This window comes from Paenibacillus sp. HB172176, assembly GCF_011947265.1.
In the GTDB taxonomy this organism is placed as follows: domain Bacteria; phylum Bacillota; class Bacilli; order Paenibacillales; family Paenibacillaceae; genus Pristimantibacillus.
Genome location: NZ_JAATHD010000003.1, coordinates 230686 through 288356, shown reverse-complemented (window position 1 = coordinate 288356; position 57671 = coordinate 230686). Strand labels below are relative to the sequence as shown.

At 52.2% G+C, this 57671-nt stretch carries 46 protein-coding genes, 1 tRNA gene and 1 other annotated feature; of the genes, 15 read left to right on the top strand and 32 right to left on the bottom strand.

The features are described 5' to 3' along the window. Positions 1-43: 43 nt before the first annotated feature. The 4 genes from HFP08_RS06180 to HFP08_RS06165 all read right to left on the bottom strand — a co-directional run bounded on the left by HFP08_RS06180 (position 44) and on the right by HFP08_RS06165 (position 5313). Positions 44-811: a sugar phosphate isomerase/epimerase family protein gene (locus HFP08_RS06180; RefSeq protein WP_168119655.1), complete on the bottom strand. Its 768-nt coding sequence runs from the start codon at positions 809-811 to the stop codon at positions 44-46. A gap of 221 nt (positions 812-1032) precedes the next feature. Further along, a complete protein-coding gene (cysI, locus tag HFP08_RS06175; RefSeq protein WP_168119654.1) occupies positions 1033-2769 on the bottom strand; it encodes an assimilatory sulfite reductase (NADPH) hemoprotein subunit in 1737 nt (578 codons plus the stop codon). A gap of 39 nt (positions 2770-2808) precedes the next feature. Beyond that, positions 2809-4668: an assimilatory sulfite reductase (NADPH) flavoprotein subunit gene (locus HFP08_RS06170; protein ID WP_168119934.1), complete on the bottom strand. Its 1860-nt coding sequence runs from the start codon at positions 4666-4668 to the stop codon at positions 2809-2811. A gap of 237 nt (positions 4669-4905) precedes the next feature. Beyond that, positions 4906-5313 carry a c-type cytochrome gene (locus HFP08_RS06165; protein ID WP_277345831.1) on the bottom strand — a complete coding sequence of 136 codons (408 nt, stop codon included), beginning with the start codon at positions 5311-5313 and terminating at the stop codon, positions 4906-4908. Between the two features lie 179 nt (positions 5314-5492). On the opposite strand from HFP08_RS06165, the gene tatC reads away from it, so the two are divergent. Both tatC and tatA read left to right on the top strand, forming a co-directional pair. After that, entirely contained in the window at positions 5493-6224 is a 732-nt protein-coding gene (gene tatC / locus HFP08_RS06160; RefSeq protein ID WP_168119653.1) for a twin-arginine translocase subunit TatC, read from the top strand. A gap of 51 nt (positions 6225-6275) precedes the next feature. Continuing rightward, complete coding sequence (gene tatA, locus HFP08_RS06155) at positions 6276-6500, top strand: twin-arginine translocase TatA/TatE family subunit (RefSeq protein WP_168119652.1); 225 nt, start codon at positions 6276-6278, stop codon at positions 6498-6500. A gap of 150 nt (positions 6501-6650) precedes the next feature. Here tatA and HFP08_RS06150 read toward each other — a convergent pair whose 3' ends face one another. Next, the gene (locus HFP08_RS06150; RefSeq protein ID WP_168119651.1) at positions 6651-8366 is read right to left on the bottom strand and encodes a GMC family oxidoreductase; all 1716 of its coding nucleotides are present in this window, start codon (positions 8364-8366) and stop codon (positions 6651-6653) included. Between the two features lie 17 nt (positions 8367-8383). Then, positions 8384-9271, bottom strand: coding sequence for a gluconate 2-dehydrogenase subunit 3 family protein (locus HFP08_RS06145; RefSeq protein ID WP_240941139.1), 888 nt, complete (start codon positions 9269-9271; stop codon positions 8384-8386). 180 nt (positions 9272-9451) lie between these two features. On the opposite strand from HFP08_RS06145, the gene HFP08_RS06140 reads away from it, so the two are divergent. Both HFP08_RS06140 and HFP08_RS06135 read left to right on the top strand, forming a co-directional pair. Next, entirely contained in the window at positions 9452-10147 is a 696-nt protein-coding gene (locus HFP08_RS06140; RefSeq protein WP_168119650.1) for a hypothetical protein, read from the top strand. A 120-nt stretch (positions 10148-10267) separates the two neighbouring features. Next, positions 10268-10344 (top strand) — tRNA-Asp (locus tag HFP08_RS06135). Positions 10345-10462: 118 nt separating this feature from the next. On the opposite strand, the gene HFP08_RS06130 is transcribed toward HFP08_RS06135, so the two are convergent. Then, positions 10463-10765 carry a hypothetical protein gene (locus tag HFP08_RS06130; RefSeq protein ID WP_481856543.1) on the bottom strand — a complete coding sequence of 101 codons (303 nt, stop codon included), beginning with the start codon at positions 10763-10765 and terminating at the stop codon, positions 10463-10465. A 140-nt stretch (positions 10766-10905) separates the two neighbouring features. Here HFP08_RS06130 and HFP08_RS06125 point away from each other — a divergent pair, with 140 nt between their 5' ends. Then, positions 10906-11763: an AraC family transcriptional regulator gene (locus tag HFP08_RS06125; RefSeq protein ID WP_168119649.1), complete on the top strand. Its 858-nt coding sequence runs from the start codon at positions 10906-10908 to the stop codon at positions 11761-11763. An 81-nt stretch (positions 11764-11844) separates the two neighbouring features. Here HFP08_RS06125 and HFP08_RS06120 read toward each other — a convergent pair whose 3' ends face one another. The 9 genes from HFP08_RS06120 to fabF form a co-directional block, all read right to left on the bottom strand. Further along, a complete protein-coding gene (locus HFP08_RS06120) occupies positions 11845-13968 on the bottom strand; it encodes an ABC transporter ATP-binding protein (RefSeq protein WP_168119648.1) in 2124 nt (707 codons plus the stop codon). A 1-nt stretch (position 13969) separates the two neighbouring features. Then, a complete protein-coding gene (locus HFP08_RS06115) occupies positions 13970-15715 on the bottom strand; it encodes an ABC transporter ATP-binding protein (protein ID WP_168119647.1) in 1746 nt (581 codons plus the stop codon). 769 nt (positions 15716-16484) lie between these two features. Then, positions 16485-17933 (bottom strand): GGDEF domain-containing protein, encoded by a 1449-nt coding sequence (locus HFP08_RS06110; RefSeq protein WP_240941133.1) that lies wholly within the window; start codon positions 17931-17933, stop codon positions 16485-16487. Then, on the bottom strand, positions 17869-19158 hold the full coding sequence (locus HFP08_RS06105; protein WP_240941131.1) for a M20 metallopeptidase family protein: 1290 nt from the start codon (positions 19156-19158) through the stop codon (positions 17869-17871). The genes HFP08_RS06110 and HFP08_RS06105 overlap by 65 nt, the downstream gene beginning before the upstream one ends. Continuing rightward, positions 19145-20089: an L-serine ammonia-lyase, iron-sulfur-dependent, subunit alpha gene (gene sdaAA, locus HFP08_RS06100; RefSeq protein ID WP_168119646.1), complete on the bottom strand. Its 945-nt coding sequence runs from the start codon at positions 20087-20089 to the stop codon at positions 19145-19147. The genes HFP08_RS06105 and sdaAA overlap by 14 nt, the downstream gene beginning before the upstream one ends. Beyond that, the gene (sdaAB, locus tag HFP08_RS06095) at positions 20086-20772 is read right to left on the bottom strand and encodes an L-serine ammonia-lyase, iron-sulfur-dependent subunit beta (RefSeq protein WP_168119645.1); all 687 of its coding nucleotides are present in this window, start codon (positions 20770-20772) and stop codon (positions 20086-20088) included. The genes sdaAA and sdaAB overlap by 4 nt, the downstream gene beginning before the upstream one ends. Before the next feature lie 70 nt (positions 20773-20842). Continuing rightward, complete coding sequence (locus HFP08_RS06090; RefSeq protein ID WP_168119644.1) at positions 20843-21910, bottom strand: dihydrodipicolinate synthase family protein; 1068 nt, start codon at positions 21908-21910, stop codon at positions 20843-20845. Position 21911: 1 nt separating this feature from the next. After that, positions 21912-22928, bottom strand: a complete 1017-nt coding sequence (locus HFP08_RS06085; protein WP_168119643.1) for an NAD-dependent epimerase/dehydratase family protein — start codon at positions 22926-22928, stop codon at positions 21912-21914. Positions 22929-23079: 151 nt separating this feature from the next. Beyond that, a complete protein-coding gene (gene fabF, locus HFP08_RS06080; protein ID WP_168119642.1) occupies positions 23080-24324 on the bottom strand; it encodes a beta-ketoacyl-ACP synthase II in 1245 nt (414 codons plus the stop codon). Between the two features lie 215 nt (positions 24325-24539). Between fabF and HFP08_RS06075 the strand changes: the two genes are divergently transcribed. After that, positions 24540-25388 carry a helix-turn-helix transcriptional regulator gene (locus HFP08_RS06075; RefSeq protein WP_168119641.1) on the top strand — a complete coding sequence of 283 codons (849 nt, stop codon included), beginning with the start codon at positions 24540-24542 and terminating at the stop codon, positions 25386-25388. A gap of 369 nt (positions 25389-25757) precedes the next feature. Here the strand turns inward: HFP08_RS06075 and HFP08_RS06065 are convergent, their stop codons facing one another. From HFP08_RS06065 to HFP08_RS06040, 6 genes are all read right to left on the bottom strand, one after another. Next, positions 25758-26435, bottom strand: coding sequence for a DUF4166 domain-containing protein (locus HFP08_RS06065; RefSeq protein ID WP_168119640.1), 678 nt, complete (start codon positions 26433-26435; stop codon positions 25758-25760). Beyond that, positions 26408-27565, bottom strand: coding sequence for a DoxX-like family protein (locus HFP08_RS06060; RefSeq protein WP_168119639.1), 1158 nt, complete (start codon positions 27563-27565; stop codon positions 26408-26410). Before HFP08_RS06060 ends, HFP08_RS06065 begins: the two co-directional genes overlap by 28 nt. A gap of 136 nt (positions 27566-27701) precedes the next feature. Next, positions 27702-29174: an MFS transporter gene (locus HFP08_RS06055; protein WP_168119638.1), complete on the bottom strand. Its 1473-nt coding sequence runs from the start codon at positions 29172-29174 to the stop codon at positions 27702-27704. A 36-nt stretch (positions 29175-29210) separates the two neighbouring features. After that, positions 29211-29831 (bottom strand): response regulator transcription factor, encoded by a 621-nt coding sequence (locus tag HFP08_RS06050; protein WP_168119637.1) that lies wholly within the window; start codon positions 29829-29831, stop codon positions 29211-29213. Further along, positions 29815-31170: a sensor histidine kinase gene (locus HFP08_RS06045; protein WP_168119636.1), complete on the bottom strand. Its 1356-nt coding sequence runs from the start codon at positions 31168-31170 to the stop codon at positions 29815-29817. Before HFP08_RS06045 ends, HFP08_RS06050 begins: the two co-directional genes overlap by 17 nt. A gap of 1 nt (position 31171) precedes the next feature. After that, positions 31172-31888 carry a MarR family winged helix-turn-helix transcriptional regulator gene (locus HFP08_RS06040; RefSeq protein WP_168119635.1) on the bottom strand — a complete coding sequence of 239 codons (717 nt, stop codon included), beginning with the start codon at positions 31886-31888 and terminating at the stop codon, positions 31172-31174. A 24-nt stretch (positions 31889-31912) separates the two neighbouring features. Between HFP08_RS06040 and HFP08_RS06035 the strand changes: the two genes are divergently transcribed. After that, positions 31913-32557 carry an NAD(P)H-dependent oxidoreductase gene (locus HFP08_RS06035; protein WP_168119927.1) on the top strand — a complete coding sequence of 215 codons (645 nt, stop codon included), beginning with the start codon at positions 31913-31915 and terminating at the stop codon, positions 32555-32557. Between the two features lie 9 nt (positions 32558-32566). Here the strand turns inward: HFP08_RS06035 and HFP08_RS06030 are convergent, their stop codons facing one another. Both HFP08_RS06030 and HFP08_RS06025 read right to left on the bottom strand, forming a co-directional pair. Then, positions 32567-33718, bottom strand: coding sequence for an RluA family pseudouridine synthase (locus HFP08_RS06030; protein ID WP_168119634.1), 1152 nt, complete (start codon positions 33716-33718; stop codon positions 32567-32569). A gap of 131 nt (positions 33719-33849) precedes the next feature. Continuing rightward, complete coding sequence (locus tag HFP08_RS06025; RefSeq protein ID WP_240941121.1) at positions 33850-34356, bottom strand: ferritin-like domain-containing protein; 507 nt, start codon at positions 34354-34356, stop codon at positions 33850-33852. Between the two features lie 144 nt (positions 34357-34500). Here HFP08_RS06025 and HFP08_RS06020 point away from each other — a divergent pair, with 144 nt between their 5' ends. Continuing rightward, the gene (locus tag HFP08_RS06020; RefSeq protein WP_168119633.1) at positions 34501-35085 is read left to right on the top strand and encodes a TetR/AcrR family transcriptional regulator; all 585 of its coding nucleotides are present in this window, start codon (positions 34501-34503) and stop codon (positions 35083-35085) included. Between the two features lie 121 nt (positions 35086-35206). Next, the gene (locus HFP08_RS06015) at positions 35207-36052 is read left to right on the top strand and encodes an SDR family NAD(P)-dependent oxidoreductase (protein ID WP_168119632.1); all 846 of its coding nucleotides are present in this window, start codon (positions 35207-35209) and stop codon (positions 36050-36052) included. A gap of 80 nt (positions 36053-36132) precedes the next feature. On the opposite strand, the gene HFP08_RS06010 is transcribed toward HFP08_RS06015, so the two are convergent. After that, positions 36133-37812: a glutamine--tRNA ligase/YqeY domain fusion protein gene (locus HFP08_RS06010; RefSeq protein WP_168119631.1), complete on the bottom strand. Its 1680-nt coding sequence runs from the start codon at positions 37810-37812 to the stop codon at positions 36133-36135. Positions 37813-37893: 81 nt separating this feature from the next. After that, positions 37894-38156: a binding site (T-box leader), on the bottom strand. A 469-nt stretch (positions 38157-38625) separates the two neighbouring features. On the opposite strand from HFP08_RS06010, the gene HFP08_RS06005 reads away from it, so the two are divergent. Further along, positions 38626-39084: a helix-turn-helix transcriptional regulator gene (locus HFP08_RS06005; RefSeq protein WP_168119630.1), complete on the top strand. Its 459-nt coding sequence runs from the start codon at positions 38626-38628 to the stop codon at positions 39082-39084. A 738-nt stretch (positions 39085-39822) separates the two neighbouring features. On the opposite strand, the gene HFP08_RS06000 is transcribed toward HFP08_RS06005, so the two are convergent. Both HFP08_RS06000 and HFP08_RS05995 read right to left on the bottom strand, forming a co-directional pair. After that, positions 39823-41085: a TraB/GumN family protein gene (locus HFP08_RS06000; RefSeq protein WP_168119629.1), complete on the bottom strand. Its 1263-nt coding sequence runs from the start codon at positions 41083-41085 to the stop codon at positions 39823-39825. A 110-nt stretch (positions 41086-41195) separates the two neighbouring features. Further along, on the bottom strand, positions 41196-41927 hold the full coding sequence (locus HFP08_RS05995) for a helix-turn-helix transcriptional regulator (RefSeq protein ID WP_168119628.1): 732 nt from the start codon (positions 41925-41927) through the stop codon (positions 41196-41198). A gap of 382 nt (positions 41928-42309) precedes the next feature. Between HFP08_RS05995 and HFP08_RS05990 the strand changes: the two genes are divergently transcribed. Genes HFP08_RS05990 through HFP08_RS05980 form a run of 3 tightly spaced genes read left to right on the top strand, consistent with a single transcriptional unit; the run spans position 42310 to position 44999 of the window. Then, entirely contained in the window at positions 42310-42987 is a 678-nt protein-coding gene (locus HFP08_RS05990; protein WP_168119627.1) for a GntR family transcriptional regulator, read from the top strand. 15 nt (positions 42988-43002) lie between these two features. Further along, complete coding sequence (gene uxuA / locus HFP08_RS05985; protein WP_168119626.1) at positions 43003-44085, top strand: mannonate dehydratase; 1083 nt, start codon at positions 43003-43005, stop codon at positions 44083-44085. Continuing rightward, the gene (locus HFP08_RS05980; RefSeq protein WP_168119625.1) at positions 44082-44999 is read left to right on the top strand and encodes an SDR family oxidoreductase; all 918 of its coding nucleotides are present in this window, start codon (positions 44082-44084) and stop codon (positions 44997-44999) included. Before uxuA ends, HFP08_RS05980 begins: the two co-directional genes overlap by 4 nt. A 102-nt stretch (positions 45000-45101) precedes the next feature. On the opposite strand, the gene HFP08_RS05975 is transcribed toward HFP08_RS05980, so the two are convergent. The 5 genes from HFP08_RS05975 to HFP08_RS05955 all read right to left on the bottom strand — a co-directional run bounded on the left by HFP08_RS05975 (position 45102) and on the right by HFP08_RS05955 (position 52776). Then, entirely contained in the window at positions 45102-46826 is a 1725-nt protein-coding gene (locus tag HFP08_RS05975) for a type 2 periplasmic-binding domain-containing protein (protein ID WP_168119624.1), read from the bottom strand. Positions 46827-46917: 91 nt separating this feature from the next. Beyond that, positions 46918-47787 carry a carbohydrate ABC transporter permease gene (locus HFP08_RS05970; RefSeq protein ID WP_168119623.1) on the bottom strand — a complete coding sequence of 290 codons (870 nt, stop codon included), beginning with the start codon at positions 47785-47787 and terminating at the stop codon, positions 46918-46920. A 12-nt stretch (positions 47788-47799) separates the two neighbouring features. Continuing rightward, positions 47800-48744: an ABC transporter permease gene (locus HFP08_RS05965; RefSeq protein WP_240941120.1), complete on the bottom strand. Its 945-nt coding sequence runs from the start codon at positions 48742-48744 to the stop codon at positions 47800-47802. 12 nt (positions 48745-48756) lie between these two features. Beyond that, entirely contained in the window at positions 48757-50703 is a 1947-nt protein-coding gene (locus HFP08_RS05960; protein WP_168119622.1) for an alpha-glucuronidase, read from the bottom strand. 18 nt (positions 50704-50721) lie between these two features. Next, positions 50722-52776 carry a glycoside hydrolase family 3 C-terminal domain-containing protein gene (locus HFP08_RS05955; protein WP_240941118.1) on the bottom strand — a complete coding sequence of 685 codons (2055 nt, stop codon included), beginning with the start codon at positions 52774-52776 and terminating at the stop codon, positions 50722-50724. A 324-nt stretch (positions 52777-53100) separates the two neighbouring features. On the opposite strand from HFP08_RS05955, the gene HFP08_RS05950 reads away from it, so the two are divergent. After that, the gene (locus HFP08_RS05950) at positions 53101-53979 is read left to right on the top strand and encodes an AraC family transcriptional regulator (protein WP_168119620.1); all 879 of its coding nucleotides are present in this window, start codon (positions 53101-53103) and stop codon (positions 53977-53979) included. A 33-nt stretch (positions 53980-54012) separates the two neighbouring features. Continuing rightward, positions 54013-57552: a glycoside hydrolase family 2 TIM barrel-domain containing protein gene (locus HFP08_RS05945; RefSeq protein ID WP_168119619.1), complete on the top strand. Its 3540-nt coding sequence runs from the start codon at positions 54013-54015 to the stop codon at positions 57550-57552. Positions 57553-57671: the final 119 nt, after the last annotated feature.

Below are 57671 nucleotides of genomic sequence, written 5' to 3'. Positions count from 1 at the left end.
ACATCGGGGGATTGATATGGACGGATATTAGCGAACTTCTTTGTTATTCAGCCAGCGTTAGCAAATAGTTGTAGCTCATCGCGAGGCTTTCGAACGGATCGCGCATGCAGGTATCCTGCTCCACCACATACCATTCCACGCCAATCTCGCGGCATGCCTTAATGATAGCCGGGAAGTTCAGGTTACCTTCACCCACCTCGGCGAATACTTGCTTGTCGTCCACAATCGCCATATCCTTCAAATGCACAACCTTCATGCGGCCGTCAACGCCATGCACCGCGTCGACAGGATTCGCTCCCCCTGCCTGCACCCAGTACATATCCAGCTCGAAGCCGAATGCGGAAGGATCCGTTGCTTCTTGCAAGAGCTCCATGCCCGTTTTTCCGTCAAACTTCGTATATTCAAAATGATGATTATGATACACAAACTCCAAATCATGCTCCTTCAAACGCTTGCTGACTTCATTCGCCTTGGAAGCAAAGTCGAGATAACCTTCCTTCGTGCCGCGATATTCGCCGGGAATGGAGCCAAGACCGACATACTTGCAGTTCCAGAGCTTATGCTTCGCAACAACCGCATCGAAGTCGTTCAACATCGCGTCGAAGCCGATATGCGTAGCGCAGATCGTTAAGCCGAGCTCGTCTGTAATGGCTTTCACGGCTTCTGGAGCAATGCTTGCGCTTACACCAGATACTTGAACCGCGTCATAGCCAATTTCCTTCACCTTCGTCAACGCGTCGCGCAGCCCCGCTTCATCCTTGCAATATTCTCTCAGCGTATACAATTGAGCAGCTATCATCGATTTCTTCATATGGTTCAGCCTCTCCTCGTATCATAATATAAATCATGCTTTCAATGCTTGCCATAAGTGTAACACTGTCCGCAGTCTGTTTCTTAACTGTCGTTAATGGGACATAAGCCAAAGCTTAACTCTCGTTGGCTTTCGCTCCGACGCCGCCTGCCATGCAAAAAGCCGCAGGCCGATTCAAGCGAATCGATCTGCGGCCATAATCCATTATTCGTTAACCAGAATTACGCATGGAAATTCGTGCCGTCCGTGACAGCCTCCACATAGCCTGCCCGAATTACAAAATCGCCGAAATGCTCGTCTTTCGCGCGATCTGTTGCATAATGCTTGATAATCGGCTTCAATGTATCAATAATTTCGGCTTCACCGATGTTCTCGCGATATAGCTTGCTTAGACGATCTCCGGAGAAGCCGGCTCCCATATACATGTTGTACTTGCCCACCGCTTTGCCGATAAACGCAATCTCGCCCAGCGCCGGTCGGGCACAGCCGTTCGGGCAGCCGGTCATGCGAATATTGATTTCCTTGTCCTGCAGCCCGGCATCCGCCAGAATGGGCTCAAGCTTCTCAAGCAAGGACGGCATGTAACGTTCCGCCTCCGCCATCGCAAGTCCGCAGGTTGGCAATGCAACGCAGGACAACGCGCTGCGGCGAAGCGCCGACTCCGTCGAACCCTCGGAGATGCCGTATTGCTCCAGCAAGCCTTGAATCTTCTTCTTCTGCCCTGCCGGAATGTTCGCGATCATCAGGTTCTGATTGGCCGTCAGGCGGAAATCGCCTTTATGAATCTTGGCAATCTCGCGCAAGCCCGTCATCAGCTCGCAGCCCTCCGAATCGATGATTCGTCCGCTCTGAATATACAACGTCACATTCCACTTGCCGTTCTTGCCTTTGATCCAGCCGTAACGATCGCCCGTGTTCTCGAAGTTGAACGGACGAGCGGGCTCGAGAGATTCGCCCATGCGCTCCGCCAATTCTTCCTTGAACCAGTCCAGACCGTGACGATCGATCGTGTATTTGAAACGGGCATTCTTCCGCACGGAGCGATTGCCGTAATCCCGCTGAATCGTAATCGTCTTCTCCGCCACATTAAGCACCTGCTCCGGTCTGCAGAAGCCGATAATCTTGCCAAGCTGCGGATACGTGCTCGTATCGCCGTGGGTCATGCCCATGCCGCCGCCGACGGAGACATTGAACCCGACCAGCTTGCCGTTCTCGACAATCGCGATATAGCCAAGATCCTGGGAGAACACATCCACATCATTGGATGGCGGAACCGCGATGCCGATTTTGAATTTGCGCGGCAGATAGACCGGTCCGTACATCGGTTCAACCGGGTCATCGCCCGGCGTGATAACCTGCGGAGCATCGTTCACCTTCTCGCCGTCCAGCCAAATCTCATGATAGGCCGGCGTTCTCGGAGCCAGATGGGTCGTCAGCTCCTCCGACCATTTGAATACCTCGCTATGAATATCGGACTGATCCGGATTCGGGTTGCACATGACGTTCCTGTTCACATCGCCGCATGCCGCGAGTGTCGTCAGCATCACATCGTTCACTTGCTTGATCGTGCGCTTCAGATTCCATTTCAGAATGCCGTGAAGCTGGAAGGCTTGTCTCGTTGTGAACCGAATGCTTCCGCTTCCGTACTTCTGAGCCAGCTTGTCGATCTCCAGCCACTGCTCCGGCGTCGTTACGCCGCCTGGCGTAACGATGCGAAGCATGAATTGATAAGATGGCTCCAGCTTCTGCTTCTGACGCTCGTTGCGTACATCGCGGTCATCCTGCATATAGCTTCCGTGGAATTTCATCAACCGGTTATCAAGCTCGGTCATGCCGCCAGTAATCCGATTGGCAAGCGTCTCTTCCAGGGATCCGCGCAAATAATTGCTTTCCAGCTTTAAATCTTCAACATCGCTCGGCGGTCCGCCGATCGGTACTACCTTCTGTCTATTAGCCACTTCCCGCAGCTCCTTCCCCACGCACAAAGTGCAAGTCTATTAATAAACATCGCGCTGATAGCGCTGCTCCGTTTGCAATTGCTCCACATAAGCCGCAGCCGCTTCAGGCGTAAGACCGCCCTGCTGCTCGATAATTTGCAGCAAAGCCGCGTGTACGTCATGCGCCATATGCTTCTCGTCTCCGCAGACGTAGATATGCGCGCCTTCCTGAATCCACGCGTACAGCTCTTCGGCATGCTCCAACATCCGATTCTGCACGTATACCTTCTCTTCGGTGTCGCGCGAGAAGGCGACATCCAGATTCGTGAGCACGCCGTCCTTCAGCATGCGCTGCCAATCGGTCTGATACAAGAAGTCCGTAACGAAATGACGATCTCCGTAGAACAGCCATGTCTTGCCTTCCGAGCCAAGCTCTTCTCTCTCTTCGAGGAAAGCCCGGAACGGAGCAACGCCCGTACCCGGTCCAATCATGATAACCGGCGTATCCCCATTGGCAGGGAGCTTGAAGTTCGGATTCTGCTGAATGAAGATCGGCAATGTGTCGCCTTCCTCGAGACGTTCCGCCGCCTGCGAGGAGCATACGCCGAAGCGCTCTCTGCCGTTCGATTCGTATTGCACCTTGCGGATCGTGACATGAACCTCTTCCGGATTCGCCTTGAGGCTGCTCGCGATCGAGTACAGGCGCGGAGGCAGCTTGCGCAAGATCGAGACGAGCTCGGCAGGCGACAGCTTCCAAGGTCCGTGCTCCTGAAGCAGATCGAGCAGATCACGTCCTGACACGTAAGCTCTCATCGCTTCTTTGTTCTCGGGAAGAATCAGCTTCGCAAGCTCGCTGCTGTCCGTGAAGGCAGCCGATTTCTCGAGCAGCGGCTTGGTCAAGACCGTAATTTCGTATTGGCGCTGAAGCGCCGTGCGAAGCTGGCCTTCGTCGCCGTCTTTGCCTTGAACGACAACTTCCTCGCCATCCCAGTTCATATACGAGATAATCGCATCGACAAGAGCCGGATCATTCTCCGGATAGATTCCGACGCAATCCCCCGGCTCATAACTCAGACCGGAGCCTTCAAGCGAAATTTCCAAATGCCTCGTCTCGCGATCCGAGCCGCGTCCATTCAGGTTAAGGCTCGTCAACACTTCCGCGCGGAACGGGTTCGAGCGCGTATAGATCGATTCGCCGCTAGTTAATTCCGCGGACACCGCAGGAGCGCCTCCCGCAGAAGCAGCTGCCGCGGCCGAGCCCGTGTCGGCGTTCAAAGCGTTAACGACATTCGCGAACCAGTCGGCTGCCGGACCTTCGAAATCAAGATCACAATCTACACGTTCAACCAGGCGCTCCGCGCCAAGCTCCTCCAGTCTTGCGTCGAAATCCTTGCCCGTCTTGCAGAAAAACTCGTATGAAGTGTCTCCCAATGCCAGAACCGAGAACTTCAATCCCTGGAGCTTCGGCGCGCGTTTCCCGTAGAGAAACTCGTGGAAGGTAATCGCGTTGTCCGGCGGATCGCCTTCGCCGTGCGTGCTCGCGATAATGAAGAGATGAGCGGCGTTCTTCAGTTCCTTCGTCTTATACTGGTTCATAGCCGAGAGCGTTACCTCGAAGCCCTGCTCCTTCAGCTTCGCCGCCAGCTTGCTTGATAATCTCTGCGCGTTGCCCGTCTGCGAGCCGAATAGAATCGTCGCTTCGCGCGGAGCCGCCGGTACTGCCGACACCGCCTGCGGGGCGGACTCCAGCACAGGAGCCTGCAGAGCTACCGCAGCCTCGGACGCCGCCGCGCCGTTCCGATAAAATGTCAAAAATCCCCCGAGCCATTGCGTCTGCGTATCCGTCAGCGTCGGCAGAAGCCGATTAATAAGCTCAGCCTGCTCCTCTGTAAACGGACTGTTCGTCACCTTAAGTTGCAACAATATCCACCTCACACGATAATCAATCTGTTCCTGACAATTCCAAGTTTCAAACTATGAATTCTTTACTGTACTAAACCTACCATACCCGCTATTTCCGGTCAATGAAATGAGTCGAAATCTGTCTATAAGAAAATTTGAATCGAATCGTGAGCTTTTCTTATGCATGCTGGACGTACGAGGAAAGGGGCCGTCCCGATTCAATCGGAACAGCCCCTTTCTGTTTTCATGGCCGCTTTACTTCATCGACGCCAGCCAGTTGGACAGCGTTGCGATTTCATCATCCGTAAGCTGCCCTTTAAAGCCGGGCATGCCACCCCCGCCATTGCTGATTTGCTGATTGATTTGATCGACCGTCATCTCCGCCCCTACCTTCTGCAGGTTCGGTCCCGCGCCCCCGGATAGATCAACTGCATGGCAGCCGATGCAGCTTTTTTTGTAGACCGTTTCGGCCGCTGCGGCGTCTACCGTCGCTTCGCCTTCATTGCTCGCGCCGTTATTCGCTTCATTATTGCCGCCAACCGTTCCGGAGTTGTCGGTATTGTTCTCGTTCGCGGTGTTGTTGTTCTTGTTGTTGCCGCAAGCGGCCATGGCAAGCGCCAGCACAATGATACACAAGATTAGCCATCCTCTGCGCTTCAGCATTCGCTCATACCTCCTCTGTCCTTATCGTATATGCAATGATCCATTGCTTGGGTTCCTGCCTCCCTATAATTCCCTGACTTCCTATTAAATATGCTTAAATGCGCTCCGCGTCATTTCAACGCATAACTTGCATGATATTGGAAACTCTAAGGAAAGCGCATAACTAGCGAGGTGATGATATGAACATGCAAGAGGATGTGGTCATCCACTTGACGGAGCTTAGAAAACGGATTCTTGCTGTGCTCGGCTGTTTTCTGGTCGCCATGTGCGGCGGCATGTACCTCTCTCCGCATATTTTGCATTTTATCAAGTCAAGCTCTTCGACCTATGAAGTGGAATGGAATGTGTTCGCGTTCACGGACGGATTGTTCATTTATCTGCGCTGCGCCTTCCTGTTCGCGGTATTGCTGACGCTGCCGCTTTTTCTCTACCAGGTGTGGGCATTCGTTCGTCCGGGCTTGACGGAGAGGGAAGCGAAGGGAACGCTCGTCTACGTGCCCGCGTCCTTCCTGTTGTTCCTGCTTGGCGTTTCGTTCAGCTATTTCCTCGTCTTCCCGATGATGCTCGCCTTCATGGTGAAGATGAACCACAACGTTGGAGCGGCTGAGACCTATGGCATCGACCGATATTTCAGCTTTCTGTTCAGCATCGTATTCCCGCTTGGCATTGCCTTCGAGATGCCGGTCATCATCTTGTTCCTGACCAAGCTCGGTCTGTTGTCGCAGGAGAAGCTGAAGGTCGCTCGCAAATACGCTTATGTCGGTCTGGCCATTGTCGGCGCCTGCATCTCGCCGCCCGACTTTGTGTCCCACTTGTCCGTCACCGTGCCTCTGCTGGCGCTGTTCGAAATTTCGGTGCTGCTGTCCTGGCGCTATTCGAAGCGCAAGGACGCCATGCCTTCGCCGACTTGATCTTGCCGAGCGAAGGCTCATTCCATAACACTTAATAAAGGAGATGTATCTATGTTCAACAACATCGGCATTCCAGGTTTGATGATTATTCTGCTCATTGCGATTATCGTATTCGGGCCGTCGAAGCTCCCGATGCTCGGGCGCGCGTTCGGAGACACGCTTCGCGAATTCCGCAGCTCGACCCGAGGCATCGTGGACGAGGAGCCCCATAGCAACGCGTCGGGAGCGAGCGGCTCGGTGCTCGAGAGCAAAGAGGATTTGAAGAAGCTTCTCTGAAGATTTGTCCAACGACAGGCAAATGGAAGCAGAGCTCTCAGCAGCCAGGCTGTTCGAGCGGTACGAGAGACGCTGAAAAAGGGGTTCGCCCGCAGGTTTTCCAACCTGAAGGCGAGCCCCTTTTTCTCGCGTTTTTTCAACACCTGTTTTTCAGACAAGCATGCCGCCCGTTTCCCGATACTTCAGAATGCCTTCAGCCGTGCGATACGCCAGAGCGCCAACTGTGTTCGTCGGATTATAGCCCGCATTCTGCGGGAAGGAGCAGGCGCCGGTCACGAACACATTCTCGGCTTCCCACATTTGGCAATACGTGTTCACAGCGGAATCCTCCGGAGCGGCGCCCATGATGGCGCCTCCCGTATTATGCGTCGATTGATAGGTCGTAATCTCGTAAGGTCCAAGCTCCTTCAAGTAATCCACCTTGTCGGCTCCCATTTCCTTCACCAGCTCCGAGCAGCGCTCCGCCAGAAACTTCGCCAGCTCTTTGTCCTGATCCTGAAAGTCGAAGGTAATGCGCATTAGCGGATCGCCGTAAGCATCCTTGTATGTCGGATCAAGATCCAGGAAATGCTGCTTGAATGACATCGAAGAGCCCTGTGAGCCGACAGCCAGCGCGCGAGTGGCGTAATGAAGCGAGTTTTTCTTGAATTCCGCGCCCCAAGACTCCGTCCCGGAAGGCACGGGATTATTCTGAATCGGCCTCGCCCCCGATTGAGTATGGGCAATGACGCCGCCGTGAATGAATTTCAAATCGCTGTGATCGAAATTGTCTCCGTTATAATCATCAAGCGCAACGCCCAATGCACCGGCCCCGGCGAAAGAATTGAATTGCTCATTCTCAAAGAAGCCGATCGCGCTTCCCTTCGCCACCTGATAAGCATAGTTCTTGCCGATCGAGCCTTTGCCTGTCGACGGATCGTACGGCGTGCCAAGCTCCGACATAAGCAGCAGCCGCACATTGCCGAACACATAGCTCGTCATCACCACAATATCCGCCGGCTGGATAATGTCCTCGCCGGTTGTAACATCCGTATACATGACGCCGGTCGCTTTGCCGTCTTTATGTAGTATTCGACGCACATTTGAATGCGTCCGGATTTCGAACTTGCCCGTTTGCTTCGCAACGGGAATGACCGTGACGACAGGATCGGCCTTTGCTCCGTACTCGCAGCCGAAGCGCTCGCAGTAGCCGCAATATTGACATGCGGCGCGGGAGATACCGTCAGGATTGGTGTAATTCTGCGAGAGATTCGCCGACGGAGTCATGTAAGGATTCAGCTTCAAACGGGTTGCCGCTTCCGTGAACTTCGTCATGGAAGGGGATTTCTTCATCGGCGGAGTCGGATAAGGGTCCTTGCGCGCGCCGGCGAGCGCATTCACCTCTCCGGAAATGCCGCATAGCTGCTCGAATTTGAAATAATACGGCTCAAGCTCATCATAGGTGATGCCCCAATCCTGAATCGACATATCGCTCGGGATCTTGTTCTTCCCATATTTCTCAATCGTCTTGCTCCGAATTTGAAAATCATAAGGAAGGAACCGGTAGGTCTGCCCGTTCCAATGCACGCCGGCTCCGCCCAGCCCGTCCCCGAGCAGAAAGGAGCCGTAGGAACGCATCGGCAGCGCGCGAACCTTCTCCGTGCTCCGGAAGGTAATCGTTTCCTTCGACAAATCCTGCATCAGCTCGTAACGAAGCGCGTACCTCAGCTCATCATGATCCATGTAATAATCTTCCGTCTTCCTCTCCTTGCCTCTCTCTAAGCCGACTACGTTCAATCCGCTCTTCGTCAGCTCGGCGGCGATAATGCCGCCGCTCCAGCCGACGCCGACAATAACAACATCTGTTTTGGGCAATGTTTTGGCCATAACGTCCTCCTGTCTCTCTAATGGGCAGCCAAGTGATCCTGCAGGCTGCTCGGCGCGATTTCGGTAAATTCCTTTTCTATGACATCCGTGTAGCTCATCTGATTTCCCGGATAGCTGCGCATGCGCCAGCCGTCCATGTTGGCGTTGCCGCCGTACAGCGGATCGCTGTAGACGCCTTCGAGCGTGGATGATCGCAGCATTTTAAAAAAACTGCTCGCCGAAATCGTGGTCAGCTTCACCGTATCGGATTCGAACGCCTTAAGCGCCTCGTCCTGCTGCTCAGGCTTAATGGCGGCAAATCCCTTCCCGTATTGCGTATTGCTGTAATTATCAAGCTCGCGGATGCCAATCTCGAAGATTTCCCTGCGCTTCAATCTTCCTTGGTAGCCTTGCTCCTTCTCCCCTGTATAGAATGGCGGAGTCATATAATCGCGACCGTTGAAGCCCCAATCGCCTGCAAGCTGATGATCGATGAAGAACGCCGCTCCAAGCGTCTTCGCGCCGGGACCATTGTCATCCTCGGGGAAAATTCGCTCAGTCGCGCTTTCAACGACCAGATACTGCTGCTGTGTGAAGAACATTAACGCCCTGTTGTAATTGGCGGGAACCGCGTTCTTCGTATCGTCCGCTCCCGACTCGTTGTTCGTGTTATTGGCGTTATCCTTCTTCGCGCATCCGATTAAGGAGGCAAGCGCCCCGCTGACCATGATTCCTCCGATCGCGTACCCGGATTTCACAAGAAACTTGCGCCTTGATTGATGAGAGGCAGCGACCTTATTCGAGACGCCCGTGCCAGCGAAGACTTCGTCTGAATCCGCTGTGCCATTGATGTCCGCGCCCGAGGCTGTCCTGTCCAAGATATCGTCAGCCGTAATGTTCATTCCACCATGCTGCTCCTGCTCCATATGCCCACACCTCCAATTTTCCTTATCTTGCATGCATGTTTATTATTTTCAAATCAATGATGAATATTCATAAGTTGGTAATGGTCATTCTATAAGCAACAAGGCAAGGAGTATCAGTTAAGCAAAATCATTTCAACCTTAACGCAGGCCATGAAGCCTGCCAGCGGAGGAGACAGAATCATGAAGAAACCTATCAGGATGGCCATACTCAGCTTTGCCGGAGCAACGTTGCTATACGGCTGCGGCGATTATGACGGCCAAGTGGAACAAATGCGCAATATGCAAATCATGAACGCCGAACACGCGAAGGCGGTGAAGAATCCTTCGCTCATTCCAAGCCAGGACGGCATGAAGACGTATACGACAAACGAGAAGGGGCATACCACGTACGGGCTTGGCTCCTCGGTCTACAGCTTGATCGGAAGCTCCAGCTTGCATGCCGCCGGCTTCTCCGCTCATCTTGAATCGCGGCTTAGCGGCGACGGCGTGCCCAATGTGCGCGTATTCGTCTTCGACGACAGCGTCGTTCTGGCAACGGAGAAGCTGGAGCCTTCGGCAACGCAGTACGACGAAGCGCAGCAGAGGCTGCTCGGCTCCGACAGCGGCCTTGCCGCCAACGGCTCCTCTGCCGATTCCGGCAAGCTGCGCAAGCAGGATGCAGGCAACGCAAATCTCGACAATTTGGCTATGGCAGCCCAGCTTATTGAGGGCTACATGGGCGGCGCGGTCAAGGTAATGAAAGTTGAAGATGCGGAAGCGGTGAAGTTAATTGAAGCGATTCGGATGGAAGCGGCAGCGGATGAGATGAATGCCGCGGAGATTGCCAACGATATCGGGCAATTATTGCAGATTGTGAAAGAAAGAGGCGGGCAGTAGCGGAGCTAACGTGAGACTATTAGCGGAAGCATCGTGAACCGGCCAAAAAATCCGGTTGTCAAAGCTATGGCTTTCATGCTAAGATACTGTTTGTGTCTTTCAATGCTTGTCCGAAAATCCGGAGCTGTGGTGTAGAGGCCTAACATGCCTGCCTGTCACGCAGGAGACCGCGGGTTCGAATCCCGTCAGCTCCGCCATTTCGACTTAGCGGCACGCGGTCATACGATATTCAACCGACAAGTAATGATAATCGAGAACAAGGCCCTTATCTTGATAACAAGATGAGGGCCTTTCCATTGCTCCCGAGCTGCTCTTCTATTGATCAAAGGCTTGGTTCGCCGAGGCCAGCATGGACGGCCAATCCTCGAATTTCGTTTCTCTGGCGACATGGCGGTTCAGAAGCTCCTCCGGGATATGATTCATATCCTCCTCCGACCAGGCTTGGAAATTGCCCTTCTCAAGAAAAGCCTGAAAGCTTGTAAAGCCGGAATGCTCGCTCATGAACCGCTCATTAAACAGCTTCTCGAGCGAACGCTCGGCTGCGCTTCCTTCCGCCGCTTTCTGATCCTGCAGTTCCTTAAGCAAATCCTCAAATGACATTGGTTTTTTCTTACGCAATCGATCACTCCTAAAGTTTGGTTTGCTAATTTCTTATCATCATTTCCTTCATTATACGTTATATTCCCGATCTGTTCTATCCTAATCCGTAATCTGTTATAATCACCCTGTCTGATATTGCATACAAAGGGGCGCGTACCGTGATAAAGCCAAGCGACATGATGCGGCAATTGAATCAAATGAACTTCAAGGTATCGCTTGCCGGCCACAAGAAGCAAGAGCCTTCCCTGCCAAGCGGACCTTATACGCATCGCTTCAACAGCATGTGGATGATCTCCAGGGGCAAGGGAGTATTCACCATCGACGGCCACGAGCATATCGCCGAGCCCGGCAAGCTGTTCGTCATCTCGCCCGGCATGATTATTTCGCGCATGGCCGACGAGGAGCAGCCGCTTGAATATTATTTTATACGATTCCAGTATGCGACCCACTATGAAGAAAACGGAGAATGGCTCTCCGGAGCAGGAGATGACACGCCGTTTCCGCTGATTGGCGCCTATACCATTCAGAATCCGCCGGCCCTGCTGAACAACTGCGAGCAGCTATGCTTGCTCATGAAGCGACGCGGGCAAATCATTATGATGCGCCAGCGCATCCTGTTTCTCGATATTCTCTTGCAGATTATTTCGGATTTGCGCTCCCAGATCGTGTCGAGCGACACCAACGTAGTCATCGAGAACACCATTGATTATATGGTGAATCATTATAATGAGAACATTACCGTCGAAGAGCTGGCGAAGCTTGCCGGCTTAAGCGTAAGTCATTACACCCGATTGTTCAAAAAATATGTCAACAACAGCCCCATTCACTATTTGACCCAGCTTCGCATGGACAGGGCCAAGGAATTGCTGACCTTGTCCGATTACAAGCTGAAGGCGCTGGCCCAAAGCATCGGCTACAGCGACGAGCTCTATTTCAGCCGATTGTTCAAAAAATTCGTCGGCATCTCTCCCTCGCAATACGCGAAGCTGCACAAATCGGCGCCAGGCAAGGCATAGGGGGAATCCCGCCTATCCTTGCCTGGCGCCGCTATGAAACGGGCTGGTGCTGATGAGCTCCAACACTGAGCCGCCCCCGCCCTATTGCGCCGTGCTGATCGGAGCCGGCGCAGCCGCTGCGCCGTTCTGAAGCTCGTAAAGCTTGCGGTACGCCCCCCCGGCAGCCATCAATTCATCATGGCTGCCCATTTGCTGGATGCTGCCCTTGTGCATGACGATTATCTTGTCGGCATGCCGGATTGTCGACAGACGGTGAGCGACGATGAGCGTCGTTCTGCCCTTCGACAACTGCAGCAAGCCCTTCTGAAGTGTCTGCTCGGTCTCCGTATCCACATGCGCGGTCGCCTCGTCGAGCACCAGCACATGGGGATTGCTGACATAGACGCGCAGGAACGCAAGCAGCTGCTGCTGACCCGATGACAGCTTGATGCCTTGCTCGCCAAGCATCGTATCATACCCGTTCGGAAGACGCTCGATGAAATCCTCCATTCGCAAAGCCTTTGCCGCCATCCGAATCTCTTCGTCGGACACATCCCCCTTGTTCATCCGGATATTATCGTACACATTGCCCGAGAAGACGAACGGCTCTTGCTGAATGACGCCGATCGAGGTTCTCACTTGCTTCAAATCCAGCTCGCGCAGCTCCTTGCCGTCGAGCCTCACGCTTCCCTGCTGCACATCATAGAATCGGTTCACAAGCCCGATAATCGAGCTTTTTCCGGCTCCTGTGGCCCCGACGAAAGCAATTGTCTCGCCTGGGTTCACTGAGAAGCTGATATCGCGCAGCACCCAGTGCTCGGCCTCGTAGGCGAACCACACATGCTTGAATTCAAGCGCGCCTTGGAGCGGCTCTGACAGCTTGTGCGCATCGGAGCGACTTGTGATCGTCGGCTTCTCCTCCAGCAGCTCTACGATCCTCTCGGCGGAAGCAAGCGCCGTTTGAATCTGCGTGAATCGATCCGACAACGCCGTCAGCGGCTGGAAGAACTGGCGAATATACGAGGTAAAAGCAAAGACGATACCGAAGGTTACTCCCGACGCCAGAATGGAATGTCCGCCATACCAAACGACGACGGCGAGCGCCAGATTGCCCAGGAAGCCGATCAGCGGGTTGAAGATCGAATTGTTCGTCGTCCCTTTCATGCCCGCTTCATAATAAGCGTTATTTAATTTGTCGAATTGCTCCAGTTGCTTGCTCTCTCTCGTGAACATCTGAATAATACCCATGCCCGACAAGCTCTCCGCCAGAAACGAGTTCAATCTCGACAGCAGTATTCTCGCCTTCTGCTGTGCATCCCTTATAATTCCCTTGAAGTAAATGGTGCAAACGAGCAGCAGCGGAATAACGGTGAAGGAAACCAGAGCCAGCTTCACATTCAGGAACAGCATGATACCGGCGATGCCGACAAGCAACAGGAGCTCCTTCGCCAGATTGACGATGACCTGGGAATATAATTGGTTCATCGCCTCCACATCGTACGCTACTCTCGTTACAAGCCGCCCGACCGGATTTCGATCATAATAGGAGGTTTGCAGCTTGGCCAGTTTCTCGAACATGCGGCTGCGCATATCATAAATAATCTTCTGACCGGTGTTCTGCAGAATGAGAGACTGCCAGTAGGTAAATAAACCCGCCAGCACCACATTAACCAGGAACAGCGCGCCAAGGATAATCAGACCGCTTATATCCTGCTTGCGGAAGGCTTTCAATTCATCAGGAGCTAGCTGCCGCAGCTCCAGCGCTTCGTTGTTCTCGGCAAGCTGTCCGGAGCCGTTCTCCGCGTGAGTAATCGTTACATTCTCGCTGTCTTCGACCCAGCCGTCCACCACATCGTAATGCCCGTCATGCGGAACAATCTGAGCCTTCATGACGCCTTGGGGCCAGCTTGCTTCGTCTTGCTTCGCGCGATAATAGATGCGATCCCCAATCGCTACAGGCTTGCCGTATACTCTATCGTCCTTCTCAAGCTGCTTCTCTGCGCCCGCGTCTTCGGCATAAACCATCGGCTTCGTAATGCCCTTGATGCGGTCATCGATGGCCGACTTGACGATAAGCGGCTGAAGGATGGCCGTAACGGCAATCAGCAAGGCGAATAAGAAGGACACGGAGATGCTCTTCCAATAGGGAACGGCGAACGCGAGCATCTTCTTCCATAGCATGGAATCGCTGATTGACTTGATTCTGCTCTCTTCGTGAATGTTCACGCTACCCCTCCATTATCTTGTTCATCGTCTGCTTCTCGTAGATCGAAGCGTAATGTCCGCCAAGCCTTAGCAAGGAAGCATGATTGCCCTGCTCCACGATTCTTCCCTGATCCATGACGATAATATGATCGGCATGCAGAATCGCCGACAGCCTGTGGCTCGTAATAATCGTCGTTCTGCCCTGCATCTGACGTTTCAAATTTGCGAGTATCTTCTCCTCGGTCGAGGCGTCGACCGCAGACAAGCTGTCATCGAATACAAGGATGGAAGGACTCTTGATGAGCGCTCTGGCGATGCTTACCCGCTGGCGCTGACCGCCGGACAGAGATACGCCGCGCTCGCCAAGCGCTGTCTCGAACTGACGCGGAAATTCGATGATATTATCATGAACCTGCGCCGCCTTCGCCGCGTCGCTAATGTCGTCCATCGAATACGCGGCCGGATCAAAGGCGATATTTTGCCCGATGGTTGTCGAGAACAGCATATGCTCCTGCGGCACGAAGCCGATCGATTGACGAAGCTGCTTGAGCGGATACTTCCTGATCTCCCGTCCGTCGATATAGATGGTGCCAAGCGGCGGATTATAGAGCCGCAGCAGCAGATTGACAAGCGTCGTCTTGCCGCTTCCGACCTTGCCGACGATGGCCAGGCTGCTGCCCTCAGGCACGGTCAGATTAATATCCTCCAGCACGAATTGCTTCTGATCGGGATAGCGGAAGCAGAGATCCCGGAATTCGATTCTTCCCTTGATGTCAGGAAGCGGCGACACATCCTCGTCATCCGCCACTTCAGGCTGCGTGTTCAGAATATGTCTGAGCCGCTTGTCGACCGCCTTGCCCCGTTGCAGCGCATTAATCACCTTGCCCAGATTCTCGACCGGCGCCACCAGCATAATCAAATACGTGTTGAAGGCGACGAAATCGCCCAGCGTAATGCTTCCGTTCATAACGAGCAGACCCCCGAAGACGACGGAGAGCAGGTAGCTGACTCCGACAACCGCCTGACTGAGCGCGTTGAACGAGGAATTGGACTGGATCAGTTTCTCGTTCGCTTCGAGGTTATTCTGATTATCCTTCTCGAACTTGCCAATCTCGGACGGCTCCTGCGCGTACGCCTTCACAACCCTTATGCCCGCGCAAAATTCCTGCACGCGGCTTGCGAGATGCCCGATCGCTTCCTGCACCAGCGTCGTTCTCTCCTGCATCTGCGTCCGGAACCGGTAGGCCAGATAGCTGAGCGCCGGCAGCGGGAGCAGCACCAGCAAGGTCAGTCCGATATGAACCGTTCCGGCCATGGCGAAAAACGCGATTGCAATCATCACAAGAGCCTCTATCGACATAAATACCCCTTGCATGGCCATCTCTCGCAAAATATTAAGATCATTCACCGCATGCGACATCAAATCGCCGATTCGGTTGCGGTTGTAGTATTCGCTGGACATGCTTTCCCATTTCTCGAACAGCCGCTTGCGCGTATTCCGCTCCAGCACTCTCGCGAGCTTGAACAGGTACACGCGGCTGACGGCTCGGAACACCGCTCCGAGAAAGCCGAACAGCACAATCCAAAGCGCGATCTCCAGCACCTCTCCGCCGCTGAATTGAAGCGTTTGGACCACATCCGTGAAATGCCCCAGCAGTTGGGGGATTACCAAATTAAGAAGACAAGATATGGATAATAATGCTGTTCCGATCAAGTACTTCCCCTTGTTCTGCAATAAGTATTTTCTAAATAATGAACCAGAACCCACCCATATTTCCCCCTCTTGTTTCGCTTCGAACCTAAGTGTACTCCTGTTTCATTGGAAAATACATGGATATAAGAGCTAACATTTATGGATTATCCTGCTTTGTATTGCGATCTTCATAATGACAGAACCCATGGAGAAAAATGTCTAATGCCGTCCTTTGCGAGCGACGGGGAGACTCATTGGTGGCGGCGTTCGGTTGGATGCGGCGGGGGAGGGGATTAATTGGGTGGCGGTATTGCTGCGCTTGGCTATATGTGGCGGCACTAAGCATCTGGAACCTATAAACTGGATTTTCTCCAGCTTATTTTTCCTAATTGGAAGAAATACATGAGTATAATGGAATTCCTCCAGCATATTTCGTCAAATCACCTCATTCTCAACAATACGAAGAAATTATACGGGAGATTTTCCTGTATAAACAGCAATGTGAGTTAAACGAGTCGGATTATACTGGACTTATTCCCGCTTATTCAGAAATTCGAGTCGCAAAACGTCAGTTGGGAATTGGGGGAGTCCTTACGGCAGAATTTGCGATAATGGCGAGGTCCTTGAGTTGAGGCTGTTGCGCTGAAAATCGGCGTTGCCCTCACATGTTTCGCCTCGGACGGCGCTCCAGCGCTGAAAATCGGCGTTGCAGCAGCGATAACACTCCCCGCCGACTCCCCCCGCTGGTAACCAACGGCTATTCAATCAGCAAAGGGAAACGGCACCCCTGAATGAACTCGCCAACCTGGCAACTCGCGTGACAACCCCAGCATCAGCTCGCCTATCATTCCCGGCCAATCGTTTCTGCCAAAAAAGTTAACCGATAGATTTGCCGAGGCCTTCCCTTCGGCACCTTCTCGAAGCCCGCTATTTCGATCAGGCCGTAATCCATCCATTGCAGCAGCAAGCGATGCGTGCTGCGAATCGTAATATCGAGGATAGCGGCAAGATCATGCACTTTGTACTCCAGGCTGCCCGTCCTGGCAACGTGAGACAGCAGCCGGCTCAAATAACCGGAGGTCATGCCGGCGTCTTCGGTCCGCTTCAGCAGCTCGCCATTCGTAATTGACAGATCGTATTCAACCGGTTCGGCCATCTCAAGCGGACCGATCAGTGTCCGGTCCTCCCGCACGATAAAGCAGGTGTTGCCGCCCGCTTCCTTGGATCTGCGCAGCGCGGAGCGCGCATGGGTGCCCGCTTCGTTGGCCGATCTTCCGAAGCCGATGCCCATGCTTAGCGTGAGCCCCAGCGAACTGCTGGCATATTTGGCCAGCGGAATCGACTTGTAGCCGCCCGTCTCCCTCTCGAAGATGCCTCTCGTCGTGAAGAACAAATATTCATCCGCGCCCAGATGTGTCAAGTAACCGTCCAGCGATTCCACATAGTCGAGCAATATGCGATGAATCTCCAATTTGAATTTTTGAATATCATGCTCGGAGCTGCGATTCTGAATCAGCCGCGTGAACGCGTCCACATTCAGCATCCCGACGACGATCTGCGCTTCCTTCAATTGCCGGGTTTCCGTCGACAGCAGCGCTCTCTCGAGCGTCACCGTTATATTCTGATCCGTAGGCGCCGCCCACTCGCATGGAATGCCGAGTCGATCAAGCGCCGCCGCGACGAGCGGATCGGCTGTAAGCGCTCCTAGACTGGCGCCGGCTTCATATTGGCCGGCATGAAAGGAGATCAGTTGATCCACCGGAGCAAAGGCTTGTCCATCGTAGTGCAGAACAGAAAGCCGCTCCGCATCCGCGTCCTTCAGCAGAGCCTTTATCGTCTGCTTGCTGATCGAGTCAACAGACAAAGCTACATTGTCCAGGCTCCCCAGCTTCTTCTGAATGCGAAATAAAGCGCGATAAAAATCCGTCTCCGTAAGGGGGACGAAGTGAACGGGCACGCCGAGCTCCGTCTCCTCTCGGATCAAGCGATACGGCGTAGGCCCGGAAACCACGATTACCTCAACCTCTGACGCCAGCTGCGCCGCAAGCCTCGGAGCTTCCTGCTCCAGCGCATATTCTCTTGCTATGCCGTGAAACGAAGGAAAGGCCTGCAGCACCCGCATGATTTTTCTCGCCGTTTCCCGGGGACCGATGACTCCTATTGGTATGCCTTTGACAGGCGCTTTCTGATTGGATGAATGCAGCTTGATCTCCTCCATTTCTTCCTCGTTACAATAATCGCGAAAAGGCAATTCCCGCAAGCGCCGCAGCGCCATGCCCAAGACATTCTTCATTCAAGTCAAACTTCGGATGATGCAAGCCATAGGCCTGCTCCGCGTTCTCCTCCGGTCCCGAGCCGATCCAAAAGAAGCAGCCTGGAATTCGTTCCACATACAGCGAGAAATCCTCGCCCGCCATCGTTGGCGCGGCTTCGATACGGCTCTCGATCGGCATAAGTCCATCAAGCGTTTGTTCCACATGCGTCACGCATGCATCATGATTGACGAGCACCGGCACCTGGCGTATATACCGCAGCTCCGCCTTGCAGCGATAGCCCTCGCAGATCGACTCGATCAGGCGGCGCAGCATAGCCTCCATCCCCTCCTGCACCCGGGGCTGGAACGTTCGCACCGTACCCGTCAGCTCCACGCGATGCGGGATCACATTGTTCGCATGGCCGCCATATATGCTTCCAATTGTAACAACTGCGGGATCAAAAGGCGATATTTCGCGGCTGACCGCCGTCTGAAGCCCCATGACGACAGCCGATGCGGCCACGATCGGGTCGATGCTTTCGTTCGGTATGGCGCCATGACCGCCACGCCCCTCGATGGTAACTTCAATGCGATCCACGGAGCCCATGAGCGCGCCGTATCTCGTCGCGACCTTCCCTGCCGCAAGCGTCGGCAAATTATGAAGTCCGTATATTTCGTCGACCCCATCCAGTGCGCCGTCCTCTATCATCGCTCTCGCGCCTTGATTGATCTCCTCTGCGCATTGGAAGAGGAAGCGAACGCGGCCCGACAGCTTGTCCCTTTTGCGTGACAGCAGCTTGGCCGCACCTACCAGAATCGCCGTATGCGCATCATGTCCGCAGGCGTGCATTTTGCCGGGAATCTCGGATGCATAGGGCAAATCCGTCTCCTCTTGAATCGGCAAGGCATCCATATCCGCTCTAAGCGCAATGGTAGGGCCCTCGCCCTCCCCATTCAAATCCGCAACAATGCCGTAACCGCCCACATTCGTGCGAATGTCCAGCGGCAGCTCCCGGAGCACCGATAGAACGGTCTGCGAGGTTTCCGTTTCCTCCAGGCTCAGCTCCGGATTCCGGTGCAAATGTCGACGCAGCCCGACGAGCTCCGCTTGAAGCTCAAGCGCTTCCTCCAGCAATGGGGCTAGAGAATCTTCTATTCTCGCGACCTTCGTTTGACCGCTGGACCCGCGATTCATCTGCTTTTTCTCATGCTCACTTAATGAATTATCCTTATCCGCAGGTTCCCATGATTCATTGTTTCTCATCCGGCTCACCGCTCCCTTGCTTCGACTCCCTTGCCTCCTTCGATCGCTTCGCTCTCCGGTCTCTCTTCAAGTCGTCCATAATCTTCCTTCCCGTCGGTGTCTGCGCAAGCCCGCCCTGCGCGGTTTCCCGATGCTTGGACGGCATGGCGCTGCCTACCTCCAGCATCACCCCGATCACTTCATCCGAAGGAATGACGCTCTGAACGCCGGCAAGCGCCATATCGGCCGCGGCAAGCGCGGTTACCGCACCGAAACCGTTGCGCACAATGCAAGGGATTTCGACCAGGCCGCCTACCGGATCGCATATGAGTCCGAGCGAATTTTTGAGCGCAAGTCCGACAGCGTGAACCGCCTGCGAAGGAGTGCCTCCGCGCAGCTCGACCAATGCTCCCGCCGCCATGCCGATGGCCGAGCCGACCTCCGCCTGACAGCCGCCTTCGGCGCCGGATACGAAGGAATTATTGGCGATAATATAGCCAATAGCTCCCGCGCAGAACAAGCCCCGCGTCATATGATCGTCATCCCAGTCGAGCCGCTCCTGATTGCTGACGAAGACACCGGGGATAATCCCGCAGGACCCTGCCGTCGGCGTCGCGATGATACGGCCCATTGACGCGTTCACCTCGGAGACGGCCAGCGCGTAAGCCATGGCCTCTCCCGCATATTCGCCGAGAGCCGAGGCTCCCGATGCGACATACCGCTCGACCTTGCGGGCATCGCCTCCTGTCAGCCCGCTTCTGGATCGCGTATCCGTCTCTATTCCTTTGCGCACGGCATCCTTCATGATGAGATAATAATCCCTCATCTTCCCGAACTCCTGCTCGGCAGACTTCCCCGATTCCGCAGCCTGATCGCCAAGCATAATGCTCGAGATCGACTCTCCTTCCCGCTCGGCGAGCTCCGACAATTCCTTCAGCGTCTGAAATCTCACTCCGGCATCCCTCCTCCATTCAAATCCGCATAGCTGATGGCCGCAATACTTTCGAGCGTCTTCAATCTCTCGATGAGCTCCGGAGGCGCGGGCGCGTCCATTTCGATAACAGTGATCGCCTCGCCGCTTCTCGCTTTGCGGTCCACATCCATGTATCCGATGTTCACGCCCTCGTCGCTCAGCACCTTCGCGACATGCGCAATCATGCCGGGCCGATCGTTGTGGAAGAGAACGAGAGTCGGATACATGCCGGTAAATTTCACATCAAAGCCCATTAAACTAGTAACCTCGATGCTGCCTCCGCCAATGGAGCTGGCCGTCATCTGCAGCGCGCGACCATCCGCCGCGAACAATTGAAGCCTTGCTGTGTTCGGATGCGCCGCCAAACCCTTGCCTGTTGTAATCTTCACCCGCATGCCCGATAGTCTTGCATAGGCGAGCGAACGGGGAATGCGCTCGTCATCCGTGTCATAATCGAGAAATCCTGCTGCAATAGCGACATCCGTCCCGTGCCCGCGATAGGTTTCGGCGAAGGAGCCATGGAATTCGATTATAGCCCTCGTCGGCGCTTCGCCGAAGAGCTGTCTCGCCACTCGCCCGATGCGAACCGCTCCAGCCGTATGAGAGCTGGAAGGACCGATCATGCCCGGCCCGATTATAGAGAACACATCTTTGAACCTCATACTCCCACCGCCTATCCGTATACAAAGAACGGACAAGCATGGCTCTGTCCGTTCTTTCCTTCTATTTATATTATGACAGCCATTCCGATAAGTGAGCCTTCACGAACGCATCGTCGTTCAATTGCGGATAGTCCGCATACATGCGGTCGATCTCTTCCTTCTGCCCCGGCGACAGCGTCTCGTGAGGGTTGAGGCACCAAATCCCCTTCATTAAGCCTTGACGCCTCAGCACCTCGTGGATGCCGGGAATGCAGCCCTCGAAGCCGTGCGCGGGATCGAAGAACGCAGCGTTGCTCTCGGTCACTTCGATATTGCGAGTGAGCCAGTCTGCGGCAAGCATCTGCCCGTCGCGCACCTGCTTAATCTCCTCCAGCAGCTCGACCGCCTTCCGCGTCCATACCGCCCAGTGTCCGAGCAAGCCGCCGACGACCCGCTTCTCCACCGGCTTGCCGCCCACCTGGAAGCGGTAGACCGTAAGCAAGTCGTTGATGATGTTATCATCATTCCCGGTGTAGAGCGCAATCTCGTCTCTGCGGTCGGAATAGCAGACCGCTCTTGCCACATCGATCGTCTGATAACGATTGAAGGGAGCCATCTTGATGGCGACGATGCCCGGAATATTGGCGAACTCGCGCCAGAAGTCGAAGCTGAACACCTTCCCTCCGACAGACGGCTGCAGATAAAATCCGATGACAGGAATGATCTCCGCAATTCTGGCCGTCCGCTCAAGAAGCTCCTTCTCCGACAAATCGCTTAAACCGCCCATGCTGAGGAGTCCCGCATCGTAGCCCAGCTCCGCCGCCAGCTTTGCCTCTGCGACCGCTTGCTCCACCCCACCACAGATACCCGCCACTCCGATAAAAGGACGATCCAGCTTCGCTTTCTTCACTTCCTCGGCCGCCAGCCTTAGCACCGGCTCGAAGAGATTATGCTCGGGCTCGCGAATTTCGAATTGCGTGCTGTGAACGCCAACGGCAATGCCTCCTGCGCCGGAGGCCATATAGTAGCGAGTCAAAGCGCGCTGACTCTTCTCGTCCAATTGACGATTCTCGTCAAGCGCGAGCGGATGCGCAGGAATGACGAGTCCGTCATGCAAGGCTCGAAACTGCTCCTGGGATAATTCTCTACGCTTCGCCATTCTAGTATTTCCCCGCCCTTTCCTGGAAATGTGTCGGCTTGTTAATCGTGGCTCCGTCCGCTTCCAGCCATTCCGTCATCCAGTCAATCATCTGCAGAAGCGATACCTTCGGATAGCCGAACAGTTGGTTCGCCTTCGACGCGTTATTGAGCAGAGCATTCGGTGATTCTTCGCCCTCGAACACCGGCTCGACGCCGAATCTTCTGCCGAATTCCTGAGCGAGCCAGCGCACGGAAATCGTCTCCGGACCCGTCACATTCAGCACGTTCACCGGATTGCTGCATACTTTCAAGGCGCGAATCGCGATCTCGTTGGCGTCGCCTTGCCAAATGCAGTTCACATGTCCCATCGCCAGCGAAATCGGCTTCTGCGCGCGCACTGACTTGGCGATCTCGAGCAAGACGCCGTAGCGAAGATCAATCGCATAATTCAAACGGTAGATCGCCAGCGGCGTATCGTATTTTCTGGAGAAATATTCGAATACCCGCTCTCTTCCGAGACAGGAGCTTCCATATTCGCCAATCGGAGCAGGAGGCGTCGTCTCCACCGCTCCGCCGTAAGCAAGCGGCATGAACGGGTACACATTGCCCGTGGAGAAAGCAACGATTCGCGCATTCTTGTATTTCTCCGCCACTCTTCCCGGCAGATAGCTGTTCATCGCCCAGGTGAAATATTCCTTGCCGTAGGTGCCGAATTTCGTGCCTGCCATATAGATGACGTTCTCCACTTCGGGAAGCTTCTGCAGCTGCTCGTCGTCAAGCAAATCGCATGCAATCGTCTCTACGCCCTCCGCCTCCAACTGCTCGCGCAGACCCGCTTCCGAGAAGCGCGACACGCCGATAACCCTCTTGCTGACGCCGGCTTCCTTAATGGCATTCATCGCCAGTTTCGCTAAGCTCGGCCCCATCTTGCCGCCCACGCCAAGGAGCATGATATCTCCGTCAATGCTCTTCATATCCTCCACTAATGCCTTCGACGGCTCCGCCAGCTTGGCCTCCAGCTCTTCCAAAGTACGCATAATCAACATTCCTCCTCGGGATTCATACCTACATACTAATCGAGCTCAACAATAAAAGACAAATCTTTAAATCGTCTTTAAATGAATGACAAAATGACGAAAATGCCGCATTCTCCTATCAAGAGAAAGCGGCATGACTGCAAACGTATATCTAAACCAGCTCGCGACAAGCACGCAGCACAATAACCGCGTTATGACCGCCAAAGCCGAAGGAGCTTGATATGCCGATGTCGAGCCTCGCTTCTCTCGCCTTGTTCGGCACATAGTCGAGATCGCAGGCCGGATCTTGCTCCTCGAGATTTATCGTCGGAGGGATGACGCCCTCCTGTAAGCTCTTCGCCAATGCGATTGCCTCCACGCCTCCCGCTGCGCCAAGCATATGACCGAGCATCGACTTGTTCGCCGTCACGGGGATGCGATACGCGTCCTTCCCGAATAATCTCTTTATCGCAAGAGTTTCAGATTTGTCGCCAAGCTCCGTGCTTGTCGCATGCGCGCTGATCACATCCACATCGGACGGATGGATGCGCGCTTCATGCAAGGCGAGCCGCATCGCATGATAAGCACCCGCCCCTTCTGGATGCGTAGCCACGATATGATAGGCGTCGGAGCTGGCTCCATAGCCGATCACTTCAGCGTGGACAACAGCGCCTCTTCGCTTCGCGCTCGAGAGCGATTCCAGCACAAGGATTCCCGCCCCCTCCGACATGACGAAGCCGTCCCTTTCCGCATCGAACGGTCTGCTTGCTCTCGCAGGGTCGTCGTTGCGCGTCGACAGCGCTGTCGCATTGCCGAAGCTGGCAACGGAAATTTCGCTGATGGCCGCCTCCGCCCCGCCGGCGATTACGGCGTCCGCCCCGCCGGAGCGAATGAGCCGCCATGCCTCTCCAATGGCGGTGTTGCCGATGGAGCAAGCGGTGACAGGAGACATCGTCGGTCCGGTCAAGCCGTATTTGATCGAGATCATGGCCGCCGCCATATTCGAGATCATCATTGGCACGAGCATCGGACTTACTCGCTCGGGGCCGCGGTCGCGGAGCGTGTCCGCCTGATCCAACAGCGTTCCAAGTCCGCCGATTCCCGATCCGACGTACACGCCTATACGGTCCCGATCCATTGCCTCCAGCTCCAAGCCCGAATCGTTCAGCGCCTGCTCTGCCGCCGCCAATGCAAATTGACAAAAGCGGTCCATTCGCCGCGCTTCCTTCTTGCCGAACCGCGCATCTGCGTCAAAGTCTCGCACAACGCCTGCTATTTTTGTTTTGAAACGATCCGTATTGAATCCATCTATTGTGGAAATGCCTGACTTGCCCTGAAGCATATTCCCCCATAATTCATCTACTGTGTTGCCCAGGGGAGAAACCACGCCCATTCCCGTTATCACGACTCGTTCCATGTTCATTCTCCTTTAGCACTTACATTTTTGGTACCTGGTATCAACTATCTTGTCACAGGTGATATCCTATTACAAGTTGGCGTTTATTATAGTATAATGAGTACCACAATAAGCTCCCCTATTCTCTGTTCGGAGCTTTCGTGTCTTGAAGCAGCAGAGAGATAAGCCTTGAGCAAGAAAGCAACGCTATACTTCTCCCAAAGGAGTGCTCGACTATGAACCGAAACGCCCAATTGCAAGCTCTGTCCCAGTTTCTCAAAGCGCAGCGCGCCAAAATAACGCCGGAATCCGTGAACCTTCCTTCGGGCCCCCGCCGCAGAACGCCCGGACTTCGCAGAGAGGAGGTCGCTCAGCTTGCCGGGGTCAGCCCGACCTGGTATACGTGGCTGGAGCAAGGACGGGACATCTCGGTATCCGCCTCCGTTCTCGATGCGGTCGCCGCAGCTTTGCGCCTAACTGTGGACGAACGTAAATATATGTACGCCTTGGCGACGGAGACAGGTTCCGGCACAGGCTCTGCCGGCGTGTTGCCTGACGAAGAAATGCTCGAAATCAGCCAGCCTCTTCGCAAAATCCTGCAGGAGCTTCGCTTCAGCCCGGCCATCGTCTCCGATCGCAAATGCCGCATTATCGGCTGGAATGAAGCCGCGGCGCATGTTTTTCTGGATTTCGAGCAAATTCCGCCAGAAGAGCGGAGCATGATTGAATTGCTTTTTACGAGAAAGGAACTAAGAAAGCTGGCGCTGAATTGGGAGGATTTCGTCAGCGGGTATTTGGCGATCTTCCGCTCTTATTACGGGCAATATGTCGGGGATGACTGGTATGATCGTTTCATCGAGGAAATGAAGAGCGAGCATGAGGACTTCAAATCGTTATGGGAAGCGAGTGCGGTGAGCTCGGCGCCGGAGGTTCTTCTTGAATTTCGTCACGCCAAGGCGGGCAAGATGCAATTCCATCTCACCTCGTTCCAGGTGCAAGGCAATTCCGATATACGTTGCAGCATCTATACGCCCGCACCAGAGTCGGCTACGGAATCGAAGCTGCGGCGGCTGATGGAGCGTTGAATGGCTTCTTGCATTTTCAAAACCGTTTCGTCCACAGAATAGCCATACTTCCCATTTAACCGCTCTTCTTCAACACTCACGAGGTACTCACGAAGCTTTAACATACTTTCACGCTTTGCGAATGCGTCGATATCCATAACGACAAGATCGCCTTCTCCGTTTTTTGTAAGATATACCGGTTCACCAGACTCTTTGCAGATTTTTGTTTATCAAATAGGAGCCTCAGCACCTGATCAACCAGCATGTACACAACCGAAGCCCCAATTCCGAAGAAGAGAATCACGAAACCGTAATCATGATTATGAATGCACCCAAAACCGCCGACAACAGCTTCCTCAGAATATAAATAATTGACATATCAGCATCCCCCTACTCCCTTGCCTCTTCCCGAAGAGGCTTGATATCCGGCGGAATTCTCCTTGCATCGACCTCGATGAACCTCGTCTGGAAAGCTCCTTTGTAGCGGAACACGGGTCCGATGATCGGATTCACAACCTCGATCTTGATTCTGTAACACGCCTCGGCCTCGTCATACCATTCGCAAACCTCCGCCGCTCCAGTAAGCATGCTTGGAAAAGTAAACCCAAGCCAGCGCTCATAAACTCGCTGTTCGCCTGAACGGATGCGAATGCCGCCATTCGGCGCAGGGGAAATCATGAGATCAACCGCCAGATGCTGCTTGTTGCCGAGGTAATCGACGATCTTCCTTCTCTCGTCGCTATAGATCATTGTGGCGTCAAAGGAACGAATGTGGCTGCCAAAATCGAATTTGCGATTCCAACTGACCGTCTCGCGGCCGTATGAATCCAGGTAGGCATAGTTTTCAATGGTAAAAGGGATATCGCGTCCTCCCTGCGGGAACATGATATGTCTCGTCGTTCCCAGCTTAAGCGGAAGAAACGCCAGCTTCGAGAACCAGACCGATTCCATCACGCCTTCTCCGATAGATGCCCGATTGTCCCTGCTGCTAAAGCCGAAGCGCTGTTGAATGCGAGGATGCAGCGTTCGAAACTGCTCTCCTAATGCTTGTTCGTAAATTGAGGCCATAGTCTGTTCCACCTCCCCTTCCACGCAGTCCCGTAGGATTGCTCATTCTTGTTGCTTCGGAAACAATTGCTTGCCTGCGGCAAATGCCGCGTCGTCATGCCGGCGAATAGTCCGAGCCCAAGCATCGCCGCACTGAGCATGACCGGATTGAACGGCTGCGCCAGAAGCATGGGATTGCCCCAAATCGCAAGGAATGGCAACAGTGTTAGCGTGATTCCCTGAATCCTGTACAGCCATGTTCTTCTGTGGAGCATGATGGTTGCCATTCCAATTCCTATCTCGACGAAACCGAGTACTTGTTGGAGAAGAAACGCGTGATCCGCAAAAAGGCTCGCTTCTCCCGATTGACGGCCATTCTCAAATCCGCCAGACAGCCAGCTTGTTAACCAGCCCGAGTCTTGCATCAGAGCCAGTTCTCCAGTCCCCGGAAACAGCAGCTTCGGCACCAGCCCTTGATAAATCCAGAGCAGAGCCAACAAGGCTGCGCAGCCATAATGAATGAGCGCCCTCTGCTTGATCATTGCCGGCCGAATGCCCTCCTCCAGCCAGATTCGCAGAAGATCGAAGCTCCATGCCGTTGCATAGCCGAATAGCGGCCGAAACAGACAGCGGTCGAACCATCGCCCCATTGCGCCGAATCGCGTTTGGTAATCATATTGTGTTTTGAAAATAACCCCTTCGTCCGTCGCCGTATACTTCCAGTAGCCGCTGCCTTGAAGAATGAGGGAAATCCTCTGATCGGATTGAAAGCTTAACCCCGTCGCTCTATTGCTTGATTCAAGCCTGGAAATCGCGCTCTCTTGCGGCGAATGCGGCTGGACGGCGCCGGGGATATCGCTCTGGAGAGCGACCTTGCTCGAACACTCGACGTCCTGCTGAGAAAGTGCTCTGCTCACACCAGTACCGGCAATCTTGAGGCCGAAGCCGATGCGCGTCTCGTAAAGGAAATGCTGCAAATGGCTCGAGCCTTCATCCCCATCTTTGGGCAAATAATCAATCTTTGTGAACCGAAGATCCCACTGTTCATGCAGCTCCGGGCTTTGCGTATGCTTCCAGATCGTATCCATATCCGTTCGTATGAATCGTTCGACATAGATGGGTTTTGCGGCTTTCCGTATGGCCAATTTCATGAGCTTCGCCTCCTTGCTTCCATCATAAGGGGGATCGCAGAATTTGCTCAGACCTAACTTTGATAGAGCCGCACAGCAAAAAGGTACTACAAATTGTAGTACCTTGGGCTTGCGTATCATCATCGAACCGTCCATCCTAGCTCCGAGCATTCACCCGCCGGGCAGCCTTCTTCGCCCGCTTCATGCTGATCATCCGCCAGCCGGTCAATACAGCGGACACGAGACAGATCCCCGACGAGGTCATGAATACGACATGCATGCCGGAGAGGAAGATATCCGGACGGCCCGGAATCAGGTCCGTAACTCGATAACCAGCCTCCCTGCTCATCACGCCGAACAGGATTGTCGTCGCGACCGTAATGCCGACGACCATGCCCACATTCCGAACGAGCGAGTTGGCGCTGCCGGCGGAGCCTAGTTGGGCGCGCGGCGCATTCGACATAATCAGCGAATTGTTCGGCGGCTGGAACAATGCCGTGCCGATGCCGAGCATCGCTATCCACACGCCGACCAGCGCGATCGCGCTGCCCTCATGCAATCTGGCCAGTCCGAATTGCGCGACCACCATGACAAGCAGACCCGCGAAGGTAAGCGCCTCCGAGCCGATCTTGTCCGACAGCGCCCCGCTGATCGGCGCGACCACTACCATCGCGATCGGGAACAGCATGAGCAGGAAGCCCGCCGAGGAAGGCGAGAGATTCAACATATTTTGCGCATAGAAGGGGGCTATGATGTTGAAGCAGAAGTTGGAGACAAACACGAGAAAGGCGCAAAAAATGCTTAGCGAGAACAAGGCATTCTTGAACAAGGACAGCTGCAGAACGGGATGCCTCAGCCGCAGCTCCACCAGGATAAACGCCGTGAAGGATATCACCGACAAGCTCAACATCGCCAGGATGCCGCTGTTTCCGTAGCCATATTGCTGTCCAAGCAACAAGCCGCCAAGCAGCGCTATGATGAACACAGCGAATAGCGAGCTGCCGGGAACGTCGATTACCGCTTTGGTCCTTATGAGATCCTTGGGCAGCACCTTCCATCCGAGAACAATGGCGATAAGCCCTACCGGAACATTCACCAGGAAAATATAAGGCCAGCCAAGCCCGGCTACAATAATGCCGCCGAGACTGGGGCCCGCGATGCTGCCAAGCGACACGAACGTGCCAATGATGCCAATCGCTCTCCCCCTCTCCGTCGATGGGAAAATGTCGGTAACAATGCCTTGGCTGTTCGCCATCGTCATCGCTGCGCCAATGGCTTGTACAATTCGCGACGCGATTAACAGCGGCAAGCTCGCGCTTAAACCGCAGAGAAGCGAGCCAACAATGAACACGGCCATCCCTATTTTGTACACCCGAATCTTGCCCGCCATGTCGCCGAGCTTGCCGAAGAACAGGATTACGGCGCAGATCGCCATGAGATAGCCCGTCGTCACCCATTCCACCTTTGCCACCGGCAAACCGAGCTGCTTCACGATTTCCGGCAAAGCAATATTAACAATGCTTGCATCAAGCGTGGCCATAAACGTGAACAGATTCAGCACAATAAGAATGATCCACCGTTTCTTCTGCACCGCCGCATTCTCTTGATAAGTGGGAGCTTCTGCGCTCATACGTCAACACCTCTGTTGTCAAATTACCGGAAGCTGCTACAGCCCGCCTCGTCTAATCTTCTCGATCGCTTCCTTGCTCGATTTCACACCAAGCTTCTTCAATATTTTGTTGACTTGATTCTTCAGCGTGCTCTCCGCCTTGAACAGTCGCTTCATGATCTGCGATTGTGTCTCTCCCCGCTCGATCAGCTCGAAGATTTCGCGCTCCGCTTTCGTCAGGGACTGCAGCTGTTCTTCTCGCTTCAGCCGGGCAAGCTCCTTCAGCAGCGCATCCATCGGCGTCGATCGATGATACGCCGTGCGAATCGCATGCGGAAGCTCCTTGAAATTCGATTTCTCCACATAATTAACCGCTCCGGCCGTGAAGGACTGCGTCATAACGCTCTCGTCGCCAAGCGAGCTCAGCATGATGATCTTCGCCGGTCGAATGCCATGCATCTCAATGGCAGTATGTATCCCGTCAAGCTTGCTGCCCTCAAGCTGAATATCCATCAGCACGAGATCGAATTCGAGCGTTCGCGCCAACTGCAGCGCCGAATGGGATTCCAACGCGGAGCCGACAACGAGAATATCCTCTTCCTTGTTCAGGAACGCCGTCATCGCCTTGATCCAATCGGGATCATCCTCAACCATCAGCACTTTAATCAGCTCGCCCATCGCTCGCTTCCCCCTTCACATGCAACACTTTATTCCTGGCAAAATACAGCTCCACCGCCGTTCCCTCCCCTTCGCAGCTTCTGATCTTCAGCTCTCCGCCGCTCTTGCGCATCACTTTATACACATAGGAGAGTCCCAGGCCGAAGTTGCTCGACTTGCCCTTCGTGCTGAAGAACGGCTGAAGCACTTGCTCGAGCTGAGCAGCCCCAATTCCAATCCCCGTGTCGCGCACAAGAAGACGCACCGAGCTCCGAAATCGCTCGATCGCAATCGTCAATTCTCCGCCGCCCGGCATGGCTTCCCTTGCATTGCTGATCAGATTGCCGATTGCTTCCTTCAGATGAACCGGATCGCTTCTCAGAATGGGAAAGCAGGAATAGCTCGTCTTCGTCTTGATTCCAAGCTTATTCATAGCGCTAGTCTGCTCCTGAACAAGCTCCTCCACTAATCGAGCAAGCTGAACGGGCTGCTCCCGCAGCAGGATATCCTTCATCTGGCTTTGAATGCGATTCACCATCTCCTGCATGTGACGGGAGGCGTTCTCAATAATCTGAAGCTGGCCCAGCAAATCGTCGTTGCCGGGTCTTGCGGCTAATTCATGCCTCATATTGTCGCTGGAGATGGCAATCTTGCCGATCTCGTTCTTGAGCGTATGATTCAGCAGCGCCGCGCCCGAGCTGACAAGCTTCATTGTATTCTCCAGCGGATCGTTCTCGATTCGCAGCTTCACGCCAAGCACGCCGTACAGGAACGAACAGATTGCGGCGACAGTAAGCGAATAGAGCATGAACAGCGATATGTATGGAAAATAGTCAAAATTCGAATTTACGACCTTGCCGACATTAATAAGCAGAAGCACCGCGAGCAGCGTCGGCACCATAATCATGGTCGTTATAAACCGGCTCCGTCGCCGGTGGAGATCCTGCTCCCTCCACAGCGCGTGCACGAGCAGGTAACAAGCAAGCAGATAATACGGCACCGTCCAGATAAGCAACAGCGCGTAGTGCAGTCTCGGCTCCGCTTCGGCCGCATAGATGACAAGCATGGCCGCCGGCGGAAGGAGCAGCAGCAGCTTCGCATAAATGCGCTGCCTCGGCTTCCGCAAACGCACCGCGTAGACAAAACTGAAGATCATGACGCCATATGGCGTAAGCGTATGATTAAGAAGCTGAACAACTAACGCCGCTTCCCGCGAATAGACGCTGCCAAGCCAATCGGACAAGCCTCCAATCGACGCGCTGGCAAGGAAGAACGCTCCCCAACGGTTGCGCTCGCTATGCGGATTCGTGAAGAATAGCGTTGCCGCAGCGAAGATAAGCGCGAAGAAATAATACAGCATCCTAGTCCCCCTCGTATGAGGTGAGGAACACCTCTCTTACAATCGCTTTCGCTTTGCGCAGTTCGCTTGCGTTCAGTTGCTGGAGCATCGCAATCACTTCATTCAGCTCTTCATCTCTGCGTTTCGACGAAGACGCTATGTCACGCCGCATACTTGGCCCCGCAGCCTCTTCCAAGTTGGTCGAATCGGAAATCGGCTCAGCTTCCGAGCCGGGCTCCTGACCAAACCAGGAAGCTTTCATCGTATCCTCGAACCCCTTGAGGAAAATCAACAGCTCTTCCTCCGAATATTGCTCCAGGAAGCGAATAATCCCCTTATTCATCTGTTTGTGAAGCTCTCGATGCAACTCGAACAATTCGCGCCCAAGCGCTGTCAGGCGAAACAGCACCTCCTTCTTGTTATGCGGCAAATGCTCCGTCTGAATCAGCTTTTGCCGAACGAGCTTTTTCGTTATTTTCGATACGCTGCCCTTCGGTATCCCGAACGCCTTGGAGATCGATGCTCCATTAGTCGGCTCGAGCTTGCCTATCGCATCGATGACATGCAGCATCGTTATCGTGCTTTCCTTCAGAATTTCCTCAAGCACGGGATTCGAATTATGCCGATGCAGCCACTGCTTTTCTTCATCATCCTCATTGCCAAAATGCTGCTGAAGCCTGCCTCCGGCTTCTATGAGCTTATGGATTAGTTGCTGTTTCCCTTCGCAAGAATCGCTCATCGACAATCTCCTCTGCAATCGTTCTTGTTCCAGTGTAACAAGAACGCTGCCGAAAATAAAGTTTCTTGGAAACTATATTTTGAGGGCTCGGCTTCCGAGAATACCCCACATCGCAGAAGCTATTCCGCGGCTTTGTTGGCGGCCGTTACAAGAGGTTTGAAGAGCAGCGGTCATACAATCGATCTCATCGATTTGCACGAGGACTGCTTTAATCCGGTAACAACAGCCGAGGATTTGGTCGCCTGGCGGCAACGGAAGACGATCGACCCGCTCGTTGCCGACTATCAACAGCGGCTAATCGCAGCCGACCGCATTATCTTCCTCTTCCCGATCTGGTGGGAGGCGATGCCAGCAATGACGAAGGGATTTCTGGATAAGGTATTCGTGAAGGAGACGATCTACACGGAGGGAAAAGGCGGGAAGCCGTTCATCAGCCTGCTTCCGAACCTGAAGGCTGTGAACTTGCTGACGGTCATGAGCACGCCGAATTTTTTCTATCGTTACTTCTTCGGCAACCCCATTACGAAGATTTTGTTCCGAGGGACGTTCCGCAAGATGGGCGTCCACAAGCTGCGCTGGCATAACTTCACCGGTATGGAGAGGCGCAGCTTGGAGGAGCGCCAGAGATTTCTGGTCAAAGCGGAGCGGAGATTCGCCAAGCTTTCGTGATTCTGTTGCTTAACGAAACGGACTGAAGAACGACTTCGGCGACTGCGCTTCGAAGCGCAGAATCTTGCCGATGGTTGGATGAGTGAAAGCAAGAATACGAGCATGAAGGCCGAGTCTTGGAATAACGCGCGACTTCGAGCCATACTTCTTGTCGCCGACGATTGGATGGCCGATATCCTGCATATGAACGCGAATCTGGTTCTTCCTGCCCGTCTCAAGCCGCACCTCCAGCAAGCTGAACTGCTTGTTCGATTGCAGCTTCTTGTAATGCGTAATCGCATGAAGCCCGTCATTCGGACGGGAGCTCGAATACATTTTCAGCGTGCTGCTCTCCTGAAGCCAGGATTCGATCTTGCCCTCCTGCCGCTTCACTTCGCCCTCGACCAAAGCGATATAGCTGCGTTCCAGCACCGTCTCTTGCCAAGCATTCTGCAGTTGCTGCTGAATCTGCTCGCTCTTCGCGAACATCATGACGCCCGAGGTGTCCCGGTCGAGACGGTGCACGACGAAGATTCGCGCCCTGGGATCGCTTGTCCGAACATGCGCCATGAGCTGGCGATAGGCCGTAACATCATTCTCTTTCTCGGACGCGATGGACAACAAGCCTGCATCTTTATTGATAATGATAATATCGTCATCCTCATGCAGAATAGACAAGCCGATAAAAGGAGCCTTCTGCTCGGCTCCTTCACGCCTAATCGTAACGGTAAAGCCGGGTTCCAATTGGAAATTGTAAGCTTTCTCCATCCGATCGTTCACCAGGACCTGACCGCGCGTAAGCAGCGACTTCACCGAATTGCGGCTTAGCTTCGTCTGCGTTTGGAGCAGAAAGGCAAGAAGCTCTGCCGACTCTTTCACCTGAAAGACGCGGCTCGCTGGCTGACTGCTCCGCTTATTCTCACTAGTAGAAGTCCTCCTCTTTGAAGGGGCACTCCCTTTTGACGGGTCTCTCTCGCTTGATGAGGTCCATTCCCCTAACAGGGCTCTCTTGTTTGACGAGGCTCTCCCCTTTGACGAAGATATCCCGTTTGTATCGCTTCCCCCCTCTGCCCTTGCTTTCGATCTTAATTGCGGCTTGGCATGCGCGCCAGTCCGCGAATTCTTTTTTGATTGATCCTTTGATTTCGAGCTTCTGTTCAATGTGTGGCCTCCCGCTTCCATTCCTGTTGAGAATCGCGTTTTTCTGCTTGCTCTGCGTTCTCCGGTAGCTCCACTATATCACAGTGACGGCTGGATCGTGTACAGGGAGAAGGGCCAACAATGAAACGAGCTGAAAAACCTGGTGGATTGTTTCAATGCTTGCCTCCCGCTTTGTTCAGGGCAAAAAGATAATTGTATTTGGAAGCATGCTTCAGCTCATCCGTAATAATTTCGAACAACATATCGCGATAGGGACCGTGGGGCAGACATTGCCTGATTTTACGATACTTCTCGACCGCCTTGAGCTCTCCGAACAACGCCTTCTTGATACCGTCAACATAATTGTCCGGCTTCACGAACGTCTCTTCATCTGTCGTCTGAACCTCTTGTCCCGTAAAATCCCGATAGATCGAGCGGAACATTTGATTATGATGCCGCTCGTCGTCTCGGATGGAAGCAATGATATCCTTCTCGTCCTGCGTGGGAGCGACGGAGATAAGATAATCGTAGAACAATTCATCTTCCCGCTCGCTGCCTACGGATTCTCTAATTAACTTCAGGGCATCCTCCAGACAGGAAGGAACAGACGGACTCATGCTGTTGCGCGGAACCGGGATACAAGCGGGGTAAGGATATCCGTAATAATACAAAGCAGGCACTCCTTTTCATTACATGTTTGTTACTCACTATACTCGCCTAGATTGCAATTGGTGCATTCGTCGATAAAGCATGCTTTCTTTCGAAATTTATATTTGAACAATCATTCCAGAAATGATATACTGCATGCAAGGAGGCTTGAAATTATGGCTCGAACTAAGGAATTTGAACCTTCCGCCGCCCTTGAGAAAGCGTTAAAGCTATTCTGGCGCAACGGCTATGAACGAACGTCCATTAACGATCTCGTGCAAGAAATGGGCATTAATCGAGGAAGCATCTATGACACCTTCGGCGACAAACACGCCTTGTTTCTACAAGCCTTGGATCGATATTCGCAAAATTATATGTCGATGGTGATTCTTTCATTGACCACCGGCAAGTCTGTCTATCCCACACTCCAACAGCTATTCTCCAATGTGGTGGAGCTCGTTCATGAAGATGGCTGCAATTGGGGCTGTTTCATGACAAATACGGCCAGCGAGCTTGGACTGCATGATGAACAAGCCGCTTCAATCGTTACTCGCAATTTCGAGCGTTTAGAGGAAGCATTCACTGCTTGCATTGAAGCCGGAATTGCCTCCGGCGAGCTTCGCTCCAGCCTTGACGCCCAATCAACCGGAAGATATTTAACGAGCTCGTTCGCCGGATTGGCTTCGCTTGCCAAGACCAATCTGACAAAATCCTTTTTGAATGATGTAATCAGCACTACCTTGGCCGTGTTGAAAGAGTGAATACATTCATACTTGAGCGCTATATTTGCTTCCAATAGTCGACCTGTTAATCAAACAGGTCACTATTTTCACATATATTTGAACGAACGTTCCAATAAGAGGAGAAAGAAGGTTATTTCCCATGATTAACAACGAACGCAAAATCGCGGTCATTACCGCATCTTATTCCGGCATCGGCTCGGAACTGAGCAAACTGCTCATGAAGGACGGTTATCACATGGTACTGGTTAACAGGGACAAAGCGCGCACAGAGAGGCAGATTACGGAGCTTAGAAAGCTAAGCAGCAACAATCAAGACATCGTTTCAGTCACTGCCGATCTATCCGATCATGAATCGATTAAATGGGCTGCAGCGCAGATTGGCGGACTCCGTCCTCATATCGACTTGCTCATTCATAACGCCGGCATATTGCTGGATACACGTCAATCCTCGCCGCAAGGCAATGACCTGCATTTCGAAGTGAATACGACGGCTCCTTACTTATTGACCCGGTTGTTAAAGCCGCTATTAGCCGCTGCAGCGAATCCAATTGTTATTGTCGTCGGATCAAGCGCTATGCGAATGGTGCGCAAGGTATCCTTAACAGAATTGCAGAAGCCGCAACGGATGAAGAAGTTCGCGCTGTATGCGCAAAGCAAGCTGGCAACGACGTCAGCCTTCCTGGCGTTGTCCAAGGAATTCACGAATGACGGCATCAAGCTGCGCATCGTCGACCCTGGTCCGAATAAAACCCCAATGGCGAACAATACCGCGTTGCCAGGCTTGTTCAAGCTGTTTCGCATATTTTTCTCATCGCCGGATGTTGGCGCCAAACGGATTTATGAAGCCGCGCATGCACCTAGTCTGAAAGAGAAGACCGGCATTTATATCGAGAAAGGCAAGGCAGTTCGTCCTCCTCAAATCGTGCTTGATCAGAAATTCCAGAATGAGCTCTTATTGTTGTTGAAACGAATAACCGGCGCATAGCACTTTCAAATCGAACAATAGCAGGCTGTCTTCGCAAGCGTTAACACTTGCGAAGACAGCCTTGAAATTCACAGGTTGCCCTACTCCCGCTTCCAGGAATCCTTCAGCGGCACAATACGGTTGAAGACAAGTCGATCTGTCTCGCTCAGCTTGGAATCTTGACAGAAATACCCATGGCGAAGGAATTGGAGCTTCTCCTCTGGACGTATCCGCAATACGGCAGGCTCGATAGCGATATTATCCAGTATTAGGAGAGATTCCGGGTTAATCGCCTTCTCCCAATCCGCGTCTCCGTCTTCCGGCAGCCGTTCCTCCAGCAGCAAGCGGTCATACAACCTCGCTTCCGCTTTCACCGCATGCTTCACGGACACCCAATGAATCGTTCCCTTCACCTTGCGTCCCGTGAATCCGCTCCCGCTCTTCGTCTCGGGATCATAAGTGCAGCGAAGCTCCGTTACTTCGCCGGTTGCCTCATCCTTCACCACCTCGTTGCAGCGGATAAAATAAGCGCCCTTAAGCCTGACCTCGCCGCCCGGCGTTAAGCGATGAAAGCCCTTCTCCGGATGCTCCATGAAGTCCTCACGTTCAATGTAGATCGTTCGCGAGAAGGGAACCTCGCGCGTCCCCAACGATGCATTTGCGCTGTTGTTCTCGATGCCGAGCAGCTCGGTTTCCGACTCCGGATAGTTTGTGATGACAACCTTGAGCGGCCGCAGCACGGCCATCAGGCTTTTGGCATTCGCCTTTAGCTCTTGCCTCAGCAGCTGTTCCAAGAGCGAGATGTGCACCGTGCTTTGCGCTCTTATATTGCCAATCTCGTCGACAAAGCTGCGTATGCTCTCCGGCGTAAAGCCTCTTCTCCGCATGCCCCGCAGCGTCGGCATGCGAGGATCATCCCAGCCGTCCACATAGCCGCCTTCAACCATCTGTCTTAGAAATCGCTTGCTCGTTACCACTCCCGTCAAGCTCAGCCTTCCGAATTCCCTTTGCCTCGGCGGCTCCGAAATTTTCAGCTCTCCTAGCACCCACTCGTATAATGGACGATGATCCTTGAATTCGATGGAACACAAGGAATACGTTACACCTTCAATTGCATCTTGAATGGGGTGAGCGAAATCATACATCGGATAGATGCACCAGTCGCTTCCCGTCCGGTAATGAGGCGCATGAATGATGCGATACAGCACCGGATCGCGCATGTTCATATTCGGCGAAGCCATATCGATCTTTGCCCGCAGCACCTTCGATCCATCCGGGAGCTCCCCGTTCCTCATCGCTTTGAATAGTACCTCGTTCTCCTCAGGCGAACGCTCACGGTAAGGACTGTTCGTGCCCGGAGAAGTCAGCGTCCCCCGGGTTTTGGTCATCTCTTCGGCAGACAGCTCGCAGACATAGGCTTTGCCTTGCCGAATCAAGCTGAGCGCGCATCGATAGATCTCCTCCGAATAATCGGAGCCGTAATAGATATGCTCCTTCGGATCGTACCCGAGCCACTTCATGTCTTCGATGATCGCATTCACATATTCTGCGTCTTCCTTGAGCGGATTCGTATCATCGAACCGCAGATGAAAGCGACCGCCAAATTGCTGAGCAACCCGGTCATTCGTATGAATCGCATAGGAGCTCCCGATATGCAAATAGCCGTTCGGCTCGGGAGGGAACCTTGTGCACATTTCTCTGCTGAAGGGACTCTCCTTCAGCTCTTCCCGTATATTTTTGATCAGAAAATGCTCTGAATTCGTTCTCTTCTCGTCAACCATCGCCAACGCCTCCTTCTTGAACTCATGAATGGGCCAGCCTACTCGCGCAACAAAAAAAGATTTCACCTCCAAGACAGTAGTCTTGGGGACGAAATCTTCGCGGTGCCACCCCGGGTTCATCCATGCGTCGCCGCATGGACCTCTTCAAGTACGTCATCGCGGCTTCTGATCCGCAAGGATTATACTCTAGCTCTGTAACGGGAGCTCCCGTCAAGCCATCCCCTTCCGGTTCCGGCCTGCTGCTCAGAGGCTTGGTTCGGGGAAACGCGCCTGACTTCCTCTCAGCAATCGGAAGCTCTCTGTGCAAGCGCCACATCCCTTACTCTTCTCGTCGTCGCGTTTCATTATTGGATATAGGATAACAGAATCGCAGCCATTTGTCATTGCCGGGCAGCCTTGGTCGAGCAACCTTGATAGGTGGATAGGAGAAAATCCGGGCCGGGCATTCTAGATTTAACCAGTATCAAACAAGAAATTCCTGCAATTATCCATCTTTTTCACGAATAACGCTCGCTATCAGTAAATTCCTGCAATTATACAGGAATCCTCGTTGAAAATCACCGTTTGAGACATGCGGAGAAGATATTGATGGATATTCGCATCAATTCTTCTAATGTGTGCTCCTAACTGAGAAATTAATGGATATTCGCATCTTTTCTCAAGAGACACTCTCCCAGTTGGAGTTATTGCATAAGTAAATTCCAGGTACTATCCACAGATCGTGCAACAATTCTTTTTGAAGCAATTACTTTCCGGAATAAAAAGTGTATAATTACACTATTCAAGCGTTATCAACTGAAACGAGGTGCTCCCATGAACAAAGAACAATTCATTCAAATCATATCTGAAAAAATGAAGCTCGTCCGCGTCGAAAGAAATTACACCCAAGACCACATGGCCGAGGTTCTCGGCATTTCGAAGAAGACATTGGTGCAAATCGAGAAAGATCGAATGCTTGCCGGATGGACCACGGCCGTTGCCCTATGCGCATTGTTCCGAGACAGCGAGATTATTCAAGCCGCTATCGGCGGCGATCCGCTGGAAGTTGTGGAGACCATCGCGCATGACAGCCTCGTTCGCGCTAAGGATAAGACGATGGGCGGCAATGTGTGGTGGAGAGAGGAAGCGAAGCAAGGCGGCTTCCGGCTTCAACAAAATGTTATTTCCAAGCATTTTCGTATACTTGATGAAAAGGATTATCGCTGGTTCAGCTCGTTCGACAAAGAAGAAGCCGTGAAACAGCTAAATTTGTTAGCAGAAAAGATGCAATAACATTTGAAAATGCCTTGTCCATTCCTAGCCGTCTGGCTAGACGTTTTTGTAAGGAGGGAATGCTTTGCATAAAAATTTTCTGAGCTCCATACTCTTTCATTTCATTCTGGGAGTGGCCGGATATCAATTGCTATTCATAGATTTGAAAGCAAACGAGCTTTTTATTCTCGCTTTCCTGCTGCTGTTGTATATCATTGGGGGATTTGTTTTTATGAAACCGCAACAATCCACTAAAGAGAATTTCAACTCCGTTTCATTTCTTTCTATTCTATTACTACTTACAGCAACTCTATGCAGCTTAATCGCACCAAATCCCACGCAAAACATGATATGGATCATATACGCTTTCGCGAACGCGCCGGCAATTGCAATCTTGTTCAATGCCCATTCCGATCTCCTGTTCCTTGTCTACGCATACTCTTTCTCAGTAGTCCCCAGTTTGGGGCTATGGATTGGACTTTCTCTCAAGAACAGAAAATGCACATCGACGAATTCAAGACGCTCCAATTGAGTCTGTCGATGTGACTGGAGATTATCTTAAGCTTCCAAAAGAATAGCGTCCAGAAACTCCCATTCTCGAACCTTTGCAAATTGGAGCGCGCAAGTAAGAAACGCTTTCTATATTCAGACAGAGCCTGCGTTTAAATACAGCTGTGAGTAACAGCCCCGTTCTTTAGCATTCAAAACAACAAGAAAGCTGCCGTCCTCGAAGGAGAACGGCAGCTTAACATATATTAACTACATTCTTGTTACGGTATAGCCATCCGCTTCCAGCATCGGCACAATACCGTCCTCACCCAGCATATGCAGATATCCGGCGATAACCAGATACGTTCCCGGCTCCTCCTGATTCAGATAGCCCTCCACCTTCTCCAGCATGAGCTTGTTCCGCTCCGCAATCAATTTCTGATAATATTCCTCTTGCTCTTGAACCTTCTGGATGAGCTCCGCTACGCCTTCGTCATCCCCGGACTTCCAAAGCTCGGTGAGCATGTCGACGTCTTCGTCTTCTCCTACTCCTACTCCCTCCGCTCCATCCTCGCCGTCCAAGGTGCTCTGCAACAGAAACTGCTGAAGCTCGTCCGAGAAGCTGTCGAACATCTGGAATTGGGATAGCAGAGATTCAAGCTCTAGAATGGATTTATGATCTTCCGCAGCCTGCTGCATGAAATGCATATCGATGCCTAGACCCGCTTCATATCCGCTTTGCTGCATCTTCAGCGTGGACAATTCATTGCTTACTTCCCATGCCTTGTACGCATCGAACGTATCCTTCGGATATCCGATCTGCTCGAGTACCGCTTGCACCTTCTCATACAATTCAGGCGAAATATGATCCTGCAGCTTTGTTCCATCAGAATATTTCATTATGGATTTAATTTGGGCCAACTCATCCTCCGCCGGTTGCTTCGTCAGATCGATTTCAAAAACCAAATGATCGGCATCCTCATACGCTTGCTCGATTTCCGAGCGCAGAGGATACATCGTTTCATCCGCCACATGAATGGAGCCTAGCAAATAGACCTCTTTCCCGTCCTTCTCTACCTTCCAGAAGAAGCCTTTGCTCTCCGCTGAAAGAAGCGTTACCGCCCAATTCTCAGGATCCCATGCAATTTCCAGGCCTGCAGCCGACCCCAGGAAACGAAGCGGCGCATATGCGGTATCATCAATAATTTTCGTCGCGACAGCCAGCTCTTGCTGCTCTTCATCGATCTCCGCAATTTTCCCGTCGATGGAGAGATGAATGTTATGGCCGTCTCTATCCGCATCGATTGAACGATCTTCGTTATTCCAGGTAATCTCGTAACCGAGCGTTTCCAGCAGCGTCCTGACCGGAACGAGCGCCGTATCCTTCTCTATTTTGGGCTGATGATCGCCAAACTCTATCAGTTGATCATTCAGTTGTACCGACAGCGGATGGGTTTCCTCCTGCGCGTATACCGCTGTACCGAATGTCAAGCTTGTCAAAATCGCAAGAAATAAGAGCAAAACCTTCTTCATCTTTGTTACCAATCCCCTCGTTCTAGTAATATACACATTCTTTTATGCTAGCTTGGAATTAAACATTTTTCCATATCCAATATTGGATATAGCGAATTAATTGATCGAACTCAGTACAAAAATTCCCTCATATATTGCCCCTTATCGGAAACCTTCGTTTTGGCGTAGACCTTCTTAATGACGTTGCGAACGGTGCCTTCCGTTATCCCGAGCTGCATGCCAATTTGCAAGGCGCCTTGATTGATAAGCCAGAAATACCCCACTTCTTTCTCCCTCGGCGTAAGGTTGAACGGCTCAAACTGCTTGTAAATCTCCTTTTTTCTATTTTCCGGACAGCTTCTCTTTAAATCTCGTTCTATCCCTTGCAAAACAAGTCCGAAATAGCCTGCTGCAAGCATTGGATCGTTCTCATCCGATAGCGACATATCCAGGTAAGCTATAATTTTGCCATTATGATAGACGGGACTGCAGAAGCAGCTCCAACTAGAGAACATCTCCAAATCATGCTCTCTCCCGCTTACGTAAACCCACTCTTTAGTCATTCTTGCTACCGTAATCGCATTGATTCCCGTTTGCTCCAGGGAGAATATCGTTCCCCCGCGCACGTTATGCATTTCATTCATCTGCTCTACCAATTTATCCCGGCCAAAGATTGACAGAACGACTCCGTCGCAGGTTGTCAGCATGAACAAAACAGAACTGAACATCCCCCTCCAAGCGCGTTCGCAATGTCTGCCCGCAATGATGATTGTGGTTTGAAAGTCATCTTCAAGATTCTCAAATTCTTTCTCGCTCAGACCATTCATTAATTTGGTTTGATCCGCCTTGAAACCGGCTTGCATTGAAGCGCGTCTCCAAACATTAACCCTTTCAGGATGAATAGAGTCCAGTTCAATCCAAGGATTGTGAATCGTCGCCTGTTGTGTATCGAATACCAATGGAACGCTCCCCCTTACGAATTCCAACTACTCGTTTTATATGTATTGCACATCTTCGAATTAGTCCAAAAGTCCCGCAAAAACAAGTATAATCCAGATGGAATTTCATTCCAACGAAAACATGATTCGTATTTCCCGCAAAAATTTTGCGTTATAGTTTGATTGGGCATCAGTTATTCATAATAAAGCTGAATCTCACAACTACCACACTACCATACAAGTATGGTAGTATAAGAAAAGATGAGCAAAAAGGTCTTACGAATACGATTACACGAGGAGGAGTACGATGAATTATCCCTATGAAACAGGAGTTCAGTCCGCGAAGGATAGAGTCTACTCGCAGCTCAAGGACCAAATTCTCGACCTGACGCTCCCGCCGGGAACCGCGTTATCGGAGAAGGAGATGGCGGTCGCCTTCCAGGTCAGCCGCACGCCTGTGCGCGAAAGCTTCGTAAGGCTTGCGCAGGAAGGTCTGCTTCAAGTTCTGCCACAGCGCGGCACGCTCGTCTCCCTCATCGATACCGAGCATGCGCTGGAAGCCCGATTCATGCGCGAGCAATTGGAGAGGGCCGTCATTCGTCTGGCGACCGAGGGCTTCCCTGAGGAAAGCTCGGCCGAACTGGAACGCAATCTTGCAGCCCAATTGACCGCACTCGAGGCTCGGGACGAGCACCTGATGTTTGAGCTTGACGAAGCGTTTCACCGCATCATCTTCGCAGGCTGCAGCAAGCTGAACACATGGGCGCTGCTTCAGCAGGCGAATACGCATCTCGTTCGAACACGGCATCTTTCATTGGCTCCCGATCGGGATTGGAAGCATCTGTACAGCCAGCACCGCGCCATTGCCGATGCGATTCGCGATTCCAACCCGGATCTCGCGGAGCGGACGATCCGCGATCATCTGCAGCTCGCGGTAACGGATTTGAACGAGCTCAAGCAGAAGCATCCCCTATATTTCAAATAAGGAAGGTATCTCATTATGCGAATGGTATTCCGCTGGTACGGCGAGGGCAACGATACGATAACCCCGCAGCAGGTCAAGCAAATTCCCGGCGTCGAAGGATTGGTCTGGTCGCTTCATGACCTGCCTGCCGGAGAAGAGTGGCCGGAGGACAGGATTCGGGACGCTGTCCGTCACATACAAGAGACAGGCTTTCACGCCGATGTTGTGGAAAGCGTCAATATTCACGAGGACATCAAGCTGGGATTGCCATCCCGGCAGCTCTACATCGACAATTACAAACGGACGATCGAGAAGCTTGGTCAAGTCGGCGTCAAAGTGATTTGCTACAACTTCATGCCGGTCTTCGACTGGATTCGGACGGATCTTCACAAGGAGCTGGAGGACGGATCAACGGCGCTTTTCTTCGAGAAATCCCGGATTCACGGCGTGGATCCGTTCGATCTGGTGCAACTGATTAACGGGGACAACACCATGACGATGCCGGGCTGGGAGCCGGAACGGATGGAGAGGCTGACGGAGCTGTTCGAAGCTTACCGGAATGTGACGGAAGAGGATTTGTGGAGCAACCTGGACTATTTCCTAAGCGAGATCATCCCCGTTGCGGAGAAGAGCGGCATTCGCATGGCCATCCATCCGGATGATCCGCCATGGTCTGTATTCGAGCTTCCGCGCATCATGACCGGACAGGATAATCTGCGCAGGCTGCTCCAGCTGCACAACAGTCCCTCGAACGGCATTACACTATGCAGCGGCTCGCTAGGCTCTAACCCTGCCAACGACATCGTCTCGATGGCGAGGGAGTTCGCCGGACGAATCCCGTTCGCCCATATTCGCAATGTTCGCGTCTATGAGAACGGCGATTTCATCGAGACCTCCCATCGGACGCAGGATGGCAGCGTGGACATTGCCGGGCTTGTGCAGGCGCTGTATGATACGGGCTTCGACGGCTACTGCCGTCCCGATCACGGCCGCCATCTCTGGGACGAGCAGTGCCGGCCGGGCTATGGCCTGTACGATCGAGCGCTTGGCATCATGTATCTGTGGGGCCTCTGGGATTCCTTGTCACATCAACGATCTGAAGGAGAAATGAAAGCATGAATGTGAACTTGAATAGAAGCAACGATCCAAACAGCAACCATCCGAACCTGCTCGATCAGCAAAATTCACTGCCAAAGCATGCCGCGCTCGCCGGGAAGGTTGCCGTCATTACCGGCGGCTCCGGCGTGTTATGCAGCGCGATGGCGCAGGAGCTGGGCCGCCAGGGCGTCCGAGTCGCGATATTGGGACGAACGCTAAGCAAATGCGAGACGGTCGCCGAACAAATCAAAGCAGAAGGCGGCATCGCCATCGCCGTCGCCTGTGACGTGACGGATTCGGACAGCGTTCGCGCCGCCGAGCAAGCTGTTCGTGAAGCCTTGGGCCCCTGCGACATCCTGATTAACGGCGCGGGCGGCAATCATAAGAGCGCCAATACGACGAATGAAACGTTCAAACTGGAAGATTTGGACGCCCAGGACATCACAACGTTTTTCGATCTAAGCGTTCCTGGCTTCCGCCAGGTGCTCGATCTTAATTTTGTAGGCACGCTGATTCCTACGCAAATCTTCGCCCGCGGTATGATTGAGCGGTCGGGCTCCGTCGTGCTCAACATCTCCTCCATGAGCGCGCCGAGCCCCATGACGAAGGTGCCCGCCTACAGCGCGGCCAAAGCCGCCATTGACAACTTCACGCAATGGCTCGCCGTTCATCTCGCGGAATCGGGCATTCGCGTGAACGCCATCGCGCCAGGCTTCTTCCGTACCGAGCAGAATCGAGAGCTGCTCACGAATCCCGACGGAACGCTGACCGAGCGTTCTCAGAAGATCATCTCGCATACGCCGATGCGCCGGTTCGGCGTTCCCGAAGATCTGCTCGGCACACTGTTATGGCTCGTCGATGAGCAGACGTCGGGCTTTGTCACCGGCATCGTCGTCCCGGTAGACGGCGGCTTCATGTCCTACGCCGGCGTTTAATCTAGAAGTGATTAAGTCAACCAAACAAACAAAGGCTAATTCCATTCGATAATGAATGAGAATTAGCCTTTGTTACTTGTAGCTTCTATCTTTTTCTACTTCCTATTTCAGAGTTGTTTCATTGCCGTGGTATTTCTCCCAAGCAGATTCCCGTTCGTCGATAATGGCTTGACCGCCTGAGCTGAGATAATCCTTCATGCCTGAGTCATACACAGAGTCAAACTTATCAACAGGCGCCACAACAGCCTTGTTCAAGAGCGTATCCCGTTTCTCTTTAAGAGCTGTGCCTTGCCCTTCTTCTGCCTTGATCTCACCTACATGGGCATTTTTCCCTACTTGTCCTTCATGCGTTGTAATTTGATTGGCTACCTCAACAAGCCTAGGGTCGACATTAGCATAACTGTTGGCAATAGACTTGCCTGTCAAATCTGGATCGCCAAGGTCAATGCCATTGCTTGTAATGGTGTAGTCAATGTTTGCCGGAGAGTTCATAATCTTCTCGCCTGTTGCCGCAATTGTCGCATAGGAGCCATCAGGCATAACCTTGTGGGTAACGCCTTCTTCTCCAAATTGCAGGAATATGCGATTATCCAACTTGGAAATCCAATCCAAATAGAGCAAAGAGGCGACTGGTTCTTTGTTTGTGGCCGGGAAGAACACTTTACGGTCAACAGGGCCCGATAAAAGCTTCTTATAATTTCCAGCGTCGTTAGCAAAAGGTTCAATAGCAATATACGCTGCATCTGGACCGACAGTTTTCTGCAGGTTTGCTTGAATGCTGTCTTCACCGTTACGATACGGGTAATCCCAGTTGTGTATAAATGCGCCAACATAGCCCACTTTCATAAGATTATCCTCAGTCTGATCGCCAGCAGGGTATAGAGGGAAATCCTTCCAGACAAGACCTTCATTATACCACTTGTTGAGCGTTCTTATCCCTTCCTTGTAATTCGGAAGCAGGAGATGTCGATCATCAAAGCCGTACACATACAAATCCTTATCTGTTATATCATTCGGTACGAAGGATGTCGTCAAATGATCTGTGCGCCAACCAACGTCAAAGCTTGTTGAAAAAGGAATCATCTTGTCGGCATCTTTTCCCAGGAGTGTGGAAGCGTTGTCTCTAAAAGCGATAAGCATGTCTTCAAATTGTTCCAACGTTGTTGGCGCCTGGAGATTAAGAGTCTTGAGCCAATCCTCGCGCACAAAGGTATTAATGCGGTTCATGACGTTCAAACGAGCCTCCAATGCCCACAAGGTTCCTTCGTCGGGATCCTTATCCCAATAGATGTTGGATTCGGTTAAATATCCCCACAAGTTCGGCAATATCTCTTTGTTGTCTTCAACTAGAGGGGCCAGATCAAGGATACCGCCCATATTGGCATACGTTTGAATGGTTGAATAATCATAGGTGACACCAATATCCGGCGCATCATTCGCTGCCAAGAGGTTGTTGAGAGCCTCGCCTTCTGTCCAGCGCGGAACTGGAACAAAAGTAACTTCTACATTGTGGTCGCGAAGCATTCCTTCCTTGATATAATCGGTATAGAAGTTGTCCTCGGGCGGACTTCCACCTTCATTGCCGCGGTCATAAACCTCTACCGTGATCTTGCGGGTCTCCTTGAATTTCAAATTGGAGTCAAGACCCAGCTTTTCCAGTGCTGCATCGGCTCCGTCGTCAGAGGTGTTCGATGAAGATTCTGGAGCTGACGTTGCTGTTGAAACGGGTGGTTCTGATGCATTTTCATTGTTGCCGGTACATCCTGCGATTGTGAAAACAAGAATGGTACTAAGCACTAGAATGGACAATGCATTGCGAAATCTCATTTTTTGTTCCTCCCTTTTTGATTGCTATCTTGATTGATCTATAAAAATTGGCATGGCCAATTCCTACCATTGGTGTGAAACTGGTGAGAAACTAACCTTTTACCGCCCCGATGGTAACACCGGAGATAAAGTATCTCTGCAACCAGGGATAAACGAGCAGAATCGGCACGGTTGCAAACACAACGGTTGCTGCTTTAATTGTTTGAGACAAACCAGGGCTTGAGAAGCCTTCCTGTGTAGCCACTTCCACACTGCTAATACTATTCAGTATGTTATAGAGCAACAATTGTATGGGAAAGTACGTTCTATCGTTCATAAACATCAAGGCATCCGAGAACCCGTTCCAGCGGCCAACGGCATAGAATAGAGAGAGTGTTGCAAGCACGGGCATGGAAAGCGGCAGATAGATGTTGACAAGCACTCTGAGCGGCCCCGCTCCATCAAGCTCCGCAGATTCCTTAAGACTCTCGGGAATGCTAAAGAAGAAGCTTCGCATGATGATTAAATTAAATACGCTAATGCTGTTTGGCAGAATTAATACCAACGGATTATTAAGCAGATGCAGATCCTTCAAAAGCAAATAGGTCGGGATTGTGCCTGCGCTGAAGTACATCGTAAAGATAATGAGCGCCATGATGGTCTTTTTCCCTTTCAGGTTGTCATACGTTAGCGGGTATGCGCACATAATGGTCATAACCATGCACCAAGCTGTAGTAATCACGGTTAATATGGCTGTCCACGACAAGGACCACGTGACAGCGGAATCTTTAAGCACCGTTGTGTAAGCGCTGAAATTCAGTCCTACCGGCAGAAATAAAACTTCATTTTTCACTAAGGAATCCGCAGAGCTTAAGGATCGCGCCAATATATTCAACAGCGGCAAGAGACACACCAGAATACACAATACGCAGATTGAAACGATAATCCAGTCTCCGATTTTAGTACTTTTTGATTTAATCATTTTGCCAACCTCCTACCAAATGCCGCGTTCGCCAATTTTTTTTGCCAGAGCATTCGCAGCAAATAAAAAGATGACGCTCACAACGGATTGGAATATACCGACGGCTGTGGAGAGAGAGAATTGCAATCCACGGATACCGTAGTTGTATACGAATATGGAAATAACGTTAGAAACTTCAGTGACAAGCTTATTGCTAAGCGCATATGGTCTATCAAATTCACTGCCCAAAATATGCCCAAGGCTTAAAATCAACAAAACAACAATTGTGGAACGAAGTCCTGGAAGCGTGATATGCCAAATATTTCGCAAACGAGTTGCTCCATCCACTGCCGCAGCCTCGTAAAGCTCCGGGTTGATCCCCGCTATAGCCGCCAGATAGAGGATAGTTCCCCAACCGGCGCTTTGCCATATGCCCAGCCCAAGGTAGGTGACTACCCAATGCGAAGGGTCATTCATAAACGGAATAGATTCAAAGCCCATCTTGTTTATCAAGATGTTGATGAGCCCCGAGGAGGGTGCAAAAAGCTGAAGTGCCATGCCCGAAATGATAATCCAGGATAAAAAATGCGGCATATAGACAATCGTTTGGGTGAGCCGCTTAAATCGTTTGAAAGCGAGTTCATTTATGATCAGGGCAAGAATAATCGGCGCAGGGAAGCCTACCAGCAAGTCAAGCAAATTAAGACCGATGGTGTTTCTCAGAGCATAAAGAAAATCACGATTGGAAAAAGCCTTGATAAAATATTCGAATCCATGATTTCCCGCCCATTCCATCTCCAATGGGTCTTGTATAATGCTATATTTTTTGAATGCAATCTGAATATAGTTCATAGGGATATATCGGAAAATGATAAAGAAGGTCATCGGGAGCAGCAGCATCAAATAGAGTATCCAGTAACGCTTCATATAGCTGAATGATTTCATTTTATTTGCAGCTGCCTTATTCGCAGTCTCCATGTCTTTACCACCTTACCTATAAATTTTCCTACCCTTTTCATCCTCAATTCCTGTGTTGCGATAGAAAAATGTATTCACTTGATCGCGCCACTCACGGGCATTGATTAATTGACGCTGGAGTCGCTCTTCCACCGAGTCAAGCGTTTCCTTCGGAACTTTGTTCTCCAAGGACGCCCAAGATTTCAATAATAATTCCACTTGCTGAACACCTTCAAAGCGACTGTCATAGATATACTGAAGCAAGGCTCGTCCGTCTTTCATCCTATAGTCATACCGAACTCGATGAAAAAACAGCAAAAGCTCCTCGGGACAGCTTTCGATATCATCGTACATCCTTCTTAATGACTCGGGATACTGAAGCGTGTATCCCGTTCCTTTTGACGTTCGATCGACGCCAATCGCTTCATGATTTGCTCTATGATACGTTCCCCATTTTGAAAACTCATAGCCGCAAACATTAGGCCCGTAGTGAGTGCCTGGATTCACCATAAATCCAATGCCAAGAGGCGCTGTGTAGCTCTCGTAAATCCCTCCTGATTTAAGGATCATCTCCTCTATCGTTTGGCGTCCACGTTCATCGATTTCAAATGTGATTTGAATCCACTCGCGGATTAGTTCCTTGGCAGTAAGACCTGGATTCCACGCCATCCTCCCAAAGGCGAACAGATTGCACTGAGCAAGGGTGTTTCCCGTCCAGTTCATGTTATCGCCTGTGTTGGCGACCGCTGTCGCAGCAACGATTTCTTGGCCATACAAGCTTTTCAACGGTTTGTCTTGATCAACTTCCGTTGACAAGATGTCTTCCCACTGAACAGCCAAACCGAACAGGTCGATTTGCTGGCCTGTGTACTCTTGTGCAATTTGAAACTCAACGGCCTCGTTGGTGTTTTTAAGGCTTGAGAAAAGAGGCGATACCGGCTCTCTCGTCTGAAAATCGACAGGACCATTTTTGATTTGAAGGATGACGTTCTGATCAAAAGCACCATCAAGCGGCTGAAAGTGCTTATATGCTGCCATTGGACGGTCGGTTTGCATATCTCTCCAGTCCTGCTGGCAGTTATACACGAAGCAGCGCCAGAAGACCGCCCCTCCAAATGGAGCGACCGCTGCGGCAATTGTATTGGCGCCGTCTGCCTGCGTTCGTCCAAATGCCTCTGGGCCGCCTCTAAACTCTGAATCCGCTTTCACGACATAACCCATGAAGTCCGGAATTTTATCGTATACAACAGCGGATTGAGCCTTCCAAAATTCCTTTACTTCCGCATCCAGCGGGTCGGAGGTTTTCAGCCCCCCGATAATGAGCGGTGCATCAAAATGAACGGATACCAACAAACGAATACCGAAAGGTCTAAAGAGTGCAGCAAGCTCAGCCAGGTCAGAGAGTAACGGTTCGGCAATCAAGGCAGCACTTACATGGGTTACGTTTACATTGTTAATGCAGATACCGTTAATTCCGATAGAGGCCAGCAGTCGGGCATAATCTTTAATTCTTACTTCATCGTAATCAAATTTATTATGAAGAAAGAAGAAGGAATTACCAGCATAGCCGCGTTCAATGTGTCCATCCATGTCATCCCAATGATTCATAACACGATAGTTCACTTGAGGAGCGGAGGTTTCACAAATCTCTTCCATACTTTCCCCTGTGGCAAGACGGTTTAGAAAGCGATAAACGCCATATAGGAGTCCACTCTTACTGCCGCCCGTGATTTCGAATCCATCTTCCAGCGGGATTAGCGCAAACCCCTCATGCCTGAGGTCATCCACTTTTAATCGCAGAGTGTAATCAGCGCATTCTTCAATTCCTCCCCATAAGCGAATTAAACCCTGATGACATTCTCCATGGATAAAATCCAAATCCGAGCCTGCGCTTATTATTCGCAAGGCTTTGGGTTCTAATTTGAATTTTGGCTGCAACCAAGCATTGTATTCGGAATAGATACGTTTCTCGCGATCCATGATACATCCCTCCTCCATTTATAGCTCTTGATCCTGCTCGGAGATCAGCGTAAAGGCCTGTACCGTTTCTCCTGTCAGCGCGCGGCTTCTGCTATCCGGTTGGGAAGCGCCTACATATACAGAATAATTCCCAGCGTACAGCCTCCTTTTCCCCTCCTCATCATATAAACCGAAGGCTTCGATAGGCAAATGCAAGGTCAGAGTTTGTTCTTCCTGCGGCTGGAGATGAACCTTCTTGAACGCTTTCAACTGCGGGTTCGGCGTGCCTTCTCGCTCGGCCTTCACGTACACCTGCAGCACCTCTCCGCCTGCCATAGCGCCGATATTCTTAATCGTAGCGGTGATTGAAATTCCAGCATCCGTAATAGGATTCCTATCGAGAGTAACATTGTCTATAGCAAAATTCGTATAGGATAATCCATAACCGAACGGATAGAGCGCCTCTTGCTTCATATACCGATAGGTGCGGTTCGCCATCGCATAATCGGTGAACGCCGGCAGCTCGTCAATGGAGTGGTAGAACGTAATCGGCAGCTTGCCCTCCGGAGAGAACGCCCCGAAGATCGCTTCGGCAATCGTTTGCCCGCCTTGCGCTCCTGGATACCAGCCTTGAATAATCGCGGAGACATGCTCATGCGCCCAGCCCAGTCCGAGTGCGCTTCCTGACAATACAACCAGAACAACCGGTTTCCCGCTTTCGCAGGCTGCCTTCAGCACTTCCTCCTGAATGCCCGGGAACGCCAAATCCCGCTTATCTCCGCTGCCGTATTGATTCCCGGTATCGCCATCCTCGCCCTCCAGACTCGCATCGAGCCCCAAGCAAACGACGACGACGTCACTTTCCTTGCATACGCCTTTCACTTCCGCAATCCGGTCATTGTCACCTCCGAGAACGCTGATGCGATCTTTGTACAGATGACAGCCTTCCGAGTAGAACACTCTCATATCCGATCCCGCCAGATTCTGAATGCCTTCCTTCACCGTAATGTAGCGGGAAGCCGTTCCCTCATAATTGCCTACCAGCGCCCGTCTGTTGTCCGCGTTCGGACCGATTACCCCGATCGTACTAATCGCGGACTTGTTCATGGGAAGCAATCCGTCATTTTTCAGAAGCACCAGGCTTTCCTTGGCGGCCTTCCGGTTCAGCGATTGCATTTCGGTTGAATCAACTTCTGCATAAGTGATCGAATGATACGGCACCTTATCGTGATCATCGAACAGACCGAGCTTCATTCGGGTCGTGAACAGACGCGTTACGGCAGTATTAATGGTTTCTTCGGTCACTAGCCCTTGTTCGACCGCCTTCAGCAAGAGAAGGAATAAGCTCCCGCAATTCAAATCGCAGCCCATATTGACCGCTAAGGCCACAGATTCTATCTCATTCGAGGTGACCTTGTGATGCTCATGGAAATCCCGAATAGCCCAGCAATCAGAAACAACATGCCCGTCGAATTTCCAATCCTCCCGCAAAATCTTCTTCAATAGAAGCTCGCTGCCGCAGCAAGGCTCGTCATTGGTGCGATTATAAGCGCCCATCACAGCTTCCACTTCCGCCTCTTCTACGCATGCGCGAAATGCGGGCAAATACGTTTCGTACAGATCCTGAGTGGATACTACCGCATTGAAGCTATGCCTGATGTCTTCCGGACCCGAATGCACCGCAAAGTGCTTCGCGCATGCCGCCGCCTTCATGTAATTCTCGTCATGGCCCTGCAGACCTTGAATAAACCGAACACCCAGTCTTGATGACAGATAAGGATCCTCGCCGTAGGTTTCATGACCTCTGCCCCATCTCGGATCGCGGAAGATGTTGACATTCGGCGCCCAGAAGGTCAAGCCTTTGTAAATATCCGTATCTCCGAACTCTTGTTGCATATTAAACTTCGCTCTGCCTTCCGTCGCAATTGCATCTGCTACCTCTTCCAGCAGTTCCTCGTTGAACGTTGCCGCGAGTCCGATCGCTTGCGGGAATACGGTTGCCACTCCAGCTCTCGCAATGCCATGCAACGCTTCGTTCCACCAATTGTAGGCCTTCACGCCCAATCGTTCGATCGCTGGCGCAGCATGTATCATCTGATGTACTTTCTCCTGCAAAGTCATCTGCCCCACCAATTGTTCGGCACGTTCTTTATAACGTTCGTTTTTATTCTTCCGTTTCACCAAATTTGACATGTACATTTACACCAGCTTTCTGCAATCTGAGAGGCAAATATGTGGGATAAACTTGATTAAAAACAATTTTTTGTAATTTTTCTATTGATGTATCCGGTTTCATGTTGTTATTATAGAGGTAATCGTTCATACGATCTCTGTAAATCTTGCTTTTTGCTTCTCAAATATTGCGAATTTAACGAATTTGATAGATCAAATTCTACCTCAGAAAGAGTTGAACCGCTCATGATTGAAATTCTCAACGGCACCAAAGAAACCGTATCCTATCATCATCATTTCGGTATTCGGCTCTATTTGAACGTTCAAGTAGAGGATTATCCTGTGCACTGGCACACCGCCGCCGAGATCATTATGCCGCTGGAGAACATCTACACCGTAACCGTGAACGATACGGCTTACGTGCTTCAACCCGGCGATATCCTCGTCCTCCCCCCAGGAGAGCTTCACGAGATTATCGCTCCTCCCAGCGGAGAACGCATTATTCTGCAGTTCGATTTTTCACTGCTCTACAATCTCAAGGGCTTCGATTCCACCTTTCATCTGCTGCGCCCTTGTTGCTTGATTTCCGCCAATCGGCAAGAGCCCTTCGCCGAGTCCTTGCGCGAGCTTCTCCTTAACCTGAAGGATGAATATTTCGGGAAATCGCTGCTGAAGGAAGCCGCCGCCTACGCTCTGCTCATTCAATTCTTCGTGCTCCTCGGGAGAAACGCCATGAAGGCGGAGCATCGCGACCATTCATCGAAAAGCCAGAAATATCATAAGAATATCGACAACTTCCTCAAGGTTTGCAACTATATGAACGAGCATTGCACCGAGGATATTCAAGTGGATGAACTGGCCGAGCTGGCGGGCTTCAGCAAATTTCATTTCACCCGTCTGTTCAAGCAATTCATCGGGATGTCCTATTACGAATATCTCAATCAACATCGCATCATGCATGCGGAGAAGCTGCTGATCGACCCGAATATGTCGGTCACCGAAGTGGCCATGCGCTCCGGCTTCGGCAGCCTCGCCACCTTCAACCGCGCATTCAAGACATATAAGAAATGCACGCCGACACAGTACAAGCATCTGCATGACAGCCGTCCGCATCATAACGATTAATCCACTCATTCTAATAATAAGGAGAAAAAAGCGATGAATCAGATAACCTTGTTCAACAACGACTGGCAGTTCTCCAAGCTTCCGCTTCATAGCGACCTGGAAACCGCAGCGGGCGGCAGCATCGACTGGACACCCGTTACCGTGCCCCATGACTGGATGATCTATCAATCTCATGATTTGTACGAAAGCGGGGAAGGCTGGTATCGCAAACGCTTCGAGTTGGGCGGGTTTGAGCCCGGAACACGATTCTCACTCCGCTTCGAAGGCGTCTACATGAACAGCACCATTTATGTGAACGGACAAGAAGCAGGCGCATGGAAGTACGGCTATTCCACCTTTGAAATCGACATTACGCCATTCGCGCACTCCGGCATGAACGAGCTGTATGTGCGCGTCGTTCACGAATCCCCGAATTCCCGCTGGTATTCCGGCGCAGGCATCTATCGCTCCGTTTGGCTGAAAGCTTATCCGAATACGCATATCGCGGCGGACGGCATCTATATTGCGGCAGCTCAGGAAAACGGTTCATGGTATGTGGAGACAGAGACGGAGGTAGTATTCGCTGCGGGGAGAGCTTCGGATCTTGCTTCGGGAGCGGCTGCAGCTCACGGCGCCGAAGAGCCGAAGAAATCGGCCTCAACTCTCCTCGCCCTTCGGCATCATGTGACGGATGCCGAAGGGCGAATCGTTGCCCAAGCGACGATGCCAGTCCCGACTCCTGCAAGCGCTGGCGCAATCGTTTCTGTGCCCGTGCGCATTCCCGTGGAACAGCCCGAGCTGTGGGATATCGAGCGTCCCTACTGCTATAAACTGACGACTCAGCTAATGGATGGCGAGAACATTATCATGCAGGAAACGAACAGCTTCGGGTTCCGCACCATAGCCTTCGACAGCGAGAGAGGCTTCTTCCTGAACGGACGGCATGTGAAGCTCCACGGCGTTTGCCAGCATCATGACCTGGGATGCCTCGGCGCCGCGGTGAATAAAGCCGCGCTTCGAAGGCAGATCGCCTTGCTGAGGGAGATGGGAGTTAACGCGATTCGCACCGCGCATAATATGCCCGCCGTCGAGCTCATGGAACTCGCGGACGAGATGGGCATTCTGATCGTGTCCGAAGCATTCGACATGTGGGAACGGAAGAAAACGACCTATGACTATGCGAGATTTTTCCCGGAATGGTGGCGGCGGGACATCGCGAGCTGGGTCCGACGCGACCGCAATCATCCGAGCATGCTGATGTGGAGCATCGGCAATGAAATCTACGACACCCACGCGGATGAGCGCGGACAAGAGCTGACATGGATGCTGATGGATGAAGTGTTGCTCCATGATCCGAAGGGCAATGCTGTCATCACGATCGGCTCCAACTACATGCCATGGGAGAATGCGCGGAAATGCGCCGATATCGTGAAATTCGCGGGTTATAATTATGCAGAGAAATATTATGATCAGCATCATGCCGAGCATCCCCACTGGATTATCTATGGCAGCGAGACCTCATCCACCGTGCAGAGCCGCGGCATCTATCATTTCCCGTTGTCTCAGTCCGTGCTTGCGGATGATGACGAGCAGTGCTCCTCGCTCGGCAACAGCTCCACGAGTTGGGGGGCGAAGAGCACGGAGAGCTGCATTATCGCCGACCGGGACGCGACTTATTCTCCCGGCCAATTTCTGTGGACCGGCTTCGACTATATCGGGGAACCGACGCCCTATCATACGAAGAATTCCTACTTCGGACAGCTCGACACCGCCGGCTTCAAGAAGGACGCCTTCTATATCTATCAAGCCGAATGGACCGATTATCGCGTAAGTCCGATGATTCATATTTTCCCCTATTGGGATTTCTCGAACGGGCAGCTCATCGATGTTCGCGTCTGCTCCAATGCTCCGAAGATCGAATTGTTCTTGAACGAGAAGTCGCTTGGAATCGTTCATATCGATCACGCTCGCGGGCAGCGGCTGATCGGTGAATGGCGAATTCCTTACGAGGAGGGCGTGCTTCGGGCCGCCGCTTACGACGAGGCGGGGAAGGAGATCGCTTCGGATATTCGCTCCTCCTTCGGAGACGCGGCGGCCATCGCGCTGTCGCCGGACAGAACGACTCTGACAGCCGACGGCGTCGACTTGATCTTCGTGGAGATATCCGCCGTCGATTCCGACGGACATCCGGTCGAGAACGCCAACAACCGCGTGCTTGTGACCGTGGACGGCCCAGGCAGGCTCGTGGGCCTGGACAATGGCGACAGCACCGACTACGATTCGTACAAGGGCGCTTCCCGCAGATTATTCAGCGGCAAGCTGCTCGCGGTTATTGCCGCATCGCTCGAACCCGGCAGTATCCGCGTTCGGGTCGCTTCCAGAGGCTTGCAGGCAGGCGAGCTTGCCTTGACCGCTCTCGCGCCGCAGCCTGCCGATGACGCCGGCGTCAAAGCGCTTTATTTGTACGATTATCGCGCTTTCGAAGAGCATCCCGCATCTCCAATCGACGGCGTCGAGCGGGATGAAATCCCCGTGCGCAAGCTTGAGATCATTTGCCCGGAAGGCAATCGCTTGTCGCCGGAGAACAGATCGCTGCCCCTTCGGGTAAAGCTCCACCCAGACAAAGCCACCTTTCAGGAAGTCGAATGGCGAGTAACCAACGCCGCCGGAATTGACGCGAATATCGCCGCCTTGGAAGCAAACGGGCATGACGCCGTCATTACCGCCTTGGGGGACGGCGATATCTATATACGTTGCGCGACGAAGAACGGCGCAGAGCGCACACGCCTCTATTCGCTGATGGAATTTCATATCAGCGGACTCGGGCAGACGTTCCTGAATCCGTACGAATTCGTATCTGCCGGTTACCACAGCAGCGCCAGCCGGAATTTGACGAACGGCAACGAACGCGGAATCGCTACAGCTAGAGACGGCGAAAGTCTGATCTGCTTCTCCGATATCGACTTTGGAAGCTACGGCTCGGACGAGGTCACCCTTCCGATCTTCGCACTCGACAGCGAGGAATTTCCGATTGAAATCTGGAGAGGCGTGCCCGGAGAGGATGGCGGCGAGTTGTTGACGACAGTCGCATATCAGCGTCCTTCGCGGTGGAATGTCTACCAGGAGGAGACATACCGATTGCCTGAGCGATTGAAGGGAGTCTGCAGCCTTAGCTTCGTCCTGCGACGCAAGATCCATCTTAAAGGCTTTAAGTTTGCAAAGCGGCAGAAAGCTTTTACTCGCTTAAGCGCCCTTGATAACGATCATATCTACGGCGACTCCTTTACGAGGTCAGAGCAGGCAATCGAAGGCATCGGCAACAATGTTTCGCTTATTTATGAGGATATGGATTTCGGTGACGGAGGAAGCACAAGAGTAGTGATTTGCGGACATTCTCCGCTCGACAAGAACACCATCCACCTCTTGTTCAGCGGTCCCCAAGGGGAGAGCAAGCAGTTGGTTGAATTCGCCTATTCGGAGGGCTATTGCGAGAGAGCATTTCAGCTTGAGCACATTGCGGGTCTACAGACAGTAATCCTTGTGTTCCTGCCAGGCAGCCAGTTTGATTTAAAATGGTTTCAGTTTGAAAAATAGAAAAGAGGTTGGACAACAGAGTGGCTGCGTTCAAACATTAGGGTGATTTCTGAGACTTTTCCGATCCTAAGGAAGATTCATAACGTTATTTACCAGAATCTACTGCCTGTATGAATCTA

Coding starts and splice junctions, on each gene's coding strand:
- HFP08_RS06180 (WP_168119655.1), bottom strand. CDS start 811: ATGAAGAAATCGATGATAGCTGCTCAATTGTATACGCTGAGAGAATAT.
- HFP08_RS06165 (WP_277345831.1), bottom strand. CDS start 5,313: ATGCTGAAGCGCAGAGGATGGCTAATCTTGTGTATCATTGTGCTGGCG.
- tatC (WP_168119653.1), top strand. CDS start 5,493: ATGAACATGCAAGAGGATGTGGTCATCCACTTGACGGAGCTTAGAAAA.
- tatA (WP_168119652.1), top strand. CDS start 6,276: ATGTTCAACAACATCGGCATTCCAGGTTTGATGATTATTCTGCTCATT.
- HFP08_RS06150 (WP_168119651.1), bottom strand. CDS start 8,366: ATGGCCAAAACATTGCCCAAAACAGATGTTGTTATTGTCGGCGTCGGC.
- HFP08_RS06145 (WP_240941139.1), bottom strand. CDS start 9,271: ATGGAGCAGGAGCAGCATGGTGGAATGAACATTACGGCTGACGATATC.
- HFP08_RS06140 (WP_168119650.1), top strand. CDS start 9,452: ATGAAGAAACCTATCAGGATGGCCATACTCAGCTTTGCCGGAGCAACG.
- HFP08_RS06110 (WP_240941133.1), bottom strand. CDS start 17,933: ATGAAGAATGTCTTGGGCATGGCGCTGCGGCGCTTGCGGGAATTGCCT.
- HFP08_RS06105 (WP_240941131.1), bottom strand. CDS start 19,158: ATGAGAAACAATGAATCATGGGAACCTGCGGATAAGGATAATTCATTA.
- sdaAB (WP_168119645.1), bottom strand. CDS start 20,772: ATGAGGTTCAAAGATGTGTTCTCTATAATCGGGCCGGGCATGATCGGT.
- HFP08_RS06090 (WP_168119644.1), bottom strand. CDS start 21,910: ATGGCGAAGCGTAGAGAATTATCCCAGGAGCAGTTTCGAGCCTTGCAT.
- HFP08_RS06085 (WP_168119643.1), bottom strand. CDS start 22,928: ATGCGTACTTTGGAAGAGCTGGAGGCCAAGCTGGCGGAGCCGTCGAAG.
- fabF (WP_168119642.1), bottom strand. CDS start 24,324: ATGGAACGAGTCGTGATAACGGGAATGGGCGTGGTTTCTCCCCTGGGC.
- HFP08_RS06075 (WP_168119641.1), top strand. CDS start 24,540: ATGAACCGAAACGCCCAATTGCAAGCTCTGTCCCAGTTTCTCAAAGCG.
- HFP08_RS06065 (WP_168119640.1), bottom strand. CDS start 26,435: ATGGCCTCAATTTACGAACAAGCATTAGGAGAGCAGTTTCGAACGCTG.
- HFP08_RS06060 (WP_168119639.1), bottom strand. CDS start 27,565: ATGAAATTGGCCATACGGAAAGCCGCAAAACCCATCTATGTCGAACGA.
- HFP08_RS06055 (WP_168119638.1), bottom strand. CDS start 29,174: ATGAGCGCAGAAGCTCCCACTTATCAAGAGAATGCGGCGGTGCAGAAG.
- HFP08_RS06050 (WP_168119637.1), bottom strand. CDS start 29,831: ATGGGCGAGCTGATTAAAGTGCTGATGGTTGAGGATGATCCCGATTGG.
- HFP08_RS06045 (WP_168119636.1), bottom strand. CDS start 31,170: ATGCTGTATTATTTCTTCGCGCTTATCTTCGCTGCGGCAACGCTATTC.
- HFP08_RS06040 (WP_168119635.1), bottom strand. CDS start 31,888: ATGAGCGATTCTTGCGAAGGGAAACAGCAACTAATCCATAAGCTCATA.
- HFP08_RS06030 (WP_168119634.1), bottom strand. CDS start 33,718: ATGGAAGCGGGAGGCCACACATTGAACAGAAGCTCGAAATCAAAGGAT.
- HFP08_RS06020 (WP_168119633.1), top strand. CDS start 34,501: ATGGCTCGAACTAAGGAATTTGAACCTTCCGCCGCCCTTGAGAAAGCG.
- HFP08_RS06015 (WP_168119632.1), top strand. CDS start 35,207: ATGATTAACAACGAACGCAAAATCGCGGTCATTACCGCATCTTATTCC.
- HFP08_RS06010 (WP_168119631.1), bottom strand. CDS start 37,812: ATGGTTGACGAGAAGAGAACGAATTCAGAGCATTTTCTGATCAAAAAT.
- HFP08_RS06005 (WP_168119630.1), top strand. CDS start 38,626: ATGAACAAAGAACAATTCATTCAAATCATATCTGAAAAAATGAAGCTC.
- HFP08_RS06000 (WP_168119629.1), bottom strand. CDS start 41,085: ATGAAGAAGGTTTTGCTCTTATTTCTTGCGATTTTGACAAGCTTGACA.
- HFP08_RS05995 (WP_168119628.1), bottom strand. CDS start 41,927: ATGCAAGCCGGTTTCAAGGCGGATCAAACCAAATTAATGAATGGTCTG.
- HFP08_RS05990 (WP_168119627.1), top strand. CDS start 42,310: ATGAATTATCCCTATGAAACAGGAGTTCAGTCCGCGAAGGATAGAGTC.
- uxuA (WP_168119626.1), top strand. CDS start 43,003: ATGCGAATGGTATTCCGCTGGTACGGCGAGGGCAACGATACGATAACC.
- HFP08_RS05980 (WP_168119625.1), top strand. CDS start 44,082: ATGAATGTGAACTTGAATAGAAGCAACGATCCAAACAGCAACCATCCG.
- HFP08_RS05975 (WP_168119624.1), bottom strand. CDS start 46,826: ATGAGATTTCGCAATGCATTGTCCATTCTAGTGCTTAGTACCATTCTT.
- HFP08_RS05970 (WP_168119623.1), bottom strand. CDS start 47,787: ATGATTAAATCAAAAAGTACTAAAATCGGAGACTGGATTATCGTTTCA.
- HFP08_RS05965 (WP_240941120.1), bottom strand. CDS start 48,744: ATGGAGACTGCGAATAAGGCAGCTGCAAATAAAATGAAATCATTCAGC.
- HFP08_RS05960 (WP_168119622.1), bottom strand. CDS start 50,703: ATGGATCGCGAGAAACGTATCTATTCCGAATACAATGCTTGGTTGCAG.
- HFP08_RS05955 (WP_240941118.1), bottom strand. CDS start 52,776: ATGATACATGCTGCGCCAGCGATCGAACGATTGGGCGTGAAGGCCTAC.
- HFP08_RS05950 (WP_168119620.1), top strand. CDS start 53,101: ATGATTGAAATTCTCAACGGCACCAAAGAAACCGTATCCTATCATCAT.
- HFP08_RS05945 (WP_168119619.1), top strand. CDS start 54,013: ATGAATCAGATAACCTTGTTCAACAACGACTGGCAGTTCTCCAAGCTT.